The following is a 56,068-nucleotide window of genomic DNA, read 5'->3' on the forward strand; positions in this document are numbered from 1 at the left end:
CAGCGCCAGCTTGGCCGAACCCTTCACGATCGGCGTGTCGTCGCCCGGGAAGTCGTACTTGGACAGAAGTTCACGCACTTCCATCTCGACCAGTTCCAGCAGCTCTTCGTCGTCGACCATGTCGCACTTGTTCAGGAACACGACGATGTAGGGCACGCCCACCTGGCGGGCCAGCAGGATGTGCTCACGCGTCTGGGGCATCGGGCCGTCAGCGGCCGAGCACACCAGGATCGCGCCGTCCATCTGCGCAGCACCCGTGATCATGTTCTTGACGTAGTCGGCGTGACCCGGGCAGTCCACGTGCGCGTAGTGACGGTTGGCCGTCTCGTATTCCACGTGCGAGGTGCTGATCGTGATGCCGCGCGCCTTTTCTTCGGGCGCGTTGTCGATCTGGTCGTAGCCCTTGGCTTCGCCGCCCAGCGCCTTGGCCAGCACCGTGGTGATCGCCGCGGTCAGCGTCGTCTTGCCGTGGTCAACGTGGCCGATCGTACCCACGTTCACGTGCGGTTTGGTCCGTTCAAACTTACCTTTTGCCATGATATATCCCGTATTTCCTAGGAAATGAAAAGTGGATGCCCGGCCTGCCGGCCGGGCTATGTATTACTTGCCGCGAGCGGCGATGACTTCGTCGGCGACGTTACGCGGCGCCTCGGCGTACTGCTTGAATTCCATCGTGTAGGTGGCGCGACCTTGAGTCTGCGAACGCAGGCTGGTCGAATAACCGAACATCTCGGCCAGGGGAACTTCGGCCTTGATGATCTTGCCGCCGCCCGGGATGTCGTCCATGCCCTGGACCATGCCGCGGCGGGACGACAAGTCGCCCATCACCGTACCGGCGTAGTCTTCCGGCGTTTCGACTTCGACGTGCATCATCGGCTCGAGCAGGACCGGGTTGGCCTTGCGCATGCCGTCCTTGAACGCCATCGAGGCAGCCATGCGGAACGCGTTTTCGTTCGAGTCCACATCGTGGTACGAACCGAAGAACAGCGTGACCTTGACGTCCACGACCGGGTAGCCGGCCACCACGCCCGCAGGCAGGGTTTCCTGGATGCCCTTGTCCACCGCCGGGATGAACTCGCGCGGCACCACGCCGCCCTTGATGGCGTCGACGAACTCGTAGCCGCCGCCCGCTTCCAGGGGTTCGAGCTTGAGCACGACGTGGCCGTACTGGCCGCGACCGCCGGACTGCTTGACGAACTTGCCTTCGATTTCTTCGCAGGTCTTGCGGATGGTTTCGCGGTAGGCCACCTGGGGCTTGCCGACGTTGGCTTCGACGCCGAATTCACGACGCATCCGGTCGACCAGCACTTCGAGGTGCAGTTCGCCCATGCCGGAGATGATGGTCTGGCCGGATTCTTCGTCGCTGCGCACGCGGAAGGACGGATCCTCGGCGGCCAGGCGTTGCAGGGCGATGCCCATCTTTTCCTGGTCGGCCTTGGACTTGGGTTCCACGGCCTGCGAGATCACGGGCTCGGGGAATTCCATCTTTTCCAGCAGCACGTGATCGCCCACGTCGCACAGGGTTTCACCCGTGGTGACTTCCTTCAGGCCCACGACGGCGGCGATGTCGCCCGCAACCACTTCCTTGATTTCGGCGCGGTTGTTGGCGTGCATCTGCAGGATGCGGCCGATGCGTTCCTTCTTGCCCTTGATCGGGTTGTAGACGGTGTCGCCCGAGGACAGCACGCCCGAATACACGCGGATGAAGGTCAACTGGCCCACGAACGGGTCGGTCATCAGCTTGAACGCCAGAGCGGACAGCTTTTCCTTGTCATCGGCCTTGCGAACGACTTCGTTGCCTTCGTCGTCGGTGCCATGAACCGGGGGGATGTCCACCGGGGAGGGCAGATAGTCGATGACGGCGTCGAGCATGCGCTGCACGCCCTTGTTCTTGAAGGCGGTGCCGCACAGCATGGGCTGGATTTCGCCCGCGATGGTGCGCAGACGGATGCCCTTGTCGATTTCCTGCTCGGTCAGCGAGCCGGTCTCGAGGTACTTGTTCATCAGTTCCTCGTTGGCCTCGGCAGCGGCTTCCATCAGGTTTTCATGCCACTTGGCGGCCTCGTCGGCCATCTCGGCAGGAATGTCGATGTAGTCGAACTTCGTGCCCTGGGAGGCTTCGTCCCAGATGATGCCGCGCATCTTGGTCAGGTCGATGACGCCCTTGAAGTTGTCTTCGGCGCCGATCGGGATGACGATGGGCACGGGGTTGGCCTTCAGGCGCAGACGCAGCTGGTCGTAGACCTTGAAGAAGTTCGCGCCGGTGCGGTCCATCTTGTTGACGAAGGCCAGGCGGGGCACGCCGTACTTGTTGGCCTGACGCCACACGGTTTCCGACTGCGGCTGCACGCCACCCACGGCGCAATACACCATGCAGGCGCCGTCGAGCACGCGCATCGAGCGTTCGACTTCGATGGTGAAGTCGACGTGGCCCGGGGTGTCAATGATGTTGACGCGGTGCTCTTCGTACTGGTGCTCCATCCCGCGCCAGAAGGCCGTGGTGGCCGCCGACGTGATGGTGATGCCGCGTTCCTGTTCCTGCTCCATCCAGTCCATGGTGGCGGAGCCTTCATGGGTTTCGCCAATCTTGTGGTTGACGCCGGTGTAGAACAGGATGCGCTCGGTGGTGGTGGTCTTCCCTGCGTCGATGTGCGCAGAGATACCGATATTGCGATAGCGCTCGATGGGGGTTTTGCGGGCCATGATGTGTTTCCTGGTGATTGACCGGCTGGATTACCAGCGGAAGTGGCTGAAGGCTTTGTTGGCCTCGGCCATCTTGTGAGTGTCTTCGCGCTTCTTCATGGCGCCGCCGCGGCCTTCGGCGGCATCCATCAGTTCACCGGCGAGACGCAGGTCCATCGACTTTTCACCGCGCTTCTTGGCGGCTTCTCGCAGCCAGCGCATGGCCAGGGCCAGGCGGCGCACGGGGCGCACTTCGACCGGCACCTGGTAGTTGGCGCCACCGACGCGGCGGGATTTGACTTCGACCACCGGTTTGATGTTGTTGATGGCGGTGTTGAAGATCTCGATGGGTTCCTTACCCGTTTTGGCCTGGATCTGGTCCAAGGCGCCGTACACGATGCGTTCCGCCACGGCTTTCTTGCCGGACAGCATGACGACGTTCATGAACTTGGCCAGCTCGACACTGCCAAATTTGGGATCGGGGAGGATTTCACGTTTCGGTACTTCGCGACGACGAGGCATTTCGATTTCCTTGTGACGATTCAGTTGAGCCGCTGGGCGGCCTCGGCTTCCATACGGAGAGCCACTTACGTGCCACAACCCGATGGTTGCGGCTGCACGACCGATCTAAAGCGATCGGGGTACTGCGGGAATTACTTCTTGGGGCGCTTGGCACCGTACTTGGAACGGGACTGCTTGCGATCCTTGACGCCTTGCAGGTCCAGCGAACCGCGGACGATGTGGTAGCGCACACCCGGCAAGTCCTTCACACGGCCGCCGCGCACCAGAACCACCGAGTGTTCCTGGAGGTTGTGGCCTTCGCCGCCGATGTAGGAGATGACCTCGTAGCCGTTGGTCAGGCGCACCTTGGCGACCTTACGCAGAGCGGAGTTCGGCTTCTTCGGGGTGGTGGTGTAAACACGGGTGCAGACGCCGCGACGCTGGGGGCAGTTATCCAGCGCCGGGCTCTTGCTGCTCTCGCGACTGACTTGGCGCGGTTTGCGCAGCAGTTGAGCAATGGTAGGCATGACCTTTACGCATCCTTTGTACTTGCGTACGTTTTACGTCGATATCCAAAGTGCCCGGGCTTGCTTGGCCGCGCGGGACGCGGCGGGGGCATTTTCAGGCGATGTGCGCAAAATCCGCCTGAAACGAATGACGTAAAGAGCGGGTCTTGCACAAGGGGCTTGCTCATTGAAAGCACGGACTGAACCGTGGGTTTCAGCGGGTCCGGGTTTCAATCGAGTTGCCAATCGAACCGGACCGGGGGCAGCACAAGACCGGCGGCGCATACCGCGACCAGATGCCATTAACCCAGCAAGCCAGGAAGTTTAGCACGGTTTGTTTCGACGGGGCAAAGAGTTATTGCGTTTTGAACACGCCTCAAGGGCTCCGGTCCCCCGGGAGGCCTTTCGACAGCATCACGGCCAGGCGTCGCAGCAGCGGCGCAAAAGACAGCAGCAGGCCGCCCGCGGCAATGATCAGCATTCCCAGGCGGCTCACGGAATCCGGCACGGACGAAAACGCCAGCCAGCCCAGCAGGGTCGCCCAGAAGATCTGCGTGTAGCTGTACGGTCCCAAGGTGGCGGCCGGCGCGTACATCAGGGCCTGGGTCATGATCAAATGTCCCAGCGCGGCCACTGTACCCAGGCCGATCAGCAGCAGCAGGTCGAACCAGGCCATGGGCTCCCAGGCCATATAGCCCCAGGGCGTCAGCACCAGCGCGCCGATCAGGCCGGTGTACAGATTGCTGGTGGCGGGATGTTCGGAACTGCGCGAGAAGCGCGTGACGATCTGGTAGCAGGCATTGCAGACGGCCGTCCCCACGGGAAACAGGATGGCCCAGGTCAGCAGGCCCCCACCCGGCCGGGCGATGATCAGCACCCCCGCAAAGCCGCACGCCACGGCGACCCAGTCGAGGCGACGGGCCTTTTCCTTCAGCACCAGCCCGGACAGCAGCGTGACGAGCACCGGCGCCATGAAGACGATGGCGGTGGTCTCGGCCAGGGGCAGGCGCGCCAGGCCGTTGACCACCAGCACGCTGCCGCAGCACAGGAACAGGCCGCGGAACAACTGCACGCCATAGCGGCGGGTGCGGAACAGGTTGCGCCCCATGCGCGGTTGAAAGATCAGGAAGACGGCCAGCACCTGGGCCGTGTAGCGCACCCAGACGAGCTGAATCACCGGGTAGCCGGCCGTCAGGTATTTGGTGCCCGTGTCCAGGACGGCGAAGAACAGACAGGCCGCGCACATGAGCAACGGCCCCAGCCAGACCCGGGCGGGACGATTCACATCCATGGCATCGAACCGGTCAAATCAAACTCGTCAAGGAATGCGCGCCCGGGAGGCTTGGACAGTCAGTCATATGATGTTCCAGGAAAGTGTAAGAATAGATCATTACGGCGCTCACCGGTGCCGGATTCGGGGCCATGGAACCAAAAAATAGAACCGTATTCGGTTATCATAGGTTCATGATTGAACTCCCCCTCTTGTGAGAAGGCCGCCCCCTATGACCCGTGAAGGCGTCGCCGCGGTAGACCGCGCACTGACCATCCTGGACGTATTCATCGACGGGGGAGACAGCCTCACCCTCACGGACATTTCGAAGCGGGCGGGGTTCTACAAGAGCACGACGCTGCGACTGGCCGAATCCCTGGAAAAATTCGGTTATCTGCGCCGTCTCGAGGACGGCACCTACCGCCTCGGCCCCAAGCCCCTGTATCTCGGCTCGCTCTATCAAAAGCACTTCCGCAGCGCCGACATCGTCGTCCCCGTGCTGCGCAAGATCGTGGATGAACTCCACGAGGGCGCCTCCTTTTTCATCAAGGACCATGACGCCCGGATCTGCCTGCACCGGGTCGATGCGCCGCGCTCCGTGCGCGACGCCGTCCACGAAGGCGACGCGCTGCCCCTCAACGTCGGCGCCTCAGGCCACGTCATGCGCGCCTTCGCTCAAGAAGCAGGCGAGAAATATGACGACATACGACGTTCTTTTTACGCAATCTCCCTGGGTGAACGGGATCCCGAAATCGGCGCCGTGGCCTGTCCCGTCTTCGGCATCGGCCAGCAACTGGCCGGCGTGGTGTCCATCTCGGGCCCCAAATACCGCTTCAGCGAAGAAAAGGTCGCCCAGTTCATCCCCACCCTCAAACGCTACGCGGCCGAGCTGACCGACGCCCTGGGCGGGACCTGGCCGGACGGCGACACCGGTACATTGCCATGAATGCCGAGGAAACCGAGTTTGGCGGTCCGCCGCCGCTGATCCGGGGCATCGAGTTCATCGAATTCGCCTCCACCCGCCCCGAAGAACTGGGCGCCATCCTGAACCGGATCGGATTTCGCCTGCTGGCGCGACACTGCTCCCGCCAGGTGCTCCTGTACCGCCAGGGCGCCATGAACATCATCGTCAATTCCGATCCCGCCACCCTGGAGGGCATGGCGCGCGAGGGCGAAGATCACCAGATCAGCGCGATCGCGTTCCAGGTGGACCACGCCGGCCAGGCCTACGACCGCAGCATGGCGTGGGGCGCCTGGCCCATCCCCACCCGGGCCGGCGCGATGGAACTGAACATCCCCGGCATCCACGGGGTGGGCGACACGGTCATCTATCTCGTCGACCGCCTGCGCCCCTTTTCCATTTACGACATCGATTTCATCTACCTGAGCGACCAGCGCGAGGTGGAGCCCATCGTCCCGGACCTGCATTTCTTCGGCCTGGTGCAATACATCACCCTCGGGCGCAGCGCCCAATGGACTGATTTCTATGCCCAGTTGTTCGGCTTCAAGGCCCTGCCCCCGGAAACCCATCTAGGCATCCTGCCGCGCGGCACCATTCTTGCCAGCCCCTGCGGGCGCTTCTATCTGCAACTCGTCGAACCGGTCGGCGACGCCCTGTACGACACGGAGTGGGACGAGCAGTTCGCGCGGCTGGCCTTCGGGACGCCGGACGTACTCGGCACGGTCCAGGCCATGAGCGCACAAGGCGTGCCCTTCCAGGACAATGCCTTCGTCCACCCGGACAGCCATGGCGCCATCACCGCCGCCATGTCCTACGACGTGACCTTCGAACTGGTGCGCCACGCCGCCGAACCGGCTCCGGTTGCGGACACCGCCCCATGAGCCAGGAGCGCTTCGGCATCGACCTGGCCTGCATGGCCGGTTCCCTCGAAGAACGCCTGCGCGCCGCAGAATCGGCCGGCTTCTCCCAGGTCATGCTGTGGGCCAGGGACCTGGCCAACCACCCGGACGGCTACGAAACCGCCGTCCGCAGGGTGCGCGACAGCGGCCTGGAAATCACCGGCCTGCAATTGATGCGCGACTACGAAGGCATGAACGGCCCGGCGCATCGGCACAAGCTCGACGTCGCCAAGGCCTTGCTGGAAATGTGCGTCGACGTGGGGGCGCCGATGCTGATCGTGTCCGCCTCGGCGGCGATGCCCCGCCAGTGCGAGCCGGAGCGCGCCGAGGCCGACCTGCGCAAACTGGCCAACCTGGCCGTACCGACGGGTGTGCGCATCGGCTTCAAGGCGATTCCCTGGAGCCATACCAGCGCGGACATCCGCAGCGCCTGGGATCTGGTGGGCCGCACCAACCACGCCAATCTCGGCCTCGTGCTGGATACCTTCCATTTCATCGCCGAGGGCCAGTCCTTCGAGATCCTGGACGAAATCCCGCCGGACAAGATCATGCTGGTGCAGCTCGCCGACTTCGGCGTCCCGGTTTTCCAGGAACATCGACGGCACGACGCCGACCACACGCGGGTGTTTCCGGGGGACGGCACGATGAGCAGCCAGGTCGCCGCCCTGGTCCGGCGCCTGGACGGCATGGACTACGCGGGCGGCTACAGCCTGCTGGTCTTCAACAAGGACTACCGGCAGTTGCCCGCCCACGTCGTGGCACGCCTGGGCGGCCGCTCGATCGACTGGGTCCACGACCAGGCCTTGCGCCGCCGCCTGCCGTTGCGGCAGGCGAAGGGCGCGCGCGCTTGAGCCTGGACGCGCCGCGGTTGAGCGGCGGGTCTTGACAGCGGGTTTCAGCGGCGGATGAACGGATTCGGCACGTCCAGATCCGTGGACACCCAGACGCTCTTGGTATCCAGGTATTCATGGATGGCGTCCGAGCCGGACTCGCGCCCGATGCCCGAGCGCTTGTAGCCGCCGAACGGCGTCGTGAAGCTGGTGGCGCGGTAGTTGTTGACCCAGACCGTGCCGGCCTTCAGGCGCTCGGTCACGTACAGCGCGCGATGCAGGCTGCGCGTCCAGACCGCCCCGGCCAGGCCATAGAGGATGTCGTTGCCGATGCGGATGGCGTCGGCCTCGTCCTTGAAGGGAATGATGCACAGCACCGGGCCGAAGACTTCTTCTTGCGCGATGCGCATGCGGTTGTCCACGCCGGTGAAGATCGTGGGTTCGATGAACTGGCCCGCCCCCAGATCGTCGCGCGCCTTGCCGCCCAGCACGCACCGGGCGCCCTCGTCGCGGGCGATGCGGATGTAGTCCAGGATCTTTTCGAACTGCGGACGGGTCGAAATCGGCCCGATCTGCGTGTCGGGCCGGGTCGGATCGCCCAGTTTGGCCGTGCTGACGAAATCGACCAGACGCCGGATCAGTTCGTCGTGGATGCCTTCCTGCACCAGCACGCGCGAGCCGGCCTGGCAGCTCTGGCCGGAGGCGGCGAAGATCCCCGACACGACGCCCTTGACGGCCTGATCCAGGTCCGCGTCGTCGAAGATGATGTTGGGCGACTTGCCGCCCAGTTCCAGGGTGACGGTCTTGAGATTGCGCGCAGCGGCTTCGTAGATGCGCTTGCCGGCCAGTTCGCCGCCGGTGAAACCGATGTGGGCCACGTCGGGGTGGGACACCAGCGGTTCGCCGACTTCGGCGCCGAAACCCGTGACGACGTTGACGACGCCGGGCGGGAAGCCCGCCTGCTCAAACAGCGCGGCGAATTCCACCATCGAGGCCGAGGTGAACTCCGAGGGCTTGACCACCGCCGTGCAACCGGCCGCCAGCGCCGGCGCCAGCTTCCAGCTGGTCAGGGTCAGGGGGGAATTCCAGGGCGTGATGATCGCCACCACCCCCTTGGCCTCGTAGCGGGTAAAGGTGAACACCCCGGTCTTGTCGGTGGGGATGACCTTGCTTTCGACCTTGTCGGCCAGGCCGGCGTAGTAATGGAAATATTCGCCCATGTAGCGCACCTGGGCGACGACCTCGGAGGACAGCTTGCCGTTGTCGCGCTGCTCGATTTCCGCCAGACGCGGGGCGTGCTCGATGATGAGGTCCGCCAGACGGCGCAGCAACTGGCCGCGGCGCGTGGCGGTCAGGCCGCCCCAGGCGCCCTCGAAGGCCGCCTTGGCCGCCGCCACGGCGGCGTTCACGTCCGCCGCGTTGCCACGCGCGATCTGCGCCCAGGCTTCGCCCGAATACGGATTTTCGGTGTCGAAATAGTCACCGGAAGCCGGCGGCACGGGGGCGCCATTGATGAAATGATCGTATTTAGGCTGTGTCATGATGGTTGCAGGCTCTTGGAATCGGATGAAAGAAATGGCGTGCGCGGCGCCCGGCCTTCAGGCGGGCAGCGGGACGCGCACGCTGCGGCCTTCGCGGGCGGCCTCGCGGATGGCGTCGACGACGCGCAGGTTCTGCACGCCGTCGCGCACGCTGACCAGCGCTTGGGCCTCGCCCCGGATGACGGCGGCGAAATGCTCGATCTGCTCGGCCAGCGGGTCCTTGCGCTGCAGATCCAGCATGTCCGTCTGGAACGGTTTCCACCACGAGCGATCGGCCTGGCCGGCATACGAGCGCAGGCGCATCGTGGGGACGGCCAGCGAGCCCATCGTACCCGCCAGGATGTAGCAATCCTCGTCGGGATAGGTGCTGTAGGCCTTGTTTTCCTGCGAGGTCTGTTCCCAGCTGCGCGGCGAGGCCACGGTGTCCGACAGCAGAAAAGTCCCGAGGACGCCGCTGTCGAAGCGCAGGCTGATCGCCGCGGTGTCCTCGACCTCGAAGCCGCGCGCGGCGTTCGAGACCACCGCCTGGACCTCGGTGATCTCGCCGCAAAGAGACCGCAGGTTGTCGATCTCGTGGATCATATTGATCAGGATGGGCCCGGCGCCCGGCTGGGTGCGCCACGGGGCTTCGGTGAAATAGTCGTCCGGCTTGCAGAACAGGGCCGTGCCCGTCACCGCGACGAGGCGCCCCAGGCGGCCGCTGCGCACGACTTCGCGCGCCAGCGCCATGATGGGGCTGTGCGCGCGGTGGTGCCCCACCAGGAACGGCACCCGGCTGCCTTCGACGGCCGCGATCAGGCGTTCGCCTGCTTCGAGCGTGTGGGCGACCGGCTTTTCAATCAGCGCCGGAACCCCGGCGGCCAGGCATTCGAGCGCCTGATCGACGTGCATGGCATTGGGCGTGCCGATGATGATGCCATCGGGACGGGCCTCGGCCAATAGCTGGGCCAAGGTCTGGAAATGAACCACCCCGGCCTCGTCGGCCACCGCGCGCGCCCCGGGAGCCGGATCGACGATGGCGGAAAGCACGCAGGATTCGCTCGCCTGGATGCGCAGCATGTGCTGCCGCCCGATGAGCCCGGCGCCCAGCACGGCGATGTTGAGGGGTGTCGTCACGATGAGGCCTTTTGTCACTTGCAGGGTTAAAGTTCTTCCCTGCAGAATCTTATTCTGTAGCATAGAATAATTCAAGCCCGGAAAAATCCCTAGCTCAATTCCATTGACGCTGGCGCGCTGACTCCTATAGTCTGCGTCATGTACCAACTGGTACATAGGCACTCAACGGAACCCTCATGCGACCGGATCATGAAACCCCCGCCTTGCTGCTCGGCCTGATCGGCGAAGGCATCGGCGAATCACTCAGCCCCACCCTGTATGAAAGCGAAGCCGCCCAGCGCGGCATTCTGTGCATCTACCAGCGCATCGATCTCGATGAACTGAAGCTCGGCCCCGAACACCTGCCTGAACTGCTGACGGCGGCGGAGCGCCTCGGCTTTGCGGGCCTGAACATCACCCACCCCTGCAAGCAGGCGGTCATCCCCTATCTGCACGAACTGTCGGACGAAGCGCGCGCGATCGGCGCCGTCAACACCGTGGTGCTGCGCAACGGCCGACGCATCGGCCACAACACCGACCATTACGGGTTTTCGCAGAACATGCGCGAACACCTCGGCGCGCGCGAACCGGGCCGCGTCGTCCAGCTCGGCGCCGGCGGCGCCGGGGTCGCCGTCGCCGACGCGCTCCTGCGCCTGGGCGCACGCAGCCTGACCCTGTTCGACCAGGCGCCCGAACGCGCCCAGGCGCTGGCGCACACCCTGCAAACCCGCTTCCCCCAGGCGCAGGTGGCCGCAGGCCGGAACCTGGCTGACGCCATGCGCGAGGCCGACGGCCTGGTCAACGCCACGCCGGTGGGCATGCGCAAGCATCCGGGCACGCCGCTGCCGCCCGAACTGCTGGAACCGCGCCACTGGTTCTCGGAAATCATCTATTTCCCGCTGGAAACCGAACTGCTGCGCATCGCGCGCCAGAAGGGCTGCCATACAGTCAACGGCCTGGGCATGGTCGTGCACCAGGCGGCCCGGGCGTTTGAGCTCTATACGGGGGGACTGCCGGCCGATGCGCGCCGCATGGCCGCCCACGTCACCGAAGTATTAAGCCGGCGCGCCGAAGCCGCGCACGCCGGCTAGCACCGACTCAAACCGAACCGGCCGCTTCCACGCCAGGAGGATCCGCATTGAAAAAACTTCTTGATATCTACATGAGCGTCCTGGAGACCCTCATCGCCGCCCTGCTGGTGGTGATGGTCGTCCTGGTCTTCGGCAACGTCGTGCTGCGCTACGGCTTCAATTCAGGCATCCTCGTGTCCGAAGAAATGTCCCGCTCGCTGTTCATCTGGGTCACGTTCCTGGGCAGCATCATCGCCCTGCGCGAAAACGCCCACCTGGGCTCGAACTTCATCATCAAGCACTTCGGACCGCGCGCCAAGCGATCCGCCCTGGTCCTGGGGCGGGTCATCATGCTCTACATCTGCTGGCTGGTCTTCTCGGGCGCACTGACGCAGACCCGGATCAACGCGGACGTGGCTGCGCCGATCACCGGCATGTCCATGGGCATCTTCTATGCCAGCGGCATTGTGTTCAGCGTGTCCGCCGCGCTGATCCTGCTGGGTGACATCCTCAAACTCTCGACCTGCCCGCGCGAAGCAATCGAAGCCTTCCTCGACGAATCGGGAGAGCACGCATGATTCTCACGACCTTCCTCGTCGCCCTGCTGGGCGCGATGGCCATCGGCATCCCCATCGCCTTCGCGCTCCTGATTTCGGGCGCGGCGCTGATGTGGCAACTGGACATGTTCGACTCCCAGATCCTGGCGCAGAACCTGATCAACGGCGCGAACAGCTTCCCCCTGCTGGCGGTGCCTTTCTTCATGCTGGCCGGCGAAATCATGAACGTGGGCGGCCTGTCGCGGCGCATCGTGGATTTCGCCATGGCGCTGGTGGGCCACGTCAAGGGCGGCCTGGGCTACGTCACCATCATCACGGCCGTCCTGATGGCGGCGCTGTCGGGCTCCGCCGTCGCGGACGCGGCCGCCATGACCGCCCTGCTGCTGCCCATGATGACGGCGGCGGGCCACAACCGGGCGCGCTCGGCAGGCCTGATCGCCTCGGCCGGGATCATCGCGCCCATCATTCCGCCCAGCATCGGCTTCATCATCTTCGGCGTGGCCGCCAACGTGTCGATTTCCAAGCTGTTCATGGCCGGCATCTTCCCGGGGGTCATGCTGGGCGCGGCACTATGGCTCACCTGGCGTTATCTGGTGCGCCGCGAAACGCTCACCGAGCCGCCGCCCCGCAAATCGCGCGCCGAGATCATGAAGTCCGCCCGCGAGGCCGCCTGGGCCATCGGCATGCCGGTGATCATCATCGTCGGCCTGCGTTTCGGGGTCTTCACCCCGACCGAAGCCGCAGTCGTAGCGGCGGTGTATGCCCTGTTCGTATCGTTCGTGATCTATCGCGAAATGACGCTGCGCCAGCTCTACCGGGCATTCGTCACGTCGGCCAAGGTGACCGCCGTCATCATGCTGCTGGTGGCGGCCGCCATGGTCAGCGCCTGGCTGATCACGGTGGCCGGGCTGCCCGACCAGATCGTGGGCCTGCTGGAGCCGTTCCTGGATCAGCCCAAGCTGCTGATCGTCATCTGCATGGTGCTCATCATCCTCGTGGGCACGTCCATGGACATGACCCCCACCATTCTGATCCTGACGCCCGTGCTGATGCCCGCCATCAAGGCGGCGGGCATCGACCCGGTGTACTTCGGCGTGCTGTTCATGATCAATACGGCCATCGGCCTGATCACGCCGCCAGTGGGCACCGTCCTGAATACCGTGGCGGGCGTGGGACGCGTCAGCATGGACGAAGTCGTCAAAGGCGTCTGGCCGTTCATGCTGGCCCAGATCACCGTGCTGGCCCTGCTCGTGCTTTTCCCCGATCTCGTGCTCGTGCCCGCGAGCTGGTTCTACTGATTCATCCTCACTCCAAGGAGACACCATGAAACGCCTCATCCTTTCCTCACTCCTGGCCATGGGCCTCGGCCTGGCCTCCCTGGGCGTCAGCCACGCGGCCGACATCCGCGAGCATTCCATCAAGTTCGCCTCGCAGAACAACAAGGGCCACCCCCAGGTCATGGGGATGCAGAAATTCGCCGACCTGGTGGCCCAGAAGTCCGGCAACAAGATCCGCGTCCGCCTGTTCCCCGGCGGCGTGCTGGGCGGCGACCTGGAAACCGTGTCCTCGCTGCAGGGCGGCACCATCGAGATGACCGTGCTGAACTCCGGCATCCTGCAGGCGCAGGTCAAGGACTTCGCCGCGTTCGACTTCCCCTTCCTGTTCAACAATGACAAGGAAGTCGACGCCCTGGTGGACGGCCCCTTCGGCCAGACGGTGCACAAGAAGCTGCAGGACAAGGGCCTGGTGGGCCTGGCGTACTTCGACCTGGGCTTTCGCAACATCACCAACGGCAAGCACCCGATCAACAAACCCGAAGACATCGCCGGCCTGAAGCTGCGCGTGATCCAGTCGCCGATCTACGTCGACGTGTTCAAGGCGCTGGGCGCCAACCCCACGCCCCTGGCCTGGCCCGAGGTCTACAACGCGCTGGAACAGGGCGCCGTCGACGGCCAGGAAAACCCGTTCACGGTCATCCTGAACGCCAAGCTCGACGAAGTGCAGAAAAACCTGGCCATCACGCGCCACATCTACAACCCCCAGTCCGTCATCATCAGCAAGAAGTTCTGGGACTCGCTCAACGCGGATGAGCAGAAGCTGATCCAGGATGCCGCCGACGAGGCCGCCGCCTACCAGCGCCAGGTGTCCCGCGACGCCGCCCTCACGGCGCTGGAAACCCTGAAGAAGCACGGCATGCAGGTCACGGAACTGTCGCCTGCGGACCTGGACAAGATGCGCGAGATGGTCAAGCCGGTGGTCGAAAAATATACTCAGGAAGTCGGCGAAGACACCGTCAAGTCGATGTATGCGGAAATCGACAAGGCCCGCAAACAATAACCGCGTCCGGCGCGGGTCATTCACGGCCCGCGCCGGCGCGTTGATTCTGACCACGTAATACAGGAAATCGTATGAAAATCCTCATGCTGCATGGCATCAACCACAATATGTTCGGCAAGCGCGACCCCAAGCAATACGGGACGATCACGCTGGAACAGATCGACGCGCAACTGGCCGGCCTGGCCAAGGAACTGGGCGTCACGATCGACAGCTACCAGACCAACTGCGAAGGCGCGATGTGCGAACGGATCCACCAGGCCTACCAGGACGGCGTGGACGCCGTCCTGATCAACGCCGGCGCCTGGACGCACTACAGCTACGGCCTGCGCGACGCGCTGGCGATCCTGACCGTGCCCATCGTCGAACTGCACATGTCCAACATCCACGCCCGCGAAGAATTCCGCCACAAGTCGGTCTTCGCGGAAATCGCCCTGGGCCAGATCTGCGGCTTCGGCGTGGACAGCTACCTGCTGGCCCTGCGCGCCGCCGTGTCTGCGGCCCAGGCCCGCAAGGCGGGCTGATCTGCAGCACACGCCGCGAGCCGCCCGGCTCGCGGCGCGCTCCGGCGCCTGACCACGGCCCGGCAAAACCTCTCATAGAAGAGGTTCCATCCATGACAGGAGACAGACCCATGAAAAAGCTGCTCAGCCTGACGCTGGCCGGCGCCTGCGCCGCATTCCTGGCCAGTGCGCCGGCGCAGGCGGACACCCCGGTGCGCACGATCAAATTCGGCCACCTGAACAACACCGACCACCCCGTCAGCTTCGGCGTCCAGAAATTCGCCAAGCTCCTGGAAGAAAAAAGCGGCGGCAAGCTCAAGGTCAGGGAATTTCCGGCCTCCACCCTGGGCAGCGAACTGCAGCAGCAAGCGGCCCTGCAGGGCGGCGTCCAGGAAATGTCCGCCCCCGCGACCACGTCCGTGGCCGGGATCGTCAAGGAATTCGGCCTGGTCGACTTCCCCTTTTCCGTCTCCTCATTCGAAGAGGCCGACGCGCTGCTCGACGGCCCCTTTGGCCAGGCGTTGATCGACAAGCTGCCGGAAAAAGGCCTGGTCGCGCTCGGCTACTGGGACCTGGGCTTTCGCAACATCACCAACAGCAAGCATCCGGTCACCAGGACCGAGGACCTGGCAGGCCTCAAGATCCGCGTGATTCCGAATCCGGTGTTCCTCAAGACCTTTGAAGCGCTGGGCGCCAATCCGCTGCCCCTGACGTTCGGCGAGCTGTACAACGCCATGGAATCCAAGGCCGTGGACGGCCAGGAGAATCCGTTCTCGGTCATCCTGTCGAACAAGATGTACGAGGTCCAGAAATACGTCAGCGCGACCAACCACGTCTACGCGGCCAACATCGTCCTGGTCAGCAAGAAGTTCTGGGATACGCTGTCGCCGCAGGAACAGCAATGGATGCGGGAAACCGCGGATGAAACCCGCGCCTACCAACGCAAGGTCAGCCGCGAAGCCGCGCAAAAAGCGGTCGATCAGCTCAAGGCCCACGGCATGGCGTACAACGACGTCGCGCCCGAAGAACGCCAGCGCATGCGCGACACCGCCCAGCCCGTGCTCGACCAGTTCACCGCCGAGTACGACCCGGCCATCGTCAAGCTGTACAAGGACGAACTGGCGCGCATCCACAAGTAAGCCGGGCCACACGGTCCGCTCGGCCCCTGCGGGGGCCGTCCCGACGGCACGAGGGGCGCCCTGCGGCGCCCCCCGGCATTTCTCAAGCCGAATGGCTTCCGGCGCCTCTCAGGCCTTCAGCCCGGCGACGGCGGCCTCCTGGTGCAGCACGCCTTCGTTCACCATGGCTTCGATCTCGGCCTGCCCATAGCCCAACGCTTCGGCGACCCACCGATTGTGCTGGCCCATCAGCGGCGCCGGTTCGCGGATCGTCGTGTCGCAGCCCGAAAACCGGAACGGCGTGTTGAGCAGATCGACGTCGCCCACCACCGGATGGTGCTGGCGCACCACCATGCCGCGCGCCTGGACCTGCGGATCGTGCAGCACTTCGCCGATGTCCTGCACCTTGGCGCAGGGCACGTCGACCGCGTCCAGCGCCTCCAGGCACTGCGCGACCGTGCGCTTCTCGACCCAGGCGCGCACCACGGGCAGGATTTCGAGGCGGTTGGCGTTGCGGCCCTGCGCCGAGTGGAAACGGGTATCGGCGGCAAAGGCCTCGCCGCCGACCAGCAGGGCCAGGCGTTTCCAGGAGGCCTCGATCTGCGCGGCGATGACCAGATAGCCGTCCGTCGCCGTGAACACGCCGTACAGCGTGGAATCGGGCAGGTCGTGGCCGGTCTGCTCGGGAATCACCTGGCCGTTCGACAAGGTGTAGCACTGCCCCGCGTACTCGTGCATGGAGACCAGGCAGTCATACAGCGAAAGATCGATGTGTTGTCCCTTGCCGGACTTGATGCGCCCCAGCAACGCCGCATTGATGGCGGCCACGCCATGGATGCCGGTGTACATGTCGCCCAGCGCAATGCGCAGCAGCGGCGGCGCCTCGCCCGGCGAGCCGACCATGGCCATGATGCCGCTCTTGGCCTCGGCGATCAGCCCGAAGCCGGCGCGATGGGACTCGGGCCCGGTATGGCCGTACGCCGAGATCGAGCAATAGACCAGGCCGGGGTTCAACTTCGAGAGCGCCTCGTAGCCCAGCCCGAGCCGGGTCAAGGCGCCGGGCCGGTAGTTCTCGACGAAGACGTCGGCCGTGGCCACCAGTTTTTCCATCAATTCCCGCCCGCGCGGGTCTTTCAGGTTCACGCACAGCCCTTTCTTGCCCATGTTCTGCTGCAGGAAATAGCCGCTCTGGCCCTGGACGAAAAAGGGGTGCTGCCGCCCGGCGTCGCCCTCGGTGGGCCGTTCGACCTTGATCACCTCGGCGCCCAGCGCCGCCAGGCAGCGCGACAGATAAGGGCCCGCGAGAAAGTGGCTGTAGTCGATGACCCGGATGCCCTCCAGGGGGCGCATTTGCGTCGTCATGGCAAGTCCTCTCAATGCTTGAAGCCGGGGCTGCAGGGGATCATGAGCCGGTGTTCGCCGCGCTGCACGACCTCGTTGTGCTGATTGCGCATTTCAGAGGGCAGCACCAGGATGCCCCAGTCCGGCCGGCTGCGCGACAGTCGGGCGCTGGCCACATGAAAACGCACCTGCACGGTATCATTGATCTTGATCGGGCCGGTGAAGTCCCACACCCAGCCCAGCGACATGCCGGGCACGAAGCGCAGATCGGACTGGTTCTTGAGGCCGTCGGTCAGGGCCAGGCCGAGCAGGCCGTGCGCCACACGGGTGCCAAACGGCGTCGTGCGGGCATAGGCCTCGTCGGTGTGGACCGGGGTGTAATCGCCGGTCAGGTCGGCAAACGTGTTGATGTGGGCTTCGGTCACCGTCAGCGTGGGCGAAATGCCCTGGGCGCCGACCTCGACCTCGTCAAAATAATGTTCTTTCACGGCTTCGATCCTTTCAGCAATCTCAACAATCAAACAATTCGAGCGCAATGCCGTCGGGCGTGCGCAACCAGTTCGGCCCCTGCGGCAACGCCGTCACAGCCCAGTCCGCCGCCCGCGCCAGCACCGTTTCCATGCCCTTCACACGGATCGCGACATGCGCGATCCAGGGCTGCGCCTGCGCGGCCTGCTCCGCCATGTCGGGCGAGGCGATGAGCTGGATGCCGCCTTTCAACCAGACTTGGCGCGGCGCCTCGGGCGGGCCGTCGGTCTCGCGCACCGGCATGTCCAGGACCTCTTTGAAGAAGCGGATGTTCCAGGCGATGTCCTTGACCCGCACGGCGACATGATCGACGCCGGCCGGCCGCACCGGCGCGGTCTTGCCCAGCATGGTTTCGATCCCTTGCACGCAAGCGACCAGGGTGCTGTTGACCGGGGTCGAAATGCCGAGCTGCGCGCCGCGATCCACCACGGCGCCATTGACGAAGCCGACCTCGGTGACGCTGCCCTTGTCCAGGCTCTGCAGCATCGAGGTGCGGAAATCCGCCGGCAGGCCGGCGCCCGCCTTGCGCCAGGCCTCGAACGGATCGCTGATGGACAGGCGCACGCCGCTGGCGGAGGCGATCTCCATCGCCTCGCGCACCGCAGCCACACCCACGGCTTCGAGGGGGCCGCACGCATACAGCTCACCGTAAGGCATGCGCGAAATGGCGGTGACTGCGCCCGTGGCCACATTGATCAGGAGCTTGTCCCAGATCGTGCCCATGATGTTTTCGCTGACCTCGATCAGCATGCCGGCGCGCTCGAACTCGCGCGCGACCGCACGCACGCGGTCGGTGACACGGCCGTCGAGTTCGCCGATCACAGTTTCCTTGCCGCGCACCCCGTAGATGATGCGGCCCGGGCCCAGCAGCGTGCCGCCGACATAGGTCTTGCCGGCCAGCACACGCTCGCGGCCCACGTATTCCGCCAGAATGTCCTCGTGGCCCAGGCCGTTCTGCAGGGACAGCACCAGGGTCTGCGGGGTCAGCAGCGGTCCGGCCTGTTCCATGGCTTCGCGCGTGTGAAAAGACTTCACCAGCAGGATGATCAGGTCCACGGGTCCGACCTGCCCGGCCGAAGTCGCGGCCTTGATGCGCACCCGGCGTTCGCCGTCATGGTCGCGCAGGATCAGGCCTTCGGTGTTGATGGCATCCACGTGGGCGGCGTTGCGATTGACCAGCGTCACATCCGCGCCGCCTTCGGCCAGCCCGGCGCCGATGGCGCAACCCAGGGCGCCCGCGCCCAATATGCAGATCTTCATGGAAAAACTCTCCTCGGTACGTCATCGTGCCCGGCATTCATTCTAGACAGGCAAGAATCTAAGTTAAATGCAATAATCACAATGTCGGTCATTGAACATCTAAATAATTAATGTCTGATACGCCTCTCGAGCCGCTGCCCGAAACCAAGCTGTTGCGCCTGTTCGACGTGCTCTATGCCCAGGGCAGCGTCACCGCGGCCGCACAGCAACTGGGCCTCAGCCAGCCGACCATCAGCATCTGGCTCGCCCAGTTGCGCGAGCAACTGGGCGACCCGCTGTTCGTGCGCACGTCCAAAGGCATGCAGCCGACCCCGCGCGCCGAGGCCCTGATCAGCATCGTGCGCACCGCGCTGGACGCCCTGCGCCAGATCAGCGGCGTCGCGCCCGAGTTCGACCCCACCCAGTCCGACCGGCGCTTCTGCATCGCCATGAGCGATGCAAGCCACGTCAATCTGCTGCCGCAGATCCTCGGCCACCTGCGCCAGACCGCGGCCTCCTGCAGCCTCAAGGCCGGCCCGATCGATCCTACCCTGCCCGAACGCCTGCAATCGGGCGCGGCCGACCTGGCCCTGGGCCTGATTCCCGAACTGGGGGCGGGTTTCTACCAGCAGACGCTGTTCACACAAGACTGGGTCTGCCTGGCGCGCAAGGACCACCCGCGCATCCGCGCACGGCTGGACCTGGCCGACTACCGCCGCGAGGGGCACATCGAGATCGTCTCGGGCACCGGCCACAGCCTGCTCGAACATGCGCTCAGGCGCGCGCGGATCAGGCGCACGGTGGTGCTCGAACTGCCCGGTTTCCTCGGCCTGTCGGCCGTGCTGGAGGCCGGCGACCTGGTCGTGACCGTGCCGCGCCAGACCGGCGAAACCCTGGCCGGCCGCAATGCGCTGCGCCTGCACCCGTGTCCGTTCCCGATCGCGCCCTTCAGTGTGAAACAGCACTGGCATACCCGATTCCACCACGATCCCGGCAACCGCTGGCTGCGCCAGGCCTGCATGACCCTGTTTGGCCGCAGCCCCGCGCCGCGCCGCCGTTCTTCTTCCGCATGACGTCATGACCCAGAAACCGTCGTCTCCCCGCAACCGCAGCAACGACTCGGCGGCGAGCCGCAGAAACATCCTCGAAGTCGCCATCCGGGAATTCGCCAAGAAGGGGCTCGCAGGCGCGCGCATCGACGAGATCGCGGCGCAGACCGCGACCAGCAAGCGCATGATCTACTACTACTTCGGCGGCAAGCAGGGCCTGTATCTGGCCGCGCTCGAAGAATCCTACCGCAGCATCCGCCAGGTCGAGGGCACCCTGCACCTGGAAGCCCTGCCGCCCGAAGAGGCCATGCGCACCCTGGTCGGCTTCACCTTTGATTACCAGGCCCGCAATCCCGACTTCGTGCGCCTGGTGATGAACGAGAACATGCACCATGGGACCTATCTTGCCCAATCCGCCTCGATCAAGGATCTGAACGTCCCGGCGATCGCGGGCATTCGCGACATCTACGCGCGCGGCTGCGCCCAGGGCCTGTTCCGGCCGGGCCTGGATCCCATCGACCTGCATGCCTCGATCAGCGCGCTGTGCTTTTTCAATGTGTCGAACCAGCATACGTTTTCGCTGATCTTCAAGCGCGACCTGATGGCCCCGGAGGTCTATGCGCAACGCCGCAGCAATGTGGTCGACCTGATCCTGCGCTACATGCTGGCCTGAAAGGCGGCCGCCGGTGCCCGTCGCCGGGAGCGGGCGGCCCGCCGGGCGCGCCGCCACCGTCACACGGCCGCCGAAGACTCCTCGGCGGGCAAGCCGGCCCCCAGGAACAGCCGTTCGATATTGGGATCGAGCAGCAGCTCGGCGGCGGGCTTGTGCAACACGCAGGTGCCCGAAGCCAGCGCCAGCGCATCATCCGAAATCTTCAGCGCGCTATTGACGTTCTGCTCGACCATCAGCACCGTCAACCCCTGCGCCGTCAACTGACGCAACAGCTCGAACACGCCCGCCACGATCTGCGGCGACAGGCCGATCGAGGGCTCGTCGATCAGCAACACGCTGGGACGCAACAGCAAGGCGCGGCCGATCTCGAGCTGCTTCTGTTCGCCGCCCGACAGCGTCGAGGCCTGCGAATGCAGCCGCTCCTTGAGCCGGGGGAAACGATCCAGGACTTCGGGAATCCGCTCGTGCGTGGTCTTCATGCCCAGCGTGATGCCGCCCAGTTCCAGGTTCTGATAAACCGTGAGCTGGCCGAACAGGTTGCGCCCCTGGGGCACAAAGGCGATGCCGCGCGCCAGCAGTTCACGCGCGCTGGAGTGGGTGATGTCCTCGCCGTGCAGCAGGATCTTGCCCTGGCGGACCTTGAGCAGCCCGAACAGGGTCTTGAGCACGGTGGACTTGCCCGCCCCGTTGGGGCCCAGCAGCAGGGTGATGGCGCCGCTGCGGGCCTGGAAGGACAGCTCGTTGAGGATCATGAAATCCTTGTAGCCGGCCACGACCCCCTGGAATTCAATCGCGGTTTCAGACATCGTCTCAGCTCCCCAGGTAGGCGTCGAGCACCTGTTTGTTCGCCCGCACTTCGGCGGGGGTGCCCACCATCATCACCTCGCCTTCGACCATCACCAGGATGCGATGGCAGAGGTCCATGACGAAGTCCATATTGTGTTCGATCACCACGAACGAGCCCTGGCGTCGCTGGTTGAGTTCCTTGAGCATGCGCGCAATCCCGCTCACCAGCCGTGGATTGACCCCGGCGCAAGGCTCGTCGAGCAGCACCAGCGCGGGCTCGCTCATGAACGCCATGGCAATGTCCACGAGCTTCTGCTGGCCGTAGGACAGCGCGCCGGCCGGCTTGTGCTTGACGTGGGCGATGTTGAACAGGTCGATCAGTTCATCGGCACGGCCGCCCAGCCCCGAATCGGAGGGCGCGAACAGGCGCTGCATCATGGTGCCGCGATGCTCCTGCGCAGCCACGATCAGGTTGTCGCGCACGGTCATGTTGCCGAAGACCTGCAGGGTCTGGAACGTGCGCCCCACGCCCTGCATGCTGAGCTGCTGCGGATTGAGATGCGTGATCTCCTTGCCGTTGAGGAAGATCTGGCCCTCGTCAGGCGTGATCTGCCCGAGCATGCTGTTGAACATGGTGGTCTTGCCCGAGCCGTTGGGCCCGATGACGCCGAAGATCTCACCCGGCATGACCTCGAAGGACACGCCGCGCACCGCCTGGATGGCGCCGTAGGATTTCTTGAGCCCCTTGACGCTCAGTATCGGATTCATGCGCCTCTCCTTGCCTGCGCGGCCGCCGACAGGCGCGCCGCCTCATGCGCCTTGGCTTCGCGGCGTGCGGCCAGGGCCTGGCGCAGCGACAGCAGCCCGCCCGGCAGCCAGATCATCAACAACACGACCACGCCGCCGAACAGCAGCAGGTACCAGCCCTCGGTGAAGCGCAGCCACTCGGGCGCGAAGACGCCGATGAACGAACCCAGCACCGGTCCGAGCAGATAGCCCGGGCCGCCGAGGATCACCATCAGGAACATCAGGATGGAGATCTGCACGTTGAAGGGCTCCGGATCGATGAACTGCACCAGCGAGGCGAACAGTGAACCGGCCACGCCCGCATACACCCCGCCGATGGCGAAGGCCAGCAGCGTGTAGCGCTGGATGTTCACGCCCAGGCTCTCGGCGCGGATCGGATTGTCGCGCAACGCCGTGAAGGCCTTGCCCCAGGGCGAATGGATCAGCCACCACAGCAGCAGGAAGGCGATCAGGGCGAAGACCAGCACGAAGTAGTAGTACGGAATCGCCCCCTTGAAGACATAGCCGAACAGGCTGGGACGCGCGATGCCCGAGATCCCGAACGTGCCGCCGGTCAGCCATTCCTCGTTGCGCAGGACCAGCACGAAGATTTCGTTCAGGCCCAGCGTGGCGAAAGCCAGGTAATGCATCTGCACGCGCAAGGCCGGGAAGCCCACCAGCAGGCCCAGCACGAAGCACAGCGCCATGGCCACGGGCATGGCCGCCCAGAAATCGACGCCAGCCTGCATCAGAATGGCCGAGGTATAGGCGCCGACCCCGAAGAAGGCGGCATGACCCAGGGCCTTGAGGCCCGCATAACCGACGATCAGGTTGAGTCCCAGATTGGCGATGACGTAGACCAGCCAGTACGTCAGCAGATACACGCCGTAGGTCTTGAAGAAGTGCGGCGCGATGATCAGCGCCACGAGGCTCAGCACGCCCAGGAACAGATTGATTTTCTTCATGGCCGCCCCCTCAGACCTTGCGCTCGGCGGGCGCGCCCAGCAAGCCGTTGGGCTTGAACAGGATCACCAGCATGAACAGCGCCAGCGCAGCCCCGTCCTTGTAGGCGGAGGACACGTAAGCCCCGAGCAGATTCTCGCTCACGCCGATGATGATGCCGCCCAGCAGGGCGCCGCGCGAGTTGTTGAACCCGCCGATGATGGCCGCCAGGAAGGCCTTCAGCCCCAGGGTGATGCCCATGTCGAACTTGGCCAGATACAGCGGCGTGACCAGCAGCGCGGCCAGGCTGGCCAGCATGGCGTTGATGGCGAAGGTGTAGAAGATCATGCGGTTGACCTTGATCCCCAGCACCTCGGCCGACTCGGTGTTCTGCGCCACCGCCTGCATGGCGCGGCCGGTGACCGTGCGCTGCAGGAAAGCCTGCAGGCCCAGCACGACGACCAGGGTGACGGCCAGCGTACCCAGGTCGCCGGCCGACACGCTCACGCCGGCAAAGCGGAAGACCTCGTAGCCGAAGACGTTCTTGAAAGGCAATGCCTGGGCGCCGAAGGCGATCTGCACGCCGCTGCGCATGATCAGCGCCAGCCCGATCGTGGCCACCACCAGGGGCATCACGCCGAACTTGCGCATCGGATCGACGATGGCGCGCTTGAAGCCGAATCCCAGCACGGCGGTGGCGACCACCAGCGTGAGCAGAAAGCTCACCAGCAGGGGCAGGCCCAGCGACTGGAAGGCCAGCATCGAGAATGCCGGCAGCATGACGAACTCGCCCGTGGCGAAGTTGATCGTCCCGGAGGCTTGCCATAGCAAGGTGAATCCGAGGGCGGCCAGGGCGTAGATCGCCCCGGTGGCCATCCCGGAAATAATGAGTTGAATGAAGTCTGTCATCTCGACAATCACTGGTTTGGCCCCGCCCCGCAGGGCAAGGCCCTTGTAATGCCTCATACGCCCCCCCGGAGAACGTCCGGGAGAGGTGCCTATGCCGATTTATTTCTTGCCCAGGGGCGGCAGGATTTCCCTGACTTTCTGGCGGCCGTTGTCCACCTGCACCAGAAAGCTTTCGCGGTCCAGATCGCCCTTGTCGTCGATCGAGACGTCCATCAGAACGCCCGGATGGTCCTTGGTCGAGATGTGGATGCCATGCAGGGTCTTGGTCACCAGTTCGCGGTCGAACTTGCCGGCCTTCTCGATGGCCGCCTTGAGGATGTAGATCCCGGTGTAGCCCTTGATCCCGTTATGGTCCGACACGTAGCCATAGGCCTTCTGGAAATCCTCGCTGAACTTTTTCATGCCTCGGATGGGCGCATCCACCGTCAGGCCGACGTGGGCGATGGCGCCCTCGGCGGCGGGACCCGCCAGCTCGATGACCTTCTGGCCCGTGAGCGTGGTCTCGCCGATGACCGGCTTGTCCCAGCCCTGCTTCTTGAGTTCGCGCAGCAGGCGGGCGGATTCTTCTTCGTTCAGGTAGGCGAAGATCGCGTCGGCGTTGCTCTGCTTGGCCTTGAGCACGGCCGCACTGAAGTCCACCTGGCCGGTGCTGGTCGAAATGTCTTCGACGACCTTCACGTGGGTCTTCTTGAGCGCCTCGATGATGGCGTCACGTCCGCCCTTGCCGAAGTCGTTGTTCACGAAGATCACGGCCACGCTGTTGATGTCCGGACGGCCGTCGAGATAGCGCGCGACCTTGGGCATCGCATCGGCCTGGGTCAGGCTGGTCCGGAAGACATAGGGGTTGCCCTTTTCAGTGATGGCCGCAGCCTCGCCGCCGATGAAGTTGGGTACGCCGGCCGCTTCTGTCGTGGCCATGCTGACCATGATCGAGCCCGAGAACACCGGGCCGAACACGGCGAAGACGTCATCGTCAATCGCCTTCTGGGACAGGCCCTTGGCGATGCCGGGATTGGTCTGCGTATCGGCCGAGGTCACCTCGATCTGGCGGCCCAGGATGCCGCCGGCCGCATTGATTTCCTTGATGGCCAGATCCGCGCCGTTCTTGAAGTTGGTGCCCGCGGTCGCCCCCGGGCCCGTCAGTTCGACGACCTCGGCGATCTTGACGGTGTCGGCGGCGGACGCCGGCACGGCCACGCCTCCGACGGCCACGGCCAGCGCACTTGCCAGGGCCAGTTTCTTGAACAAATCCAGTGTCTTCATGTTGTCTCCTTGAGTGACGCGAAATGACGCCGAGCAGCGGGGGGGGTGTCAGTCTACGCTGACGTGTGAAATCTTCTTGCCCGGCGAATAGATGTCGAGAATGTTCCAATGCCCCGATGTGGGAACCGGATTATTACGCATCAGAACATCGATGACTGAAGGTTTCTTGCTGCTTATAGCACGCGCGAGCGCGTCCTTGAATTCTGAAGCGCTCTGGACCTGCACGCCTTCCGCGCCATAGGCGCGGGCGATCGCGGCGTAGTCCGGCGTGTAGGGCTTGCCGTCCTTGGCGAAGACCGTGCCGGTCGTCGTGCCGTAGTGCGCTTTCTGCAAACCGGCGATGGTGCCGAACGCGCAGTTGTTCATCACCACCCACACGACGGGGATGTTCTCTTCGACGGCGGTCGCCAGCAGGGCGGGATTCTGGCCGAAGCCGCCGTCCCCCACCAGGGACACCACCACGCGGTCCGGGCACGCCAGCTTGGCGCCCAGCGCGCCGGGCGCGCCGAAGCCCATGGTGGCATAACCGCCCGGGGTCAGGATGCTGCCCGGCTCATAGATGGGGAACTGCTGGCCCACGCCGTTCTTGTTCCAGCCCACGTCGGTCGTGATGATCGCATCGCGCGGCAGGGCGGCGCGGACGTCGGACAGAATGCGTTCGGGCATCATCGGGAAGGCATCGCTTTCGATGGCCTCGACGTTGCCGGAACTGAACGCGCTGCGCTGCCCCGCCAGGCGCTCGCGCAGCGGCTCGTTGCGGCGCGGCTGGGGCAGCATTTCGCGGGCCACGCGGTTCAGCACCTTGAGCGCCTGCTTCAGGTCGGCCACGGCGCCGATCTGCACCGGATAGTTGCGGCCGATTTCGGCCGGGTCGATGTCGATGTGGATCAGGCGGGTGCCGGGAAAGCGGAAGGTGTATTCGCTTTCCCAGGAGCTGCAGTCGGCTTCGGCGAAACGCGTGCCCAGACCCAGCACCAGATCGGCGTTGAGGCAGGCCTCGTTGACGAATTGCGCGCCCCAGAAACCGGTCATGCCCAGGATCAGCGGATGGTCGTCCGGCAGCACGCCCTTGCCCATCAGCGTGTGGGCGACCGGCACGCCCAGGTGGTCCACCAGTTCGGCCAGTTCCTGGGCGGCGTCCGCCAGGATCACCCCGCCGCCGGCGTAGATCACCGGCTGCTTGGCGTCGAGCAGTTCCTGGATGATGCGCCGGGCCAGGGTGTCGTCGATCGAGGGCTTTTCCAATTGCTTGGTGTGGCTGCGCAGCCGCTCGAACAGCGCGGTATCGATTTCCTTGGAGAAGATGTCCATGGGTACGGACACCAGCACCGGACCGGGGCGGCCGCTTTCAGCCAGTTGGAAGGCCTTTTCGAGGATTTCCGGGAACAGGTCCGGGCGGTCGACGCGCCAGGCCCGCTTCACGAAGGGACGATAGATCTCCCACTGCGCGGCATCGGCGTGCAGATTGATTTCCTGGTGCGGATGCTTGCCGTAGAAATGGCTGGGGATGTCGCCGGCGATCACCACCATGGGGATGGAATCGAGCGCGGCGTTGGCCACGCCGGTCGCGGCATTGGTCAGGCCGGGTCCAAGATGGCTGAGGACCACGGCGGCCTTGCGGGTCATCCGGGCATAGCCGTCCGCGGCGTGCGAGGCGATCTGCTCGTGACGCGTGTTGACGAAACGGATGGCACTGCTCTTGCCCAGTTCCGTCAGCACGGCAATATTGGTATGGCCGCACAGGCCGAAGACGTGCTCGACCCCTCGTTCTTCGAGGTAGCGGACCAACTGGCGGGAAATGAGTTCTTGCATGAGACTTGTCTCCTAAGACTGCTGTGACGGCTGTTCTGGAAGTTCCGCGTGTTGCGGCCCGGTATAGGCGTACGGAATCGAGGGCGGCATGGGCCCCTTGATCCGGCGGCCTTCGCGCATCTGCTCCCAGGCATGGGCCAGGATGCCGACCGAGCGCGACAGAATGAAAATCCCCCGGCCGAGTTCCGGCTCGAAACCGAGTTCGGCATAGATCACCGCGGTCACGCCGTCGATGTTCATGGGAATGTGGCGGCCCTTTTCCTGTTCGAGGATGGCCTCGACCTGGCGCCCGATCCGGGCGAATTCACCCGAGACCACGCCCTGGGCGACCGCCTCGTCGACCAGCGCCAGCAGCCGCTTGGCGCGCGGATCGCGCGGATGGAAACGATGTCCGAAGCCGGGCACGATCTTGCCGTGTTCGGCCCGATACGCATCCAGGGCGGCCTGCACGGGCTGCGGTTCGCCGCGCGCGGCGCGCGCCTGGCTGTCCCGATAGATCTCCATGCACTGCTGGCCCGCCCCGCCGTGGATGTCGCCCAGGACGTTGACCGCCGAACCCATGGCGCCGTTCAGGTCCACGCCGCAACTGATCGCCATGCGGGAAATCGCGATGGACGGCGCATGCGGGCCATGGTCGACCGAGGAGACCAGCGCGGCCTCGAGCAGCGCCGCCTGGGCCTTGCCCGGCAGTTCGCCGCGCAGCATGAGCCAGATCATTTCCGGGAAACTGATCCGGCCGATCAGATCCTGGATGGCATGGCCGCGGATGCTGATCTCGCCGGGATGGATGTCGATGATGTCCGTGGACCACCAGCGACTGGCCTGGTCCACGCGATCGTCGTGCTGTGTCGTCATCTTTCGTGCCGCCCTTTTCTCAATGCTAAATGGCTCGTTCATCCCGCAGGCGCTCGATCTCGGCCTGCGTATAACCCAGTTCCGCCAGGATCGGATCGGTGTGTTCGCCCAGGACCGGCGGCGGCGTCTCGATGTCGGGGCTGCCCCCGGCCATCTTGAACCCTGCCCGGGCCAGCTTGATCGGACGGCCCACGCCGGGCACCTCGTCGAACGATTTGAGCAGCGCCCGCTCGAGGGTCTGCGGATGGCTCAGCGCATCCGGCACACTCAACACACGCCCGGAAGGAATCCCGATCCCGGAGAGGATGTGCTCCCATTCATGCGCGGATTTTTCAGCCAGGGCCTGTTCGATTTCGATCGTCAGGGCCGCCCGGTTCTGCTTGCGGCGCTCTCGTCCGGCGAAACGCGGATCGGCCTTCAGTTCGGGGCGGCCGATCACATCCATCAGGGCTTCGAACTGTTCCTGCTTGTTCGCCGCAATGTTCAGCGGGCCGTCCCCCGTCCTGAAGGTGCCGGAGGGCACTGCCGTGAAATTCTCGTTGCCCATGGGACGCGGGGTCACGCCGGCGATCAGGTAGTTCGACACCACCCATCCCATGGTGACGATGGTGGAATCCAGCATGGAGACGTCGATGAAGTCGCCCTCGCCGGTGCGCTGCTGCCGCACCAGGGCGCTGGCCACGGCGAAGGCCGCCGTGATCCCGCCGATGGTGTCGGCCATCGGATAGCCCACGCGCAGCGGCGCGGAGTCTTCGCTGCCGGTGATGCTCATCACGCCCGACAGCCCCTGGACGATCTGGTCGTACGCGGGCGCATGGCGCATGGGGCCGTCCTGGCCAAAGCCGGAGATCGCGCAATAGACGAGCCTGGGATTGACCGCCTTGAGCGCCTCGTAGCCGACGCCCAGGCGGTCCATCACGCCGGGCCGGAAATTCTCGATCAAGGCGTCGGCGGAGGCGACCAGGCGGCGCAGGACTTCGCGGCCCGCTTCGGATTTCAGATTCAGGGTGATGGAACGCTTGCCGCCGTTCTGGGCCAGAAAGGAGGCCCCCATGCCGCGCCCGTTGAGCTCGGCGTCAGCGCCCAGTTGGCGCGCGAGATCGCCCGACCCCGGCACCTCGACCTTGATGACCTCGGCGCCGAGCAGCGCGAACTGATAGGCGCAGAACGGCCCTGCCAGCACATTCGTCAGATCCAGTACGCGGATACCCGCCAGGGCCTTTGCCATTCTGTTCCTCTTCTCAGCTGATGAGCGTCATCACGCACAAACTTTAGAACACAATTCTATTGGACGCAACTAATTTTTAGAATCTTGTTTTTATTCTTCGCGCAGCAGGGACATGGCTTCAGAAATATCCGGGCGCACGCCGCGCCACAGCAGAAATCCCTCGGCGGCCTGGCTCACCAGCATGCCCAGGCCATCGGAGATGTGCGCCGCGCCGCCCTGGGCGGCATCCTGCAGGAAGGCCGTATGGCCCTTGTTGTAGGCCAGTTCGTAGGCCAGCGAACTCTCGGCGAAAATCCCCTCGGGCAGCGGCAGCCGGTCGCCCGTCAGGCTGACCGAGGTGGCGTTGATGACGACGTCGAACCGGCCGCCTTCGGCGCGCTGGATCGGCCCAGCCTCGACCCGGCCCTGTTCGGCGCGGTCGCTCACAATCGCATGCGCCTTGCTTTCCGTGCGATTCACCACGAGGAAATAGGCCGGCCCGGCCTCCAGCAGCGGCAGGAAGGCCCCCCGGGACGCCCCGCCTGCGCCGATGACCAGCAGGCGGCGTCCCGCCAGGGAGATCCCCATGCGTTCCTGAATATCGTTGACCAGCCCCGCGCCGTCGGTGTTGTCGCCGTAGACGCCCGCATCGTCGAACTTCAGTGTATTGATGGCCTGCGCGGCACGCGCACGGTCGGACATCTCGTCGACCAGGTCGAGCGCATCGAGCTTGAAGGGCGCCGTGACGTTCATCCCCTTGCCGCCCTCGCCCATGAACCGGCGCACTGTTTCGTGAAAGGTGTCGGCGGTCGCCAGGATGGCTTCATAGCTCATGTCCTGGCCTAGCCGGCGCGCGAAAGCCGTCTGCAGGAGCGGGGACTTGGATTGCGCCACGGGGTTGCCGATGATGGCATAGCGATCAGTCATGACAAGGTCTGCGTATCGATGAAGAAGGAGCCTTCATCTTAGGAGGGTTTTCCATCCTACGCAACCGAGTTCTATTATCCAGGCATCGCTGCCGCGCTCAATCTCCAAAACCGAACAAGCGGCGCGGCGTCTCCCACATGACCTGGCGCCGCACCCGGGGATCGGGCATCAGATCCTGTGCCAGCCGCAGCAGGGGGCCGTAATCCAGGCGTTCGGGAGCCTTCAGAAACGGCCAGTCCGAGGCCCACAGGCACCCTTCAGGTCCGAAAGTGTCGAGCAGCGCCTGGAACCCGGGCTGGTTCAAGCCCGCCGCAGCGTCGGGACGGCCCGAGTGATCGATCAGCAGCCGGGCGCGGGTGCGTCCGATCAGCGGCAGCAGGCCGAGCAACTGATCTTTTTCGTATTGGACCTGGGCAAACATGTCCAGGTCGGCCAGCCGGTTGAACAAGGTGTCGGCCTGGCTGAAATGATCGACCCCCGCGAGGGAGACGTTCACCGTGACCCCCAGGACGCCCTGCGCCTTGAGCTCGGCGAGCCGGGCGGCCGACACGTCATTGGGCACGACCCCGACGCCCTTGAACCGGCCTTCGCCCTGTGCAATCGCATCGAGCATGCAGCGGTTGTCGAACCCGTAGCCCGAATTCGGCCCCACCAGCAGCGCATACGGCACGCCATACGCCTGCATGACGGCGCGAAACTGGATCGCGGTGCCGATTTCCTGCCCCGTCGGCCGGTAGGGCGTGTCCTCGCGATAGGGGAAGCGGTGAGGATCGAAGATGTGAAGATGACAGTCGATCTTGGGTTCGTCGAAAATGCTCACCGCAGCATGGCCATGACAGGTTCGACATCGGGCCGACGGCCGAACCACAGGCGATAGGATTCCGCCGCCTGCCCCACCAGCATGCCCAGGCCGTCCGCAACGTGCGCTGCGCCCAATCGGCGGGCATCGCTCATGAAAGCGGTATCACCCCGGCCATACACCAGGTCGTAGGCCAGCGCATCCGGCGCGAAGACCCCGCGCTCCAGCGGCAGATGGGCGTCGCTGAGACTGGCCGACGTGGCGTTGATGATGACGTCGAACGCGCCTTCCTCGACCGCGCTCAACGGACCGGCCGCGACGATCTGCCGGGATGCGCCGCTGGCCTCCACCAGTTCGTGGGCCTTGCTTTCCGTCCGGTTGACCAGCAGCAGATGCGCCGGCCGGGCCTCGAGCAGCGGCAGCAGAATGCCGCGCGCCGCACCGCCCGCGCCGATGATGAGAATCCGGCGGTTTTCCAGCGCGACCCCCAGGCGGTCCCGGATGTCGCTGACCAGGCCCACGCCATCCGTGTTGTCGCCGTGGACGCCCTCGGCACTGAACTTGAGCGTGTTGATGGCCTGGGCGGCACGCGCCCGGTCGGACAGGGTATCGGCGAATTCCAGCGCAGCCAGCTTGAACGGCGCGGTCACGTTCATGCCCTTGCCTCCCTCGTCGATGAACCGCTGCACGGTCTGGGCGAAATCCTCGTGGGTGGCCAGCAATTTGTCGTACTGGAGCTCGTGACCGAATTGACGCGCGAACGCCGTGTGCAGAATGGGGGACTTCGATTGGGATATCGGATTGCCGATGACGGCATAGCGATCGGTCATCGCGGGCTCCTGCGCGGGCGAAAAGGGACTAAGGATACGGTGCGGATTTCCTGATGTAAACCAGCGCTTGATTTTACAGAACTCAATTTCATTTTGATGTTGCGTCTTTCAGAATAGAGTTCTATATTAAATAAACTTTGCCTTCCAGGATCTTTGCAATGGCTCTCCAGTTCTCGCTCGCTCACCTCACGGTGCTGACCTGCTCGCCCATGGACATGATCCGCATCGCCCAGCGCACCGGCTACGACTTCGTCAGCCTGCGGCTGACCGCGGTCACGCCCACGGAACACGTCTTCGCCCTGCAAAACGACCCGGCCATGCTGGCCGAGGTCAAGGCGCTGCTGAAAGACACCGGCGTACGCGTGCTGGACATCGAACTCGCCCGCATGCCGCCCGAGATCGAACCCGAAACCTACGCCGCGGTGCTCGACACGGCGGCGGAACTGGGCGCACGACACATCCTGACCCAACTGCCCGATCCCGACCGCGCGCGCGCGACGGACCGCTTCGCGCGGCTATGCGACATGGCCCGCCCCCTGGGCCTGTCGATCGGCCTGGAATACCCGAGCTGGACGGAAACCCCGGATCTCCGGGCCGCAGCGGACGTGGTGCGCGCAGTCAACCGCCCCAACGCAGGCGTCGTCGTCGACACCCTGCACTTCAACCGCTCGCGCGACAGCGTGGACGAACTGCGCAGCCTGCCGCGCGAATGGTTCCGCTTCGCCCAGGTCTGCGACGCGCCGGCCGAAATCCCCGACACCGTCGAAGGACTGATCCACACCGCGCGCGACGAGCGCTTCGTCCCGGGCGAAGGCGGCATCGACATCCGCCAGATCCTGGACGCCCTGCCGGCCGTTCCCTACTCCCTCGAAATTCCCAATAATGAACAAGTGCAGGCCCTGGGCCACGAGGCATGGGCCCGCCGCTGCATCGAGGGCGCGCGCCGCTACCTGTCCACCTGATTCCCGTATCCTGAACCGCCGGCCCCCGTGCCGGCATATGACGCACGAAAAAGGCCCTGAGGGCCTTTTTCAATTCCAGCGGCACACCCGTTTCAAGCCGTGCCGTACAAGACCTCACCGTGCCTGCCCAGGCTGCGGGCGATGACGCTGCGGTGGATTTCCGAGGTGCCGTCGAAAATGCGGAAGATCCGCGCATCGCGGTAGAGACGCTCGACGGGCAGATCGGCGCAATAGCCCATACCTCCATGCACCTGGACCGCGCGGTCGGCCACGCGCCCCAGCATTTCCGAGGCGTAGACCTTGGCCATCGAGATCTTCTCGCGCGGGTCCTTGCCGTTGTCGATATCCCTGGCCGCATCCCACACCAGCCAACGGGCGGCATTGATCTCGATGGCGCTGTCGGCCAGCATCTGCTGGATCATCTGGAAGCCGCCGATGGCCTGGCCGAACTGTTCGCGGTCGTTGGCGTAGGACACCATCATGTTCAGCAGGCGGGTGGCCTTGCCCACCGCCCGCGCACACACCTGGGCCAGGCGCACCCGCCCCAGGGTTTTCAGGACCTGGCCGAAGCCGGAGCCTTCCGCGCCCAGCAGGCAGTCCGCGTCCAGCGGGACCTCATCGAAATGCAGCTCGACGTGGCTGGTGCCGGTCAGGCCCATCATCTTCTGATTGCGGCCCACCACCAGGCCGGGCAGGTCCTTGTCCACCAGGAACAGCGAAATGCCGCGTGAGCCGGCGTCCGGATCGGTCACGGCGGACACGATGAAGAAGTCCGAAAACTCACCGTCGCTGATGAAATGCTTGCTGCCGGAGAGTACCCAGCCATCGCCCCGCCGCGTCGCCCGCGACCGGATCGCAGCGGCATCGGAACCCGCTCCGGGTTCCGTGATGGCGATGGAGCAGGTCCGCTCGCCCTGCACGGTCGGCAGCAGCCAGCGGTCGCGCTGGACGGCATTGGCGCCCAGCAGGACCTCGTACACATTGCCGAACGCACGCCGGATGAGGATATCCTTGGCGTGGCCGAACTGTTCCTCGACCAGCATGGTATCCAGCGCGGACAGACCTCCGCCGCCGAACTCCTCCGGAATGTTCATGGCGTACATGCCGTTGTCCCGTGATTTCTCGAACAGGGCACGCGCCAGTTCCGGCTCCAGATAGCCTTTTTCCTCGATCCCCTCTTCGAGCGGCAGCAGCTCCCGCTCGACAAATTTCCGGACGGTATCGACGAGCATCACCTGCTCGGACGTGAGATTCAGATCCATGTGCAATCCTTTACTTTCCTGCCGACAGGGGCGGCAGGATCTCGGTCACTTTCTGGCGGCCGTCGGCCACTTCGACCAGGAAGCTTTCGCGGTCGAGGTCGCCCTTGTCGTCGATGGTGACGTCCATCAGCACGCCCGGGTTGTCCTTGACCGAAATGTGCAGGCCGTGCAGGGCGTCGGCCACCGCCTGGCGGTCAAACTTGCCGGCCTTCTCGACGCCCGCCTTGAACAGATACACGCTGGTGTAGCCCTTGAGCGCGTTGTGATCCGAGGTGTAGCCATAGGCCTCCTCGAAGGCCTTGGCGTAGCGCTGCATCTCGGGGCTGGGCGCATCGACGGTCAGACCGACGTGGGCCACCACGCCGTTGGCTGCGGGACCGGCCAGTTCGATGACCTTCTGGTTGACCAGCGTCGATTCACCGATGATGGGCTTGTCCCAGCCCTGCTTCCTGAACTCGCCCAGCAGCCGGGCGGATTCTTCTTCGTTCAGATAGACGAAGGCGGCATCCGCCTCGCTCTGCTTGGCCTTGAGCACCGCCGAACTGAAGTCCACCTGGCCGACGGACGTGGAAATGTCGGCCACGACCTTGACCCTGGTTTTCCCCAGAGCCTCGATAATGGCGTCGCGTCCGCCCTTGCCGAAGTCGTTGTTCACGAACAGGACGGCGATGGTGTTGATGTCCTTGCGGCCGTCCAGGTAGCGCGCGACCTTGGGCATGGCGTCGGATTGCGTCAGGCTCGCCCGGAACACATAGGGGTTGCCCTGCTGGGTGATGGCCGCGGCCTCGCCGCCGATGAAATTGGGCACCTTCGCGGCCTCGGTCGTGGCCATGCTGACCATGATGGAGCCGGAGTACACCGGGCCGAACACGACGAAGGCGTCATCGTCGATGGCTTTCTGGGCCAGCGCCTTGGCGATGCCCGGGTTGGTCTGCGTGTCGGCCGAGGTGGCCACGATCTGGCGGCCCAGGATGCCGCCGGCCGCATTGATCTCCTTGATGGCGAGATTCGCACCATTGCGGTAGTTGGTCCCGGAGGTCGTGCCGGGGCCGGTCAGTTCGACGAGTTGCGCCACTTTCACGGTGTCCGCCGCGTGGGCGGAAAAGGCGAGGCCGGCCGCCATCGTACCGATGGCGGCGGCAAGGGCAAGGCGTCGGGTCAATGCGAGGGGCGCGTACATATTCTTGTCTCCATGGGTATTCATGTATGAAAGGATGCTGCCGTTGGATCCCGGAGCCTATGTCCCGGTCCAGTCCGGCTTACGTTTTTCCGCAAAAGCTTTCGGCCCTTCAACGGCGTCATTGCTGGCCAGCATCTGCTGCAGAATCGGATAGTTCTCGTGCATGACCGAGGCCAGATCGGCCACATCCCGGCTCTGCAGCATGGCCTGCTTGGACGCCATCACGGCCAGCGGCGCGCAGGCGAGGATTTCTTCAGCCAGCGCGCGGGCCCGCGCCATCACCTGATCGGCGGGCACCACTTCATTGATCAGGCCGATGCGCCAAGCCTCTTGCGCCGGGATCGGCGTGCCGGTCAGCACCAGCCTCATGGCGTGCTTCATGGCGATCTCCCGCGGCAGACGCTGCAACATGCCGCCGCCCGAGGCGGCCAGGCCGACACGCGTCTCCGGCAGGCCGAAGCGCGCATGCTCGGCAGCCACGACCAGATCGCAGCCGCCCAGCATTTCCATGCCGCCGCCCAGACACAGGCCATTGACGGCGCCGATCACCGGTTTCCACAGGTCGAAACGATGCGTCATGCCGGCGAAGCCCGTCCTGGGCTTGTTCGCCAGACCCGTCTCGGCCAGGAACTTCAGGTCGGTGCCCACGCAGAAGGCGCGGTCGCCGGCGCCGGTGACGATGGCCACACGCAGCGAATCGTCCGCCGCATAGAGATCAAAGGCGTCGGACATTTCCTGGTGGCCCGCCGGATGCAGCGCATTGAGTACCTGGGGACGGTCGATGGTGATGGTGACGACCTGGCCGTCGACCTCGTAACGGCAGTGCTTGAAATCCGCTTGCTTCATGACAATGTGCTTTATTGGAAAAAGTCGCCTACGCCCACAAGATAGAACTACGGTCTATTTATTGTCTATGCAATGAAGGCAATTCGATTTATTGATGTTTTCAATACGCGGGCCGGACTGCGATGACCGCGCGTGCGCTATCCGGTTTCCAACTCATCGATGCGGACGCTGCGGCCTTCGCGCGCGGACAGGACGGCGGCCTCCGCGATGCACTGCGCCGCGTAGCCATCCTCGATGGTAGGCGCCGGCGTATCCGGCCGCGCGAGAAAATCGGCGAACCCTTCGATGCAGCGATAGTACGAACCGCCGATGCGTTCATAGATGTTCTGCGGAAACGGCCCGGCCGCCAGTTCAGTCCCGACGGCATGACGCACAGCCACGGCCGGCTGGCGGCACGACTCCACCCAGCCATCCGCGCCAAAAGCCTCGATGCGCTCGTCATAGCCGTAGCTGGCCGTGCGGCTGTTGTCGATCTGGCACAGAACGCCGCCGCGCATGCGCAAGCTGATGATGGCCGTATCAAAGTCGCCAAGCTCGCGGACTTCCGGGTGGACCAGCGCGGCGCCCATGGCCGAGACCTCCTCGACCTCGTCGCCTGTGATGAAGCGCGCCAGGTCGAAGAAATGCACGCCCTTGTCGCGGAAGAATCCGCCGCTGGTGCGCAGATACTCCACGCCGGCAAGCCGGCTCGGACCCCGCGACGTGAGCTGGACGATCTGCAGCCGCCCCAGAGCACCGGATGCGACCCGCGTCCGCACGGCCGCGTGGCTCTCCTCGTACCGGCGGTTGAATCCCATCATCACCCGCGCTCCGCAGTCCTGGACCGCCGCAACCGCCCTGCGCGCCTCGGCCAGGCTCAGGTCGATGGGTTTTTCGCAAAAGACCGGCTTGCCCGAGCGCGCAGCGCGCTGCAGCAGTTCGCTATGGCTGTCGGTGGACGAAGCGATCATCACGGCATCGATATCGGACGCCTGCAGGATGTCGTCCAGACAGTGCGACGCGCGCCCGCCGTGCTCGGCGGCAAAGGCCTCGCGGCGCGCCGGGGAACGCGAATACGAAGCTGCAAGCGTCAGGGCGGGGTGGCGCGCGATATTGCGCGCATGCACCGCCCCGATATGGCCAACGCCAATGAGTCCGACTCTATACATGGTCACTCCAGCCGTCACAGGGACAGAAAGCCGCCATCCACCGCGACTTCCACGCCGGTGATGTACGAGGCCTCATCCGAGGCCAGAAAGAGTACGGCGGCCGCCACTTCCTCGACACGGCCGACACGCTTGAGCGGCACGGCGTCGATCTGTTTCTCGCGCCAGACGGGGTCCGCCGAGCCGCGCGACGTGCGCATGGCCGGCAACATGCCGGGCGCCACTGCGTTGACGCGGATGCCATCCTCTGCGTAATGGACCGCGGCCGCGCGGGTCATGGCCTGGACCGCCGCCTTGGAGGCGCTGTAGCCCATGTGCACCCGGGGCTGCCCGACCGAGGCCGAGATCGAAGACATATTGACGATGGCCCCGCCGCCGCGCAAACGCATCAGGGGCACCACGTGCTTCATGCCGAGAAAGACACCCTTGGCATTGACATCCACCAGGCGCTCCCAGGCTCGCGTGCTGGTCAGATCCGGATCAAACGTGCCGCTGATGCCGGCATTGTTGAACAACACATCCAGGCCTCCCTCCGCGCGCAGCAGGCGCGCCAGCGCTTCCCAGTCGTCCTCGCGGCTCACATCCAGCCGGACGAACCGGGCGCCCGGGCCGCCCGCGGCATCCAGGTCGGCCAACAGCGCGCCGGCCTCCTCCTCCAGCAGGTCACAGGCCACGACGGCGGCGCCCTCGCGCGCAAAGGCCAGCGCGGCGCTGCGGCCCATGCCGCTGGCGGCTCCTGTGATCACGACGATCTTGTGTTCGAATTTCTTCATTTCTTCTCCTGCTGAACAGCCGGCCTCAAGCCGGCTCCGCCCACACGGCCGCATCCTCGAACAGCGACAGATCCATGCGCCTGGGCTCGGCCGGAACGAGCGGCGCGAATCCCATGTGATCGAGCACATCGCGCCGGACGTCGAGACCCGGCGCCACCTCGGTCAGCACCAGACCTTCACGGGTCAGTTCGAACACCGCCCGCTCGGTGACGAACAGGGCCTCGTGGCCGCGCCGCAGCGCTTCGGCGCCGGAATAGGTGATCTGCTCGACCCGCTCGACCAGCTTGCGCACGCGGCCTTGCCGGTTCACACGCAGGCCTTCGGGCGTGATGCTCACGTCGCCGCCCTTGGCATCGAAGGTGCCGCAGAACACGACTTTGCGCGCATTCTGGGCAATGTCCATGAACCCGCCCGGCCCCACGGTCAGGCCGCCCAGCCGCGAGACATTGACGTCACCCCGGGCGTCGAGTTCGCCAAATCCCAGGAAAGCGATGTCCAGCCCGCCGCCTGCATAGAAATCAAACTGCGAAGGTCCATCGATCATCGCCGAGGGACTCTGCGCAAAACCGAACAACAGCCCCATCAACAGCGAACCGCCGTAGGTGCCGTGCTCGATGGTCTGGTAGTAACGATCGACCTCGCCCCGCTCGGCGATCAGACGGGCCACCCCCTCGCCAATGCCCACGCCGAAATTCAGAATGGCCCCCTCGCGCAGTTCCTGGTAGGCACGCCGTGCGATCAGGGCGCGCACGGGCGAAGCCTCGGCCGCCAGCGCGCGCGGCGGTCCGGCGCGCTCGCCGGAGATCGTGGGATCGTAGGGCAGGTCGTAGCTCATGCGCTGCTCCGGGTCCACGACCACCACGTCGACGATGGCACCCGGCACCCGGACCGAGCGCGCCGGCAGCGAATTCACATTGACCGCCGTGCGCACCTGGGCGATCACGAGTCCCCCGGAATTGTGCGCCGCCAGCGCCGCCGCGTAGACATCGACATTGGCGGCTTCCTGATCCAGGCTGATATTGCCGTCGGCATCGGCGAACGAACCGCGGATGACGGCCACGTCGATCGGGAACGGCTTGTACCGCAACAGTTCACGTCCGTCGATGGAAACCACCTCGACCAGATCCTCGCCGGCCGAACGGTTCATCTTGCCGCCCTGGTGCCGGGGATCGACGAACGTCCCCAGCCCCACGTGGCTGAAGAGCCCCGGGCGTCCGCCGGCGATCTCACGGTAAAGCTGCATGACGCAGCCGCTCGGCAGGACATAGGCCTCGATCTTTTCATCACGCGCCATTTCCTGCATTTTCGGCGACCAGACCCAGTGGCCGCCGATCACGCGCCGCACCAGCCCCTCGTGGGCGAAATGGTTCATGCCCTCGGTCTTCTTGTCGCCGATCCCCAGCGCGTGCACCACCGTCAGGTCACGGGGATATCCGGTCCCGAGAAACCGCCGGGACACCGCGCGGAAGATGCAGGTCGGCTCCATCAGGCCGCCGCCGCCGCCGATCAGCGCCACGGTGGCGCCGTCACGAATCATGGCCACGGCCTCCTCGGCCGTCCTGAATTTGTTTCGCTTCATGCCCGCACCGTCTGCGCCACATCCGCAGGTCGACGCGGCACCATGAGCTGGTGTTCGCCTTCCTGCACAACTTCGCCCCGCTGGTTCAGCAGGGTGACCTCGACGTGCACGATGCCCATGTGAGGCCGGCTCCTGGGGACCCGCATGTCGGTGATCCGCAGCCGCGCCTGGAGCGTATCGCCGATGCGGATGGGGCGCTTGAACTTCCAGTTCCAGCCCAGTGCGATGCCGTCCTGGAAGAAGGCCGACTGCACCTTCAGACCATCGACCAGCGACAAACCCATCAGCCCATGGGCGATCCGCTGCCCGAACTCGGTGGTTCGCGCATATTCTTCGTCCAGATGCAGGGGCGAAAAATCCCCCGCCACCCCCGCGTAGGCCAGAATGTGGCCCTCGGTGACCGTCACGCGCGGCGTCAGTCGTTCTTCGCCCGGCGTGATCTCGTCATAATATTTTCCCGGCAGCATGATCTTCCTCGAGTGTTGAAAAGGTGCGCGATGCGCTCCGAATGACCGTGCGCCTCAGGGCACCAGCAGAATGCGGCCGATCACGCTCCGGTCGCCCAACAGATGATGGGCCTGCGCAGCCTGCGACAGGGGCAGCTTGCGCCAGACCGTCGGCACGATGCCGTGCTCGTGCATGAAGCCCAGCACCTCGACAAGCTCTTCACGATCCGCGCTCTGGACGCCCTTGATCTCCCATTCCTTCAGGATCAACAGGCCCAGATTGATGTTCACGGGCGTCCCGTGCAGTTCCCCGATGACGGCGCAACGCCCGCCCGGCGCCAGGCTGCGCATGGCCCCATCGAAGGTCGGCGAACCGATCAGTTCGACGACCAGATCCACGCCCCGACCGCCCGTCAGGCGCCGGACCTCTTCGCCAAAGGCGCCGTCAGGACTGACGACGACCTCGTCGGCGCCTGCGGCGCGCAAGGCGTCCACCTTGCCCTGGCTGCCGGTGATGGCGATGCTGCGCGCGCCCAGCGCGCGCACGATCTGGATGGCGGCCAGCCCCAGGCCCCCGCTTGCGCCGGTGATCACCACCCATTGTCCGGCGCGGATCCGGCCGACGTGCCGGATGGCCTTGTACGGCGGCGCGAACACGCACGCGCCGAAGCACGCATGTTCGAACGGCATGCCTTCGGGCAGCTTGACCAGGTTGCCCTGGCGCAGGCAGGCATACTGGGCGTAACCGCCGTCGCGCGTCTGCCCGATGTCGCCCTGCGTCTGCCGGCACAGGGAAGGACGCCCGCGCCGGCAATCCTCGCATTCGCCGCACGCCTGGAAATTGAAGGAGGCCACCCGGTCGCCGGGCGCGAAATCCCGGACGCCTTCACCCACGGCGGACACCGTCCCCGCCAATTCATGGCCCATGATCCGGGGCGGTTTGACGCGCGAACGCATGCCCTTGCGCAGGATCAGATCCAGATGGCAGACCCCGCAGCAGCAGATCTCGACCAGGACCTCGCCGGGCCCCGGCTCGGGCCGGATGACATCCGCGTATTCCAGGACCTCCGGTTCGCCGAATGCACGCAGCACCACGGCCTTCATCATTGCCTGTTCCATCATGTTCCCTTTGTTCCGATTTCGCCGAAGCGCCGGCGCACCGCCCTTATTTATGCAGAATCTGCCCCAGAAACTCGCGCAGGCGCTCGTGCCGGGGATTGGAAAAGAACGTGTCCGGCGGCGCCTGTTCCACGATCCGGCCGCCATCCATGAAAATCACCCGATCCGCGACACTGCGGGCAAAGCCCATTTCATGCGTCACGCACAGCATGGTCATGCCGTCCTGGGCCAGACCGATCATGGTGTCGAGCACTTCCTTGACCATCTCCGGGTCCAGCGCCGAAGTCGGCTCGTCGAACAGCATGATCCGGGGCGTCATGCACAAAGCCCGCGCGATCGCCACGCGCTGCTGCTGCCCGCCCGACAACTGGGCGGGATACTTGTCGGCCTGATCCGGGATGCGCACCCGCTCGAGATACTTCAGCGCCAGTTCCCGCGCCCGGTCCCGAGTCACCTTGCGCACCTTCATCGGGGCGAGCATGCAGTTCTCGAGCACGGTCATGTGGGGGAACAGGTTGAACTGCTGAAAGACCATGCCCACTTCGGCGCGCACTGCCTGGATGTTGCCGGCATGGCCCCCCAGGTCGATCCCGTCGACCATGATGCTGCCCTGCTGGTACTGCTCCAGGCTGTTGAGGCAGCGGATCAGCGTCGATTTGCCGGAGCCGGACGGGCCGCAGATGACGATGCGCTCGCCCTTGGCGACCTCCAGATCGATATCACGCAGGACCTGAAATTCCCCATACCACTTCTGCACTCCCCGCATCGACACGATGCTCCCGGAAGCCCCGGCCGTCTCCAGGGGAGCCGGGGTGCTGCGCTCAGTTGCTTGCCGATCGGACACTGGAACCTCGCTTATCGGGTCACGATGACCGGCAGCGGCGCATCGCCTTCTCCGGTATCGGGCATGTCCGCAGGCAGATCCTTGCCGATCCACTGCTTGTAGAGCGCCGGGAGTTCGCCGTCGGCCAGCTTGCGGCTGATCAGGTCATTGAGGTAATCCACCCATTCCCGCTCGCCGGGACGCACGGCCACGCCGTCGTAGACCCGGGAAAGCACCAGACGGGACTCGTACTTGCCCGCCCCGGCGACCTGCGCCAGGTTGCCCACCTGGGTCACGGCGGCGCCAATGGCGTCGACCTGGCCCGAGACCAGCGCCTGCACCGTCGAGGCGTCATCGTCGAAACGCATCAGTTTGGCGTCCGGCACTTTGGCGTCGGTCAGGGCTTTGTCCTGAGGGGTTCCCCGGGGCACGCCGATCCGCATGCCTTTCAGGTCTTCCCAGCCTTTCATCTGCGGTCCCGCCTTGGCGATCACGACGTTCTCGTTGACCGCGTAGGGCCGCGAGAACAGCACGACCTTCTGCCGATCCGGGAAGATCCCCATCACCGCCGCCAGCATGTCGACCTGTCCGGTCAGCAGCGCGGCCGTCCGGTTGGCCGGAGTCACCGGCACGATCTGCGGCTGGACGCCAAGGTCCTTGGCCACCATGCGGACGAACTCGACCTCGAAGCCGGTGAGCTTGCCCTGGCCGTCGGTAAAGCCCCAGGGCACCTGCGCGACCTGGACGCCGGCCTTGAGCACGCCGGACGCTTTCACTGCAGCGACACTCTGGGCCTGGGCGGCCGGCGCCAGCACCGACCCGAGGGCCAGCGTGGCGGCGGCGCTCAGCAAGAGCCGGCGCATGCGGCCGGCGGGATGAAGCGAGGCGGATGTTTTCATCATGATGTCTCCTGTGGAGGAAGGCGGTCCGCAGACCGCAATGAAAGGATGCTCTGCCGTACCGTCAGGCGGCCGCGGCATACCGGCGTTCGAGCCGTGCCGCATACCGGGACAGGGGAAAGCAGATCAGGAAATAGCCCAGGGCGGCAAAACCGTAGGCCCACAAGGGCTTGTAGGTCGCACTGGAAACGAGTTGTGCGGAGCGGGACAGCTCCACAAAACCAATGATGGCGGCCAGCGAGGTCCCCTTGATCAACTGCACCAGGAAACCGATGGTCGGGGCAAAGGACATGCGCAGCGCCTGCGGCAGCACCACGTAGCGCATCCGATGCACATAGCTCAGCCCCAGCGCGCTGGCCGCCTCGCTCTGGCCGCGCGGCACCGCCTGGACGCCGCCGCGCCAGATCTCGCCCAGAAAGGCAGCGGCGTGCAGGGTCAGGCCCACGGCTGCCGCCACCCATACGTTCACATGGAAGCCGAAAACCGGCAGGCCGTAAAAAACCAGGAACAACTGCAGCAGCATCGGCGTGCCCTGGAAAAAGTCGATGAATCCCGCCGCCGGGACGCGCAGCCAGCGCATCGGCGCCGTGCGCGCCAGGGCCACCAGCAGGCCGAATATCCCGCCGCCGGTGAAGGCAATGACGGACAGGACGAGCGTGGCCTGGGCGCCGGCCAGGATCATCCAGATTTCATTGATCGTGAATTCGCGCACCATGGCCTGGTCTCACTTGGTCGGATAGGAAAAACAGGCGCGGTCGATCGCCTTGAACAGCGTCGAGAACAGCAGCGACATGCACAGGTACAGCAGGGTCGCGACGATGTAGACCTCGAAGCTGCGGAATGTCGTCGAATCGATGCTCTGGGCCACAGAGGTGAGCTCCTCGGCCGAGATCGAAGACACGATGCTGGTCGTCAGCAGCAGCAGGACGAACTGCCCCGAAAGCGCCGGAAAGATCACGCGGAAGGCAGGCTTGAGGATGATGTACCGGAACGTCTGCAAGGGAGACAGCCCCAGCGCCGCCCCTGCCTCGAACTGGCCGCGCGGGATGGCCTCGATCCCGCCGCGCACGATCTCGGCGGAAAAAGCGCCCAGGTTCAGGCTGAGCGCCACGACGGCCGCCGTCCAGGGTGACAGGCTGACGCCGAGCTGGGGCAAGCCGAAGAAGATGAACAGGACCTGCACCAGAAAAGGCGTATTGCGGATGATCTCGATATAACTCACGCCCACGACTTGCAGAAAACCGAAGCGGCTGCGACGCGCCAGAATCGTCAGCATCCCCAGACTCAGTCCAAGCACGGTCGACAAGGCCGTGAGCGCCAGCGTCAGCAGGCAGCCTTGCAGGAAAATTTCCCAGTACGGCAGCAGCGCGGCGAAGTTGAAGGTGTAGGTCATGCGGGTCTCAACCTTTGATCGTGAGACCAGTATATCAATCCACGGAAAGCCTTTCCATTTTAGAAATGCTTTTATATACTAGGATTTTCCCTTAATAGAACTAAGTTCTAAAACATGAATGATCGCCATTCACCGGCTTGACTCATCCAGAGGTTTCGGGAGAATTCCAGTATGGAACAACTTTCCAATACAATGAGACCCCCTCCTCGACGCACCCGCTGCGCGCTCCCCACAAGGTCTGATCATGAGTAGCAATCTACCCCGAGGGCTGTTCATCCTGGAATTGCTCACCCGCAATCCGGGCGGTCTGCCTCTGCATGTCATCGCCACCGAGCTGCAACTCCCGCGCAGCACGACGCACCGGATACTCGCCGAGCTGGTGAGCACCGGCTACGTGCGGCAGCAGGACGGGGATTTCAGCCCCTACCGGCTGACCCTGAAGGTCGCTACCCTGGGCATGCAGTTTCTCTCGGCCACCGGCGTCGTCGAACTGGTCCAGCCGGTGCTCGACAAGCTGGCCGCTGCCAGCGGGGAACTCGCGCGCATGAGCCTCGTCGAGAACGATCGCCTGATCTGGGTCGCCAAGGCGCAAGGCGCCCAGGGGGGGCTGCGCTACGACGCGTTGTCGGACCCGGGCGAGGATGTGCGCCTGTTCTGCAGCTCCAACGGCCAGGCCTGGCTCTCGACGTTGACCGACCAGAAAGCGCTCGAAATCGTTTCCCGGCAGGGTTTCGGCGAGCCGGGACAGTACGGACCCAACGCCCCCCGCACCATCGAGGCCTTCCTTGACTGCCTGCGCCTCGCCCGCGAGAGGCGCTACGCCATCGTCCATGAAACCTATGAGATCGGCCTGGCAGCCATCGCAGCGCCCGTCCTCAACTCGAGCGCCGAAACGGCCATCGGCGCCGTCAGCATCGCCGGCCCCGCGGCCCGGATGAGGCACGCCGAGCACCTGGTCCCCCTGATCCTGGACGCCGCCCGCGAACTGTCCGAACTCAGTCCCGGCATCCTCGCCTGCGGTCGATAAACCGCATTCAGACAAAAAAGCCCCCCACGCTACACTCGCTTCGCTCGCTTGCTGCCCCCGAGGGGGCGCTTTTTGCCTTGGGGCGGCCCGGCGGCAAAAAAAAAAACGGGACGCCTCCGAAGAAGCGTCCCGCTGATCAGAACTTCAGAAGACGAAGTCCTTATTCCTCGCTCGAACCCTCGCCGTCGGCCGCGCCGGCGGCGTCCGGATCCGCTTCGTCCGAGCCCACGTGGGCCATTTCCGACGGTTCCCCGAACGGATTTGCCAGCTCGCGGGCGGCAGCGCGCTCGGCGGCCTCGAAGATTTCCTTGTCGTGGCGGGCGATGTGGTAAGACATGCCCGTGCCGGCCGGGATCAGACGGCCCACGATGACGTTTTCCTTCAGGCCGCGCAGCTCGTCGCGCTTGCCCATGATGGCAGCCTCGGTCAGCACGCGGGTGGTTTCCTGGAAGGACGCCGCCGAGATGAACGAATCCGTCGACAGGGACGCCTTGGTGATGCCCAGCAGCACGTTGTCGTACGTGGCCGGGATCTTGCCTTCGGCATCCATGCGGTCGTTTTCGTTCAGCAGTTCGGAGCGCTCGACCTGCTCACCGGTGATGAAGCTGGTGTCGCCGGAGTTGCTGATGTTCACGCGACGCAGCATCTGGCGCACGATCACTTCGATGTGCTTGTCGTTGATCTTCACGCCCTGCAGACGGTAGACGTCCTGGACCTCGTTGACGATGTAGGAGGCCAGCGGCTCGATGCCCTGCAGGCGCAGGATATCGTGCGGGTCGGCCGGACCGTCGACGATCAGTTCGCCCTTGTTGACCACCTGGCCGTCGTGCACCAGCACCTGCTTTTCCTTGGAAATCAGGAACTCGTGGCTGACGCCGTCCATGTCGGTGATGACCAGGCGCTGCTTGCCCTTGGTGTCCTTGCCGAAGGAGACCGTGCCGGTGACTTCGGCCAGCATGCCGGCGTCCTTGGGCGAACGGGCTTCGAACAGCTCGGCCACGCGCGGCAGACCGCCGGTAATGTCGCGGGTCTTCTGGGATTCCTGCGGAATCCGGGCGAGGAAGTCGCCCACGCCCACGGCCTGGCCGTCGCGCACGGTGATCAGCGCGCCCACGGGCAGCGAGATCGCCACCGCGTGATCGGTGCCGGCCACCTTGATTTCCTGGCCCTGCTCGTCGAGCAGCAGGATCTGCGGGCGGGCGGCGGCGCCCTTGGTGCCGCGCGTCTTGGGCGTGATCACGACCAGCGTGGACAGGCCGGTGATCTCGTCGACCTGACGGGCCACCGTGACGCCTTCTTCGATGTTGGCGAAGCGGATCGTGCCGGCGTATTCGGACACGATGGGGCGCGTCAGCGGATCCCAGGTGGCCAGCTTGGTGCCGGCCTTGACCACGTCACTGTCGCCCACGGCGATGGTGGCGCCGTACGGCACCTTGTGGCGTTCGCGTTCGCGGCGGTTGTCGTCATAAATGACGATTTCACCGGAGCGGGACACGGCGATGCGGTCGCCCTTGGCGTTGGTCAGGTAGCGCAGGCCGATGGCGAAGCCCACCGAACCGGCGGACTTGGTTTCGATCGAGCTGGCCATGGCCGAACGCGAGGCGGCGCCCCCGATGTGGAAGGTCCGCATCGTGAGCTGCGTGCCGGGTTCGCCGATGGACTGGGCGGCGATGACGCCGACGGCCTCGCCCTTGCTGACCAGGTAGCCCCGGCCCAGGTCGCGGCCATAGCAGTGCGCGCACAGACCATGGCGGGTTTCGCAGGTGAGCGGGGTGCGGATCTTGACTTCGTCCACGCCCACTTCGTCGATCAGTTCGACCAGGCCTTCGTCCAGCAGGGTGCCGGCCGGGATCACGGTTTCCTGGGTGTCGGGATTGACGACGTCCAGCGCCGCCACACGGCCCAGCACGCGGTCGCGCAGCGGTTCGATGACTTCACCGCCTTCGACCAGGGCCTTCATCACGTAGCCGTGGGTGGTGCCGCAATCGTCTTCGGTGATCACCAGATCCTGGGTCACGTCCACCAGACGGCGGGTCAGGTAACCCGAGTTGGCGGTCTTCAGGGCGGTGTCGGCCAGGCCTTTACGCGCGCCGTGCGTCGAGATGAAGTACTGCAGCACGTTCAGGCCTTCACGGAAGTTCGCCGTGATGGGGGTTTCGATGATGGAGCCGTCCGGCTTGGCCATCAGGCCGCGCATCCCCGCCAACTGGCGGATCTGGGCGGCGGAACCCCGGGCGCCGGAGTCGGCCATCATGTAGATGGAGTTGAACGATTCCTGGCGGGCTTCCTTGCCGTGACGGTCGATGACCGGCTCGGTGGAGAGCTGTTCCATCATGGCCTTGCCGACGCGGTCGCCGGCCTTGCCCCAGATGTCCACCACGTTGTTGTAGCGCTCTTGGGACGTGACCAGACCGGAGGAATACTGCTTGTCGATTTCCTTGACCTCTTTGGAGGCCTGGGCCAGGATTTCGTTCTTGACGTCGGGCACGACCATGTCGCCCATGGCGATCGAGACGCCGCCGCGCGTGGCCAGGCGGAAGCCCGACTGCATCAGCTTGTCGGCGAAGATCACCGTGGCGCGCAGGCCGCAGCGACGGTACGACATATTGATCAGGCGCGAGATTTCCTTCTTCTTCAGCGCCTTGTTCAGCACCGAGAAGGGCAGGCCCTGGGGCAGGATCTCGGACAGCAGCGCGCGGCCCACGGTGGTCTCGAAACGGCCGATGACAGGCTTCCAGCCGCCGTCCTCGTCCTTGACGTATTCCGGCAGGCGGGTCGTGATGCGCGTCTGCAGCTCGACCTCGTGGTTGTCGTAGGCGCGCTGGACCTCGGCCAGGTCGGCCAGGAACATGCCTTCGCCCTTGCCGTTGACGCGCTCACGCGTGGCGTAGTACAGGCCCAGCACGATGTCCTGGGACGGCACGATGGCGGGTTCGCCGTTGGCCGGGAACAGGACGTTGTTGGAGGCCAGCATCAGGGTGCGGGCTTCCAACTGGGCTTCCAGCGACAGGGGCACGTGCACGGCCATCTGGTCGCCGTCGAAGTCGGCGTTGAAGGCCGCGCAGACCAGCGGGTGCAGCTGGATGGCCTTGCCTTCGATCAGTTGCGGTTCGAAGGCCTGGATGCCCAGGCGGTGCAGCGTCGGCGCGCGGTTGAGCATCACCGGGTGTTCGCGGATGACTTCTTCCAGGATGTCCCAGACCACCGGTTCCTGGCTCTCGACCAGCTTCTTGGCCGCCTTGATGGTGGTCGCCAGACCCATCATTTCCAGACGGTTGAAGATGAAGGGCTTGAACAGTTCCAGCGCCATCAGCTTGGGCAGGCCGCACTGGTGCAGGCGCAGTTGCGGACCCACCACGATCACGGAACGGCCGGAGTAGTCGACGCGCTTGCCCAGCAGGTTCTGACGGAAGCGGCCGCTCTTGCCCTTGATCATGTCGGCCAGGGACTTGAGCTGGCGCTTGTTGGCGCCGGTCATGGCCTTGCCGCGACGGCCGTTGTCCAGCAACGAATCGACGGCTTCCTGCAGCATGCGTTTTTCGTTGCGCAGGATGATGTCCGGAGCCTTCAGTTCCAGCAGGCGCTTCAGGCGGTTGTTGCGGTTGATGACGCGGCGGTACAGGTCGTTCAGGTCGGACGTGGCAAAGCGCCCGCCGTCCAGCGGCACCAGCGGACGCAGGTCCGGCGGCAGCACCGGCAGCACTTCCATGATCATCCAGTCGGGCTTGATGCCGGACTTCTGGAAGCCTTCCAGGACCTTCAGGCGCTTGGAGATCTTCTTGATCTTGGCATCGGAACCGGTGGCCTTGAGTTCGGCCCGCAGCTTTTCGACTTCGGAATCGATGTCGATGTTGCGCAGCAGTTCACGCACGGCCTCGGCGCCCATCAGGGCGTGGAAGTCGTCGCCGTATTCCTCGGTCTTGGCCAGGTAGTCGTCGTCGGACATGATCTGGCCGCGCTTGAGCGGCGTCATGCCCGGTTCGATCACGCACCAGGCTTCAAAGTACAGCACGCGCTCGATGTCGCGCAGCGTCATGTCCAGCACCATGCCCAGACGGGAGGGCAGGGACTTCAGGAACCAGATGTGCGCGACCGGGCTGGCCAGTTCGATGTGGCCCATGCGCTCGCGGCGCACCTTGGCGACGGTGACTTCGACGCCGCACTTCTCGCAGATCACGCCACGGTGCTTCAGGCGCTTGTACTTGCCGCACAAGCACTCGTAGTCCTTGATCGGGCCGAAGATCTTGGCGCAGAACAGGCCGTCGCGTTCGGGCTTGAAGGTGCGATAGTTGATGGTCTCGGGCTTGCGGACTTCGCCGAAGGACCACGAACGGATCTTTTCCGGCGATGCGATGCCGATCTTGATGGCATCGAATTGCTCGTCCTGGGAGACTTGCTTGAAGAGATCGAGTAGCGCTTTCATTATTTACGCTCCAGATCCATGTCCAGGGACAGGGATCGAATTTCCTTGACCAGCACGTTGAACGATTCGGGCATGCCCGCGTCGATCACGTGATCACCCTTGACGATGTTCTCGTAGACCTTGGTCCGGCCGGTGATGTCGTCGGACTTCACCGTCAGCATTTCCTGCAGGGTGTAGGAGGCGCCGTAGGCTTCCAGAGCCCAGACTTCCATTTCCCCGAAACGCTGGCCGCCGAACTGGGCCTTGCCGCCCAGCGGCTGCTGGGTCACCAGGGAGTACGGACCGGTGGAACGGGCGTGCATCTTGTCGTCCACCAGGTGGTGCAGCTTCAGGAAGTGCATGTAGCCCACGGTCACGGGACGCTCGAACTGCTCGCCGGTGCGGCCGTCGGTCAGCCAGGCCTGGGTGCGGCCGCTGGTGAGCTTCAGGCGCTCGGCGACTTCATCCGGGTAGGCGATTTCCAGCATGCGGGTGATGTCTTCCTCGGCCGCGCCGTCGAACACCGGCGTGGCCAGGGGCACGCCACGGCGCAGGTTGTTCGCCATCGTCAGCACTTCGTCGTCGGTGAGCTGATCCAGCTTCACCGAACCGCCGCACGAGTTGTAGATGGTGTCCAGCGTCTTGCGCACGGCCTTGACCTGGGTGCCGCGTTCTTCGTCGAGCATGTCGGCGACACGCTGGCCCAGGCCCTTGGCGGCCCAGCCCAGGTGGACTTCCAGCACCTGGCCGATGTTCATCCGCGAAGGCACGCCCAGCGGGTTCAACACGATGTCCACGGGGGTGCCGTCGGCCATGTGCGGCATGTCTTCGACCGGGGTGATGCGCGAGACCACGCCCTTGTTGCCGTGGCGGCCGGCCATCTTGTCGCCCGGCTGCAGACGACGCTTGACGGCCAGGTAGACCTTGATCATCTTCAGCACGCCCGGGGGCAGCTCGTCGCCCTGCGTGAGCTTCTTGCGCTTTTCCTCGAAGGCCAGATCGAACTGGTGGCGCTTCTGCTCCAGCGCGTCCTTGACCTGTTCCAGGGTGACGGCGGCTTCTTCGTCGGCCAGGCGGATGTCGAACCACTGCCAGCGGTCCAGGTCATCCAGGTACTCGGCCGCCAGGTCGGTGTTCTTGACCAGCTTGCGCGGGCCGCCGTTGGCGGTCTTGCCGATCAGGTTCTTGCGCAGACGGTCGAACGCGTCGTTCTCGACGATGCGCAACTGGTCGTTCAGGTCCTGGCGGTAGCGGCGCAGCTCATCGTCGATGATGGACTGGGCGCGCTTGTCGCGCTCGATGCCTTCGCGGGTGAAGACCTGCACGTCGATGACGGTGCCGACCATGCCGGAGGGCACGCGCAGCGAGGTGTCCTTCACGTCGGAGGCTTTTTCACCGAAGATCGCGCGCAGCAGCTTTTCTTCCGGCGTCAGCTGGGTTTCGCCCTTGGGCGTGACCTTGCCGACCAGCACGTCGTCGGCGCGCACTTCGGCGCCGATGTGCACGATCCCGGAGTCATCCAGACGGTTGAGCTGGATTTCGGCCAGGTTGGAGATGTCGCGCGTGATTTCCTCGGGTCCGAGCTTGGTGTCGCGGGCGACCACGGTCAGCTCTTCGATGTGGATCGACGTGTAGCGGTCGTCGGCGACGACGCGCTCGGAGATCAGCACCGAGTCCTCGAAGTTGTAGCCGTTCCAGGGCATGAACGCGATCAGCATGTTCTGCCCCAGGGCCAGTTCGCCCAGGTCGCTGGAAGCGCCGTCGGCCAGCACGTCGCCGCGCGCCACCAGATCACCGCGCGACACGATGGGCCGCTGGTTGATGTTGGTGTTCTGGTTGGAACGGGTGTACTTCTTCAGGTTGTAGATGTCCACGCCGACTTCGCCGGCGACGTTTTCATCATCGTTCACACGGATCACGACACGCTCGGCGTCGATGAAGTCCACGATCCCGCCCCGCACGGCCTGCACGGTCGTACCCGAGTCCACCGCCACGGTGCGCTCGACGCCGGTGCCGACCAGCGGCTTTTCGGGCCGCAGGCAGGGCACGGCCTGGCGCTGCATGTTGGCGCCCATCAGCGCCCGGTTGGCGTCGTCGTGTTCCAGGAAGGGAATCAGCGAAGCGGCGACCGACACGATCTGCGACGGGGCCACGTCCATGTAGTGCACGTTGGCCGGCGCGGTCAGCATGGTTTCACCGGCCTCGCGGCAGGCGACCAGGTCATCGGAAAAACGGCCTTCTTCGTCCAGCACCGCGTTGGCCTGGGCGATGACGTACTTGCTTTCTTCGATGGCCGACAGGTATTCGATCTGGTCGGAGACCTTGCCGTCGATGATCTTGCGGTAGGGCGTTTCCAGGAAGCCGTACTCGTTCAGGCGCGCATACAGCGCCAGCGAGTTGATCAGGCCGATGTTCGGGCCTTCCGGCGTTTCGATCGGGCAGACGCGGCCGTAGTGGGTCGGATGCACGTCGCGGACTTCGAAGCCGGCGCGCTCGCGCGTCAGACCGCCCGGTCCCAGGGCGGAGACACGCCGCTTGTGCGTGATTTCCGACAGCGGGTTGGTCTGGTCCATGAACTGGGACAACTGGCTGGAACCGAAGAATTCCTTGATCGCGGCCGAGATCGGCTTGGAATTGATCAAGTCGTGCGGCATCAGGTTTTCGGTTTCGGCCTGGCCCAGGCGTTCCTTGACGGCGCGCTCGACGCGCACCAGGCCGGCGCGGAACTGGTTCTCGGCCAGTTCGCCCACGCAGCGCACGCGGCGGTTGCCCAGGTGATCGATGTCGTCGATCTGGCCACGGCCGTTGCGCAGTTCCACCAGCAGCTTGATGGTGTCGAGGATGTCCTCGTCGGTCAGGGTCAGCGGGCCGGTGTTGCCGGCGTCGCGGCCCAGGCGGCTGTTGACCTTCATCCGGCCGACGCGCGACAGGTCGTAGGTTTCTTCGGAGTAGAACAGGCGCTGGAACAGGGCCTCGACGGCTTCCTCGGTGGGCGGCTCGCCGGGGCGCATCATGCGGTAGATCGCCACGCGCGCGGCCATCTGGTCGGCGGTGTCGTCGGTGCGCAGGGTCTGCGAGATGTAGGCGCCTTCGTTCAGCTCGTTGATGTAGAGCGTCTCGATGTCGCGGATGCCGGCTGCGCGGAATTCCGCCAGCAGGGATTCGGTGATCTCGTCGTTGGCCTGGGCCAGGACTTCGCCGGTATCCGGGCTGACGACGTTCTTGGCCAGGACGCGGCCCAGCAGGAAGTCCTCGGGCACCGAGATGTGGTCGACCTTGGCGGCGGTCAGGTCGCGCAGGTGCTTGGCATTGATACGCTTGTCTTTTTCGACGATGACATTGCCCTTCTTGTCGGCGATGTCAAAGCGGGCGACTTCGCCCTTCCAGCGCTCGGGCACGAATTCGAGCATGCCGCCTTCCTGGTGGAGGGCGATGTGGTCGAAGCTGGAGAAATAGGCCAGGATGGCTTCCGGGGTCATGCCCAGCGCCTTCAGCAGGATCGTCACGGCCATCTTGCGGCGACGGTCGATGCGGAAGAACAGGATGTCCTTGGGGTCGAACTCGAAGTCCAGCCACGAACCGCGGTAGGGAATCACGCGCGCGGAGAACAGCAGCTTGCCCGAGCTGTGGGTCTTGCCGCGGTCATGCTCGAAGAACACGCCGGGCGAACGGTGCAGCTGGGACACGATGACACGTTCCGTGCCATTGATGACGAAAGAACCGGTGTCCGTCATGAGCGGAATTTCGCCCATGTAGACTTCCTGCTCCTTGACTTCCTTGACGGTGGGCTTGCTGACCTCGCGGTCCATCAGCACCAGGCGCACCTTGGCGCGCAGCGGCGACGCGAAGGTCAGGCCACGCTGCTGACATTCCTTGACGTCAAACACCGGGGTGCCCAGCACGTAGCTGACAAACTCCAAACGCGCCATCTGATTGTGGCTGACGATTGGAAATATCGAATTGAAGGCCGCCTGCAGTCCTTCTTCCTTGCGTTTGGACGCGGTGACGTCGGATTGCAGGAAGGTTTTGAAAGATTGCAGTTGCGTCGCCAGCAGGTAAGGAACGTCCTGGACGTCCTCGCGCTTGGCGAAGCTTTTGCGTATGCGCTTCTTTTCGGTGTACGAATAAGGCATGAGCACTCCGACTCGAGGGTTGCTTAGGCCGTCAACCACGGCCAGGGTTTACGACTCCGGAAAACCCGGCTCGGTCTGATGCGGCGAGGCATCGAACACGGGTTTTCTGGAAACGCAAAAGCCCGGGAGGCTTTGGAAAGCGTCGAACGGGCCTGAAACAGGGGTTCGTCGCTTCCCCGGGCTTCCCGGGCGCGGCAGTAAGGTCTTACTTGAGTTCGACCTTGGCGCCGGCTTCTTCCAGCTTCTTCTTGGCGTCTTCGGCGGTCGCCTTGTCCGCGCCTTCCTTGACGGGCTTCGGAGCGCCGTCGACCAGGTCCTTGGCTTCCTTCAGACCCAGGCCGGTGATTTCGCGCACGGCCTTGATGACGTTGACCTTGTTGGCGCCGACTTCGGCCAGGACGACCGTGAACTCGGTCTGCTCTTCAGCAGCGGCGGCAGCGCCGCCGGCGGCCGGGGCAGCAGCCACGGCGACAGCGGCCGCAGCAGCGGACACGCCGAACTTGTCTTCCATTTCCTTGATCAGCTCGGACAGTTCGAGCACGCTCATGGCGGCGATCGCGTCCAGGATTTCAGCTTTAGTTGCCATTTTTAGAACTCCAAATTAATTGAATAAGCCAGGTTTGGTTGTCGCTTCCAACAACGAAGGGATGCCGGCAAGCCGCTTAAGCAGCTTGCTTCTGATCGCGGACGGCCGCCAGGCCGCGCACGAACTTCGTGGGCACTTCGTTGAGCGTACGCACAAACTGAGCGATGGGCGCCTGCATGGTGCCCAGCAGCTTCGACAGCAATTCGTCGCGGGACGGCATGGTGGCCAGGGCCTTGACGCCATCCTGGTTCAGCAGGCTGTTGGGCAGAGCCCCGCCTGTGATGACCAGCTTGTCATTGCTTTTCGCGAAATCGGCCAGCACTTTGGCGGCCGCCACCGGATCGGCGCTGATCCCATAGATCAACGGACCGGTGAGCTGAGCGGACAGACCCTCGAAGGGGGTGCCGGCCAGCGCGCGGCGCACCAGCGTGTTTTTCAACACGCGCAGGTACACGCCCGATTCACGCGCAGTCTTGCGCAATACGGTTACGGAGGCGACGTCCAGACCACGGTACTCAGCGACGATGATCGATTGGGCGCGACCGACTTCGGCCGAGACTTCCTCGATGACCACCGCCTTTTCTTGGCGATTGAGACTCATGGTTGAACACTCCATCTAACGACGCCGGGGAAACCCCCGGCATCAACCGAATGCGGCGCGCCTGGTCGAGTTCATGAATGAATTCTTCCTGGGCGCCGTCTACGCTGGATCCGGTGAGACAACCCGGGATTAAGCGTCACGCCAGGTGGCGTTCGGCTCCAGCGGTCTTTGACAGCGGCGCCCGATCCAGGATCGGGCACAGCCCAAAGTTCTGTTGGCCGGCCGCCTCAGGCGGTCAGCGATGCCAATTCGACACGTGCACCGCCACCCATGGTGGAGGACACGGCGACCTTGCGCAGGTAGATACCCTTGGCCGCCGCGGGGCGGGCCTTGTTCAGGGCATCGATCAGCGCAGCCAGGTTGGTCTGCAGCTTTTCGACGTCGAAGGACGCGCGACCGATGGTGGCGTGGATGATCCCCGCCTTGTCGGTGCGATACTGCACCTGACCTGCCTTGGCGTTCTTGACGGCGGTGACGACGTCGGGGGTCACGGTGCCGACCTTGGGGTTCGGCATCAGGCCACGGGGGCCCAGGACCTGGCCCAGGGCGCCGACGACACGCATCGTGTCGGGCGAGGCGATGACCACGTCGAAGTCGATGTTGCCGGCCTTGATGCTGGCGGCCAGATCGTCCAGACCGACGATGTCGGCGCCGGCGGCCTTGGCGGCATCAGCCTTTTCGCCCTGGGCGAAGACGGCGACACGCACGCTCTTGCCGGTACCGGCGGGCAGCACCACGGAGCCGCGGACCAGTTGGTCGGACTTCTTGGGGTCGATGCCCAGTTGCACGGCGACGTCGATGGACTCATCGAACTTGGCCGTGGCGGTTTCCTTGACCAGCGTGATGGCTTCGGCCACGGGATACAGCTTGGTGCGATCGATCTTGGCCGCAATGGCGGCAACGCGTTTGCTCAGCTTAGCCATGATCAGACGACTCCTTCCACGTCGATGCCCATGCTGCGGGCGCTACCGGCGATGGTACGCACGGCGGCGTCCAGGTCGGCGGCCGTCAGGTCAGGCTGCTTGGTCTTGGCGATTTCTTCGGCCTGGGCGCGCGTCAGCGTGCCGACCTTGGCCGAG

At 64.8% G+C, this 56,068-nt stretch carries 52 protein-coding genes and 1 pseudogene (1 of these 53 cut by a window edge); 13 read left to right on the forward strand and 40 right to left on the reverse strand.

Annotated elements, in window-relative coordinates; all coding sequences use genetic code 11:
- The 5 genes from ACFO0J_RS13350 to ACFO0J_RS13370 all read right to left on the reverse strand — a co-directional run.
- A partial coding sequence (locus tag ACFO0J_RS13350) for a GTP-binding protein (RefSeq protein WP_376813532.1) occupies positions 1-537 on the reverse strand: 537 nt, incomplete at its 3' end.
- 63 nt (positions 538-600) lie between these two features.
- Positions 601-2,703, reverse strand: coding sequence for an elongation factor G (gene fusA / locus ACFO0J_RS13355; RefSeq protein ID WP_376813589.1), 2,103 nt, complete (start codon positions 2,701-2,703; stop codon positions 601-603).
- A 30-nt stretch (positions 2,704-2,733) separates the two neighbouring features.
- Positions 2,734-3,204 (reverse strand): 30S ribosomal protein S7, encoded by a 471-nt coding sequence (rpsG, locus tag ACFO0J_RS13360; protein ID WP_376813590.1) that lies wholly within the window; start codon positions 3,202-3,204, stop codon positions 2,734-2,736.
- A gap of 131 nt (positions 3,205-3,335) precedes the next feature.
- Entirely contained in the window at positions 3,336-3,710 is a 375-nt protein-coding gene (rpsL, locus tag ACFO0J_RS13365) for a 30S ribosomal protein S12 (protein WP_376813591.1), read from the reverse strand.
- A gap of 355 nt (positions 3,711-4,065) precedes the next feature.
- Positions 4,066-4,980: a DMT family transporter gene (locus ACFO0J_RS13370; RefSeq protein ID WP_376813592.1), complete on the reverse strand. Its 915-nt coding sequence runs from the start codon at positions 4,978-4,980 to the stop codon at positions 4,066-4,068.
- A 211-nt stretch (positions 4,981-5,191) separates the two neighbouring features.
- On the opposite strand from ACFO0J_RS13370, the gene ACFO0J_RS13375 reads away from it, so the two are divergent.
- Genes ACFO0J_RS13375 through ACFO0J_RS13385 form a run of 3 tightly spaced genes read left to right on the forward strand, consistent with a single transcriptional unit; the run spans position 5,192 to position 7,670 of the window.
- Entirely contained in the window at positions 5,192-5,905 is a 714-nt protein-coding gene (locus tag ACFO0J_RS13375; RefSeq protein WP_376813593.1) for an IclR family transcriptional regulator, read from the forward strand.
- Complete coding sequence (locus ACFO0J_RS13380; protein ID WP_376813594.1) at positions 5,902-6,801, forward strand: VOC family protein; 900 nt, start codon at positions 5,902-5,904, stop codon at positions 6,799-6,801. Before ACFO0J_RS13375 ends, ACFO0J_RS13380 begins: the two co-directional genes overlap by 4 nt.
- Positions 6,798-7,670, forward strand: coding sequence for a sugar phosphate isomerase/epimerase family protein (locus ACFO0J_RS13385; RefSeq protein WP_376813595.1), 873 nt, complete (start codon positions 6,798-6,800; stop codon positions 7,668-7,670). Before ACFO0J_RS13380 ends, ACFO0J_RS13385 begins: the two co-directional genes overlap by 4 nt.
- A 44-nt stretch (positions 7,671-7,714) precedes the next feature.
- On the opposite strand, the gene ACFO0J_RS13390 is transcribed toward ACFO0J_RS13385, so the two are convergent.
- Together ACFO0J_RS13390 and ACFO0J_RS13395 are read right to left on the reverse strand one after the other, a co-directional pair.
- Positions 7,715-9,190: an aldehyde dehydrogenase gene (locus tag ACFO0J_RS13390; protein WP_376813596.1), complete on the reverse strand. Its 1,476-nt coding sequence runs from the start codon at positions 9,188-9,190 to the stop codon at positions 7,715-7,717.
- Between the two features lie 57 nt (positions 9,191-9,247).
- Positions 9,248-10,306, reverse strand: a complete 1,059-nt coding sequence (locus ACFO0J_RS13395; protein ID WP_376813597.1) for a Gfo/Idh/MocA family protein — start codon at positions 10,304-10,306, stop codon at positions 9,248-9,250.
- 176 nt (positions 10,307-10,482) lie between these two features.
- On the opposite strand from ACFO0J_RS13395, the gene ACFO0J_RS13400 reads away from it, so the two are divergent.
- The 6 genes from ACFO0J_RS13400 (at position 10,483) to ACFO0J_RS13425 (ending at position 15,888) form a co-directional block, all read left to right on the forward strand.
- The gene (locus tag ACFO0J_RS13400) at positions 10,483-11,376 is read left to right on the forward strand and encodes a shikimate dehydrogenase (RefSeq protein ID WP_376813598.1); all 894 of its coding nucleotides are present in this window, start codon (positions 10,483-10,485) and stop codon (positions 11,374-11,376) included.
- Between the two features lie 47 nt (positions 11,377-11,423).
- Positions 11,424-11,933 (forward strand): TRAP transporter small permease, encoded by a 510-nt coding sequence (locus tag ACFO0J_RS13405; RefSeq protein WP_376813599.1) that lies wholly within the window; start codon positions 11,424-11,426, stop codon positions 11,931-11,933.
- Positions 11,930-13,210 carry a TRAP transporter large permease subunit gene (locus ACFO0J_RS13410; protein ID WP_376813600.1) on the forward strand — a complete coding sequence of 427 codons (1,281 nt, stop codon included), beginning with the start codon at positions 11,930-11,932 and terminating at the stop codon, positions 13,208-13,210. The genes ACFO0J_RS13405 and ACFO0J_RS13410 overlap by 4 nt, the downstream gene beginning before the upstream one ends.
- 25 nt (positions 13,211-13,235) lie before the next feature.
- Positions 13,236-14,249, forward strand: coding sequence for a TRAP transporter substrate-binding protein (locus ACFO0J_RS13415; RefSeq protein ID WP_376813601.1), 1,014 nt, complete (start codon positions 13,236-13,238; stop codon positions 14,247-14,249).
- Between the two features lie 71 nt (positions 14,250-14,320).
- Positions 14,321-14,770 carry a type II 3-dehydroquinate dehydratase gene (aroQ, locus tag ACFO0J_RS13420; protein WP_376813602.1) on the forward strand — a complete coding sequence of 150 codons (450 nt, stop codon included), beginning with the start codon at positions 14,321-14,323 and terminating at the stop codon, positions 14,768-14,770.
- A 110-nt stretch (positions 14,771-14,880) separates the two neighbouring features.
- Positions 14,881-15,888, forward strand: a complete 1,008-nt coding sequence (locus tag ACFO0J_RS13425; protein ID WP_376813603.1) for a TRAP transporter substrate-binding protein — start codon at positions 14,881-14,883, stop codon at positions 15,886-15,888.
- Between the two features lie 108 nt (positions 15,889-15,996).
- Here ACFO0J_RS13425 and ACFO0J_RS13430 read toward each other — a convergent pair whose 3' ends face one another.
- The 4 genes and pseudogenes from ACFO0J_RS13430 to ACFO0J_RS13445 all read right to left on the reverse strand — a co-directional run.
- Positions 15,997-17,229 (reverse strand): CaiB/BaiF CoA transferase family protein, encoded by a 1,233-nt coding sequence (locus ACFO0J_RS13430; RefSeq protein ID WP_376813604.1) that lies wholly within the window; start codon positions 17,227-17,229, stop codon positions 15,997-15,999.
- Positions 17,230-17,240: 11 nt separating this feature from the next.
- A complete protein-coding gene (locus tag ACFO0J_RS13435; RefSeq protein ID WP_376813605.1) occupies positions 17,241-17,696 on the reverse strand; it encodes a MaoC family dehydratase in 456 nt (151 codons plus the stop codon).
- Between the two features lie 22 nt (positions 17,697-17,718).
- Positions 17,719-18,084 carry a VOC family protein gene (locus ACFO0J_RS13440; RefSeq protein ID WP_376813640.1) on the reverse strand — a complete coding sequence of 122 codons (366 nt, stop codon included), beginning with the start codon at positions 18,082-18,084 and terminating at the stop codon, positions 17,719-17,721.
- Positions 18,085-18,087: 3 nt separating this feature from the next.
- A pseudogene (locus ACFO0J_RS13445) lies at positions 18,088-18,996 on the reverse strand (ketopantoate reductase family protein); the annotation flags it as partial.
- Between the two features lie 110 nt (positions 18,997-19,106).
- On the opposite strand from ACFO0J_RS13445, the gene ACFO0J_RS13450 reads away from it, so the two are divergent.
- Together ACFO0J_RS13450 and ACFO0J_RS13455 are read left to right on the forward strand one after the other, a co-directional pair.
- On the forward strand, positions 19,107-20,048 hold the full coding sequence (locus ACFO0J_RS13450; RefSeq protein WP_376813606.1) for a LysR family transcriptional regulator: 942 nt from the start codon (positions 19,107-19,109) through the stop codon (positions 20,046-20,048).
- A gap of 4 nt (positions 20,049-20,052) precedes the next feature.
- A complete protein-coding gene (locus tag ACFO0J_RS13455) occupies positions 20,053-20,697 on the forward strand; it encodes a TetR/AcrR family transcriptional regulator (protein ID WP_376813607.1) in 645 nt (214 codons plus the stop codon).
- A 59-nt stretch (positions 20,698-20,756) separates the two neighbouring features.
- Here the strand turns inward: ACFO0J_RS13455 and ACFO0J_RS13460 are convergent, their stop codons facing one another.
- The 11 genes from ACFO0J_RS13460 to aroE (ACFO0J_RS13510) form a co-directional block, all read right to left on the reverse strand.
- Complete coding sequence (locus ACFO0J_RS13460; protein ID WP_376813608.1) at positions 20,757-21,503, reverse strand: ABC transporter ATP-binding protein; 747 nt, start codon at positions 21,501-21,503, stop codon at positions 20,757-20,759.
- Positions 21,504-21,507: 4 nt separating this feature from the next.
- Positions 21,508-22,251 (reverse strand): ABC transporter ATP-binding protein, encoded by a 744-nt coding sequence (locus ACFO0J_RS13465; RefSeq protein WP_376813609.1) that lies wholly within the window; start codon positions 22,249-22,251, stop codon positions 21,508-21,510.
- The gene (locus tag ACFO0J_RS13470; protein ID WP_376813610.1) at positions 22,248-23,234 is read right to left on the reverse strand and encodes a branched-chain amino acid ABC transporter permease; all 987 of its coding nucleotides are present in this window, start codon (positions 23,232-23,234) and stop codon (positions 22,248-22,250) included. The genes ACFO0J_RS13465 and ACFO0J_RS13470 overlap by 4 nt, the downstream gene beginning before the upstream one ends.
- A 10-nt stretch (positions 23,235-23,244) precedes the next feature.
- Positions 23,245-24,120 carry a branched-chain amino acid ABC transporter permease gene (locus tag ACFO0J_RS13475; RefSeq protein WP_376813611.1) on the reverse strand — a complete coding sequence of 292 codons (876 nt, stop codon included), beginning with the start codon at positions 24,118-24,120 and terminating at the stop codon, positions 23,245-23,247.
- Between the two features lie 99 nt (positions 24,121-24,219).
- The gene (locus ACFO0J_RS13480; RefSeq protein ID WP_376813612.1) at positions 24,220-25,383 is read right to left on the reverse strand and encodes an ABC transporter substrate-binding protein; all 1,164 of its coding nucleotides are present in this window, start codon (positions 25,381-25,383) and stop codon (positions 24,220-24,222) included.
- Between the two features lie 48 nt (positions 25,384-25,431).
- Positions 25,432-27,195: a thiamine pyrophosphate-binding protein gene (locus ACFO0J_RS13485; protein WP_376813613.1), complete on the reverse strand. Its 1,764-nt coding sequence runs from the start codon at positions 27,193-27,195 to the stop codon at positions 25,432-25,434.
- A 12-nt stretch (positions 27,196-27,207) separates the two neighbouring features.
- Positions 27,208-28,050 carry a citryl-CoA lyase gene (locus ACFO0J_RS13490; protein WP_376813614.1) on the reverse strand — a complete coding sequence of 281 codons (843 nt, stop codon included), beginning with the start codon at positions 28,048-28,050 and terminating at the stop codon, positions 27,208-27,210.
- Between the two features lie 25 nt (positions 28,051-28,075).
- Entirely contained in the window at positions 28,076-29,278 is a 1,203-nt protein-coding gene (locus tag ACFO0J_RS13495; protein WP_376813615.1) for a CaiB/BaiF CoA transferase family protein, read from the reverse strand.
- A 90-nt stretch (positions 29,279-29,368) separates the two neighbouring features.
- Complete coding sequence (aroE, locus tag ACFO0J_RS13500; RefSeq protein ID WP_376813616.1) at positions 29,369-30,184, reverse strand: shikimate dehydrogenase; 816 nt, start codon at positions 30,182-30,184, stop codon at positions 29,369-29,371.
- Between the two features lie 97 nt (positions 30,185-30,281).
- Positions 30,282-31,004, reverse strand: a complete 723-nt coding sequence (locus tag ACFO0J_RS13505) for an amidohydrolase family protein (protein WP_376813617.1) — start codon at positions 31,002-31,004, stop codon at positions 30,282-30,284.
- The gene (gene aroE / locus ACFO0J_RS13510) at positions 31,001-31,813 is read right to left on the reverse strand and encodes a shikimate dehydrogenase (protein WP_376813618.1); all 813 of its coding nucleotides are present in this window, start codon (positions 31,811-31,813) and stop codon (positions 31,001-31,003) included. Before aroE (ACFO0J_RS13510) ends, ACFO0J_RS13505 begins: the two co-directional genes overlap by 4 nt.
- Before the next feature lie 158 nt (positions 31,814-31,971).
- Between aroE (ACFO0J_RS13510) and ACFO0J_RS13515 the strand changes: the two genes are divergently transcribed.
- Positions 31,972-32,775 carry a sugar phosphate isomerase/epimerase family protein gene (locus ACFO0J_RS13515; protein WP_376813619.1) on the forward strand — a complete coding sequence of 268 codons (804 nt, stop codon included), beginning with the start codon at positions 31,972-31,974 and terminating at the stop codon, positions 32,773-32,775.
- A gap of 92 nt (positions 32,776-32,867) precedes the next feature.
- Here the strand turns inward: ACFO0J_RS13515 and ACFO0J_RS13520 are convergent, their stop codons facing one another.
- From ACFO0J_RS13520 to ACFO0J_RS13575, 12 genes are all read right to left on the reverse strand, one after another.
- Positions 32,868-34,037, reverse strand: coding sequence for an acyl-CoA dehydrogenase family protein (locus tag ACFO0J_RS13520; protein WP_376813620.1), 1,170 nt, complete (start codon positions 34,035-34,037; stop codon positions 32,868-32,870).
- Positions 34,038-34,047: 10 nt separating this feature from the next.
- Positions 34,048-35,217: an ABC transporter substrate-binding protein gene (locus tag ACFO0J_RS13525; RefSeq protein WP_376813621.1), complete on the reverse strand. Its 1,170-nt coding sequence runs from the start codon at positions 35,215-35,217 to the stop codon at positions 34,048-34,050.
- Between the two features lie 57 nt (positions 35,218-35,274).
- Entirely contained in the window at positions 35,275-36,063 is a 789-nt protein-coding gene (locus ACFO0J_RS13530) for an enoyl-CoA hydratase-related protein (protein WP_376813622.1), read from the reverse strand.
- A 137-nt stretch (positions 36,064-36,200) separates the two neighbouring features.
- A complete protein-coding gene (locus ACFO0J_RS13535) occupies positions 36,201-37,211 on the reverse strand; it encodes a Gfo/Idh/MocA family oxidoreductase (RefSeq protein ID WP_376813623.1) in 1,011 nt (336 codons plus the stop codon).
- 14 nt (positions 37,212-37,225) lie between these two features.
- Positions 37,226-37,981 (reverse strand): SDR family NAD(P)-dependent oxidoreductase, encoded by a 756-nt coding sequence (locus ACFO0J_RS13540; protein ID WP_376813624.1) that lies wholly within the window; start codon positions 37,979-37,981, stop codon positions 37,226-37,228.
- Positions 37,982-38,006: 25 nt separating this feature from the next.
- A complete protein-coding gene (locus ACFO0J_RS13545; protein WP_376813625.1) occupies positions 38,007-39,560 on the reverse strand; it encodes an acyl CoA:acetate/3-ketoacid CoA transferase in 1,554 nt (517 codons plus the stop codon).
- Positions 39,557-40,027: a MaoC family dehydratase gene (locus tag ACFO0J_RS13550; RefSeq protein WP_376813626.1), complete on the reverse strand. Its 471-nt coding sequence runs from the start codon at positions 40,025-40,027 to the stop codon at positions 39,557-39,559. The genes ACFO0J_RS13545 and ACFO0J_RS13550 overlap by 4 nt, the downstream gene beginning before the upstream one ends.
- 54 nt (positions 40,028-40,081) lie before the next feature.
- Complete coding sequence (locus ACFO0J_RS13555; RefSeq protein WP_376813627.1) at positions 40,082-41,128, reverse strand: alcohol dehydrogenase catalytic domain-containing protein; 1,047 nt, start codon at positions 41,126-41,128, stop codon at positions 40,082-40,084.
- A 43-nt stretch (positions 41,129-41,171) separates the two neighbouring features.
- Complete coding sequence (locus ACFO0J_RS13560; protein WP_376813628.1) at positions 41,172-41,891, reverse strand: amino acid ABC transporter ATP-binding protein; 720 nt, start codon at positions 41,889-41,891, stop codon at positions 41,172-41,174.
- Between the two features lie 89 nt (positions 41,892-41,980).
- The gene (locus ACFO0J_RS13565; RefSeq protein ID WP_376813629.1) at positions 41,981-42,850 is read right to left on the reverse strand and encodes a transporter substrate-binding domain-containing protein; all 870 of its coding nucleotides are present in this window, start codon (positions 42,848-42,850) and stop codon (positions 41,981-41,983) included.
- 61 nt (positions 42,851-42,911) lie between these two features.
- Complete coding sequence (locus tag ACFO0J_RS13570) at positions 42,912-43,559, reverse strand: amino acid ABC transporter permease (protein ID WP_376813641.1); 648 nt, start codon at positions 43,557-43,559, stop codon at positions 42,912-42,914.
- A 12-nt stretch (positions 43,560-43,571) separates the two neighbouring features.
- Positions 43,572-44,240: an amino acid ABC transporter permease gene (locus tag ACFO0J_RS13575; RefSeq protein ID WP_376813630.1), complete on the reverse strand. Its 669-nt coding sequence runs from the start codon at positions 44,238-44,240 to the stop codon at positions 43,572-43,574.
- Between the two features lie 244 nt (positions 44,241-44,484).
- Between ACFO0J_RS13575 and ACFO0J_RS13580 the strand changes: the two genes are divergently transcribed.
- Positions 44,485-45,267: an IclR family transcriptional regulator gene (locus ACFO0J_RS13580; protein ID WP_376813631.1), complete on the forward strand. Its 783-nt coding sequence runs from the start codon at positions 44,485-44,487 to the stop codon at positions 45,265-45,267.
- Between the two features lie 160 nt (positions 45,268-45,427).
- On the opposite strand, the gene rpoC is transcribed toward ACFO0J_RS13580, so the two are convergent.
- The 6 genes from rpoC to rplK all read right to left on the reverse strand — a co-directional run.
- A complete protein-coding gene (gene rpoC, locus ACFO0J_RS13585) occupies positions 45,428-49,690 on the reverse strand; it encodes a DNA-directed RNA polymerase subunit beta' (protein WP_376813632.1) in 4,263 nt (1,420 codons plus the stop codon).
- Positions 49,690-53,802 carry a DNA-directed RNA polymerase subunit beta gene (gene rpoB, locus ACFO0J_RS13590; protein ID WP_376813633.1) on the reverse strand — a complete coding sequence of 1,371 codons (4,113 nt, stop codon included), beginning with the start codon at positions 53,800-53,802 and terminating at the stop codon, positions 49,690-49,692. Before rpoB ends, rpoC begins: the two co-directional genes overlap by 1 nt.
- 205 nt (positions 53,803-54,007) lie before the next feature.
- Positions 54,008-54,388, reverse strand: coding sequence for a 50S ribosomal protein L7/L12 (rplL, locus tag ACFO0J_RS13595; protein ID WP_376813634.1), 381 nt, complete (start codon positions 54,386-54,388; stop codon positions 54,008-54,010).
- 76 nt (positions 54,389-54,464) lie between these two features.
- Positions 54,465-54,989: a 50S ribosomal protein L10 gene (gene rplJ / locus ACFO0J_RS13600; RefSeq protein ID WP_376813635.1), complete on the reverse strand. Its 525-nt coding sequence runs from the start codon at positions 54,987-54,989 to the stop codon at positions 54,465-54,467.
- A gap of 227 nt (positions 54,990-55,216) precedes the next feature.
- Entirely contained in the window at positions 55,217-55,912 is a 696-nt protein-coding gene (gene rplA / locus ACFO0J_RS13605) for a 50S ribosomal protein L1 (protein ID WP_376813636.1), read from the reverse strand.
- Positions 55,913-55,914: 2 nt separating this feature from the next.
- Positions 55,915-56,068: the end of a 50S ribosomal protein L11 gene (gene rplK, locus ACFO0J_RS13610; RefSeq protein ID WP_376813637.1), read on the reverse strand. The gene runs 281 nt beyond the window's last position; 154 of the gene's 435 nt are visible here — the last part of the coding sequence; its start codon lies off the right edge, out of view — the gene reads right to left on this strand; the stop codon is at positions 55,915-55,917.

Source organism: Castellaniella hirudinis (assembly GCF_042651965.1).
Lineage (GTDB): Bacteria > Pseudomonadota > Gammaproteobacteria > Burkholderiales > Burkholderiaceae_B > Castellaniella > Castellaniella hirudinis.

What these genes read in the sequence shown, in the direction of transcription:
- fusA (WP_376813589.1), bottom strand. Translation starts at nt 2,703, where the DNA reads ATGGCCCGCAAAACCCCCATCGAGCGCTATCGCAATATCGGTATCTCT.
- rpsG (WP_376813590.1), bottom strand. Translation starts at nt 3,204, where the DNA reads ATGCCTCGTCGTCGCGAAGTACCGAAACGTGAAATCCTCCCCGATCCC.
- rpsL (WP_376813591.1), bottom strand. Translation starts at nt 3,710, where the DNA reads ATGCCTACCATTGCTCAACTGCTGCGCAAACCGCGCCAAGTCAGTCGC.
- ACFO0J_RS13370 (WP_376813592.1), bottom strand. Translation starts at nt 4,980, where the DNA reads ATGGATGTGAATCGTCCCGCCCGGGTCTGGCTGGGGCCGTTGCTCATG.
- ACFO0J_RS13375 (WP_376813593.1), top strand. Translation starts at nt 5,192, where the DNA reads ATGACCCGTGAAGGCGTCGCCGCGGTAGACCGCGCACTGACCATCCTG.
- ACFO0J_RS13380 (WP_376813594.1), top strand. Translation starts at nt 5,902, where the DNA reads ATGAATGCCGAGGAAACCGAGTTTGGCGGTCCGCCGCCGCTGATCCGG.
- ACFO0J_RS13385 (WP_376813595.1), top strand. Translation starts at nt 6,798, where the DNA reads ATGAGCCAGGAGCGCTTCGGCATCGACCTGGCCTGCATGGCCGGTTCC.
- ACFO0J_RS13390 (WP_376813596.1), bottom strand. Translation starts at nt 9,190, where the DNA reads ATGACACAGCCTAAATACGATCATTTCATCAATGGCGCCCCCGTGCCG.
- ACFO0J_RS13400 (WP_376813598.1), top strand. Translation starts at nt 10,483, where the DNA reads ATGCGACCGGATCATGAAACCCCCGCCTTGCTGCTCGGCCTGATCGGC.
- ACFO0J_RS13410 (WP_376813600.1), top strand. Translation starts at nt 11,930, where the DNA reads ATGATTCTCACGACCTTCCTCGTCGCCCTGCTGGGCGCGATGGCCATC.
- ACFO0J_RS13415 (WP_376813601.1), top strand. Translation starts at nt 13,236, where the DNA reads ATGAAACGCCTCATCCTTTCCTCACTCCTGGCCATGGGCCTCGGCCTG.
- aroQ (WP_376813602.1), top strand. Translation starts at nt 14,321, where the DNA reads ATGAAAATCCTCATGCTGCATGGCATCAACCACAATATGTTCGGCAAG.
- ACFO0J_RS13425 (WP_376813603.1), top strand. Translation starts at nt 14,881, where the DNA reads ATGAAAAAGCTGCTCAGCCTGACGCTGGCCGGCGCCTGCGCCGCATTC.
- ACFO0J_RS13430 (WP_376813604.1), bottom strand. Translation starts at nt 17,229, where the DNA reads ATGACGACGCAAATGCGCCCCCTGGAGGGCATCCGGGTCATCGACTAC.
- ACFO0J_RS13440 (WP_376813640.1), bottom strand. Translation starts at nt 18,084, where the DNA reads ATGCTGGGCAAGACCGCGCCGGTGCGGCCGGCCGGCGTCGATCATGTC.
- ACFO0J_RS13450 (WP_376813606.1), top strand. Translation starts at nt 19,107, where the DNA reads ATGTCTGATACGCCTCTCGAGCCGCTGCCCGAAACCAAGCTGTTGCGC.
- ACFO0J_RS13455 (WP_376813607.1), top strand. Translation starts at nt 20,053, where the DNA reads ATGACCCAGAAACCGTCGTCTCCCCGCAACCGCAGCAACGACTCGGCG.
- ACFO0J_RS13460 (WP_376813608.1), bottom strand. Translation starts at nt 21,503, where the DNA reads ATGTCTGAAACCGCGATTGAATTCCAGGGGGTCGTGGCCGGCTACAAG.
- ACFO0J_RS13465 (WP_376813609.1), bottom strand. Translation starts at nt 22,251, where the DNA reads ATGAATCCGATACTGAGCGTCAAGGGGCTCAAGAAATCCTACGGCGCC.
- ACFO0J_RS13470 (WP_376813610.1), bottom strand. Translation starts at nt 23,234, where the DNA reads ATGAAGAAAATCAATCTGTTCCTGGGCGTGCTGAGCCTCGTGGCGCTG.
- ACFO0J_RS13475 (WP_376813611.1), bottom strand. Translation starts at nt 24,120, where the DNA reads ATGACAGACTTCATTCAACTCATTATTTCCGGGATGGCCACCGGGGCG.
- ACFO0J_RS13480 (WP_376813612.1), bottom strand. Translation starts at nt 25,383, where the DNA reads ATGAAGACACTGGATTTGTTCAAGAAACTGGCCCTGGCAAGTGCGCTG.
- ACFO0J_RS13485 (WP_376813613.1), bottom strand. Translation starts at nt 27,195, where the DNA reads ATGCAAGAACTCATTTCCCGCCAGTTGGTCCGCTACCTCGAAGAACGA.
- ACFO0J_RS13490 (WP_376813614.1), bottom strand. Translation starts at nt 28,050, where the DNA reads ATGACGACACAGCACGACGATCGCGTGGACCAGGCCAGTCGCTGGTGG.
- ACFO0J_RS13495 (WP_376813615.1), bottom strand. Translation starts at nt 29,278, where the DNA reads ATGGCAAAGGCCCTGGCGGGTATCCGCGTACTGGATCTGACGAATGTG.
- aroE (WP_376813616.1), bottom strand. Translation starts at nt 30,184, where the DNA reads ATGACTGATCGCTATGCCATCATCGGCAACCCCGTGGCGCAATCCAAG.
- aroE (WP_376813618.1), bottom strand. Translation starts at nt 31,813, where the DNA reads ATGACCGATCGCTATGCCGTCATCGGCAATCCGATATCCCAATCGAAG.
- ACFO0J_RS13515 (WP_376813619.1), top strand. Translation starts at nt 31,972, where the DNA reads ATGGCTCTCCAGTTCTCGCTCGCTCACCTCACGGTGCTGACCTGCTCG.
- ACFO0J_RS13520 (WP_376813620.1), bottom strand. Translation starts at nt 34,037, where the DNA reads ATGGATCTGAATCTCACGTCCGAGCAGGTGATGCTCGTCGATACCGTC.
- ACFO0J_RS13525 (WP_376813621.1), bottom strand. Translation starts at nt 35,217, where the DNA reads ATGTACGCGCCCCTCGCATTGACCCGACGCCTTGCCCTTGCCGCCGCC.
- ACFO0J_RS13530 (WP_376813622.1), bottom strand. Translation starts at nt 36,063, where the DNA reads ATGAAGCAAGCGGATTTCAAGCACTGCCGTTACGAGGTCGACGGCCAG.
- ACFO0J_RS13535 (WP_376813623.1), bottom strand. Translation starts at nt 37,211, where the DNA reads ATGTATAGAGTCGGACTCATTGGCGTTGGCCATATCGGGGCGGTGCAT.
- ACFO0J_RS13540 (WP_376813624.1), bottom strand. Translation starts at nt 37,981, where the DNA reads ATGAAGAAATTCGAACACAAGATCGTCGTGATCACAGGAGCCGCCAGC.
- ACFO0J_RS13545 (WP_376813625.1), bottom strand. Translation starts at nt 39,560, where the DNA reads ATGAAGCGAAACAAATTCAGGACGGCCGAGGAGGCCGTGGCCATGATT.
- ACFO0J_RS13550 (WP_376813626.1), bottom strand. Translation starts at nt 40,027, where the DNA reads ATGCTGCCGGGAAAATATTATGACGAGATCACGCCGGGCGAAGAACGA.
- ACFO0J_RS13555 (WP_376813627.1), bottom strand. Translation starts at nt 41,128, where the DNA reads ATGATGGAACAGGCAATGATGAAGGCCGTGGTGCTGCGTGCATTCGGC.
- ACFO0J_RS13560 (WP_376813628.1), bottom strand. Translation starts at nt 41,891, where the DNA reads ATGCGGGGAGTGCAGAAGTGGTATGGGGAATTTCAGGTCCTGCGTGAT.
- ACFO0J_RS13565 (WP_376813629.1), bottom strand. Translation starts at nt 42,850, where the DNA reads ATGATGAAAACATCCGCCTCGCTTCATCCCGCCGGCCGCATGCGCCGG.
- ACFO0J_RS13575 (WP_376813630.1), bottom strand. Translation starts at nt 44,240, where the DNA reads ATGACCTACACCTTCAACTTCGCCGCGCTGCTGCCGTACTGGGAAATT.
- ACFO0J_RS13580 (WP_376813631.1), top strand. Translation starts at nt 44,485, where the DNA reads ATGAGTAGCAATCTACCCCGAGGGCTGTTCATCCTGGAATTGCTCACC.
- rpoC (WP_376813632.1), bottom strand. Translation starts at nt 49,690, where the DNA reads ATGAAAGCGCTACTCGATCTCTTCAAGCAAGTCTCCCAGGACGAGCAA.
- rpoB (WP_376813633.1), bottom strand. Translation starts at nt 53,802, where the DNA reads ATGCCTTATTCGTACACCGAAAAGAAGCGCATACGCAAAAGCTTCGCC.
- rplL (WP_376813634.1), bottom strand. Translation starts at nt 54,388, where the DNA reads ATGGCAACTAAAGCTGAAATCCTGGACGCGATCGCCGCCATGAGCGTG.
- rplJ (WP_376813635.1), bottom strand. Translation starts at nt 54,989, where the DNA reads ATGAGTCTCAATCGCCAAGAAAAGGCGGTGGTCATCGAGGAAGTCTCG.
- rplA (WP_376813636.1), bottom strand. Translation starts at nt 55,912, where the DNA reads ATGGCTAAGCTGAGCAAACGCGTTGCCGCCATTGCGGCCAAGATCGAT.